The organism is Pseudomonas monteilii NBRC 103158 = DSM 14164, from assembly GCF_000730605.1.
Taxonomy (GTDB): Bacteria; Pseudomonadota; Gammaproteobacteria; order Pseudomonadales; family Pseudomonadaceae; genus Aquipseudomonas; species Aquipseudomonas monteilii.
Window position 1 is genome coordinate 1 of record NZ_BBIS01000033.1, and the last position, 56,349, is coordinate 56,349.

The window sequence follows — 56,349 nt, forward strand, 5'->3', positions numbered from 1 at the left end:
GGGCGTAGAGCAGGGTCAAGCCACTGTCGGCGTCGTTGATGTAAAGCAAGTCGGTGGAGGCATAGCCGTAGATGCTCAGCGTGCTAAGGCGTAGCCCCTTGCCCTGAGGAATCAGTTCGGCCGCGCGCCATGCCAGCATGCGCGCGGCATCACTCAGGCTGCCTTCGTTGATTTGCTTGTTGCAGGCAGCGATGAAGTTGAGTTTGCAGCTCAAGCGATAGTCAGCAAGTTGCTCGCGCCAGTAGGTGTCGAGTGTCGCCTTGTAGCGGGTGTGAAAGTCCAGTGCTTCTATGTGGCTTTGCAAGGCTTCGGCGCGGATGTCGAGCAGTGTCGAATGATCGTAACGGGCGGGTGTGGTGCGCTGGAACAGGCCATTGAACACCTCGTACCAGGCGCCGTTGTCGTAAATGGGCTGTGGGGGGAAGTGGTCGACCAGCGTGATCGGGCCATCGCCCGGCAACGTGCCGGCCCAGGGTTGCCTGAACAGCCCGCCGAAGAAGTCGTTGCTGGATTCGCCTTGCCAGTTCATCAGCACCGCTTGGGTGAGGCTGACGCGCTGTACGACTTTGGCCTGGTAACTGGCGATGCCATCAGGGTGAACATGCAGCGTGACGACATCGATCAGGTCTGGGTCCTGATGTACCCCTTGGGTGGCAAGCCAGGCAGCAATTGCCCGCTTGGCCTCGCGGTCGGGTCGGGGAAGGGTGGCGAGGTGGTTGCGTACGAACTGTACGCCAGCAGCATTGATGTGCGTGGTGGCCATGTCGGTCTCCGTGGGGTGGGAAAACCACAGCATCGACCGGCTGATTGGCAGGGGAGTGGTAAATAGTGCTGGCCCTGAGGCTCAGCCGGGCGGGCCAGGCAGGCCTGGTAGCACCTCGGTTACGTCACGTTCGCCTGTCGGTGAATCGTCGAAGCCATACGGGACTTTGCCGCGCAGTTGCCAGGCGAACGCGATGATTTCGGCGATGGTCAGGTACAAGGCCTCCGGGATCTGCTCGCCCAGCTCCAGGCGCGCCAGCAGGCGCACCAGCTCGGCATTCTCGTAGATTGGCACCTCGTGTTCACGGGCCAGGGCCAGGATGGCTTCGGCCAGCGCATCGTCACCCTTGGCGCTGAGGGTGGGAGCCTGCTGGCCGTCGTAGCTCAGGGCAATGGCCTGGCGTGTGTGCTTCTGGCTCATGCGTTCTCATCCACCCAACGTTGTTCTACCCGCGTGCGCGGGCCTTGTGGCGGCGTGCCAGGGTGGCACTCCAGGTCACCGACGTCCAGGCCACGTGCCAGCAGGCGTTCGCGTAGGGCGCCGAGCTGGGTGTCGATCAGCCTGGCGGTTTGCTCACGCTCTGCCCACAGTTGCCCGCTCAGGCGGCCTTGGCTCAGTTGCGCCTGTACCTGCACGGGGCCGAGTGGCGACAGGTCGAAGGCCAGCTCGATGCGCCACAGGGCTTGCAGCGGGTCTTGTGCTTCATGCTGGCGATCGGCTTGCTGCTGCGGAGTTTCTTCGCGCTGCAGTTTGACCTGCAACGGGATGAATTCCTGGCCGTGGCGGATCGGCACTTCGGTTTGCCAGGTGGTCTGCAGGTTGCCGTTTTCCAGCGTTCCGGTCTGTTGCAGGCTGCTCATGGCATGGCTTTGCAGGCGCGAAATTGCCGCAGCGGCAAGGCGCAGCAGTTGTTGCAGGTCGCCTTCGTCTTCCAGGGCCTTGAGCAGGCGCGAAGGCAGCGGGAACGCGCCCGGCTGCGGCCTGGGGCTGACCCGTTCGAGCATGCCCAGTGCACTGCGGGCCAGCGCCGGCATGGTCACGGCCAGGCTGGCCGGCGCAAGGTTGGCAGCGCCGGCCGGTGAGATCGAAGCCTGTGCGACCAGCCGCAGCAAATGCGCCTTCAGATCGGTGGCGACGCTGGCAGGAAAGCCACCCAGCAGTTTCGCTTCAAGGAAAGCGCCACTGTTGTTCAAGGCCTGGGCAACCGCTTTCGCATCGCCCAGCTGGCGGGCGTCTGGCAGGCTGACCAACAGGCGTTCGGCGCTGGCGCGCAGGTCGCCATCGATGCCAGGGTCTCGGTTGATCTGTTGCAGGGCGTTGAGCAGGCCGGGCAACGAAGCCTGGCGGTTCTGCTGGGTTAGCAACTGCTGTGCGATGTTGAGCTGGTCCTGCCTGCCGCTGAGTGGCACGAAACGCAGTGACTGGTCACCCTGCACCAGCGCGCTGAGCAGGCTGCCGATAGCCAGTGGGCGTGGGCTGTCCACCGTCAGGGTGGCGCCGGCCTGGGCGCTGTTGAGCAGGCTGATCAGTGCCCGGTAGGCCGCAGGCTGGCCAGCTGCCTGGGGCAGTAGCTGGTTGGTCATGACCTTGCCTTGCAGCAGGGTGCCGACGGGTACCTTGCTGGTGTCCAGGCGGGTGAGGGTGGCGACCTGGCTGGCGCTGGCCTGTTGCAGCATGATCGCCAGATGATTGCTTTCGGTCTGGCTGACGGTGACCTGGCTGCCTTGGGGCAGGGGCTGGCTGGTGCTGGCTTGCAGTTGGGTCTGAAGGCCGTTGGCCTGCATCAGCCGAAGCACCAGCTGAAAGTCGCTGCCCACCTGCCGCATCGCAACCACTTCGGCCTGTGCGGTCTCGCCAGGGGCCATCAAGCCAGGCTGCGGTTGCGTCAGGCGCAGCAGTTCGCCGGTCATACCGGCCTTCATGGCTTGGGTATTGACTGCGGTTTGTGCAGCGAGACTATTGATTTCAGTCATGATTGTATACAACCTGTCGAACCCAGCCTCTTGGCAGCGCGGCGGCGCATGTAATAATGCCGAGCGCCCGTGGTTGCCAGTATAACGGCAGCGCTGGGGTCGACTTGAGACACAGGGCTTCACGCGACGCCGCGCTGAAGCCCTACAAAGATAAGGCGAAACCGTGACCCTTCACCTCCAAGCCGCAGGCCTAGCCTGCGAGCGCGACTGGCGCCTGCTGTTCGAGCAGCTCGATTTCAAGCTGGGTGCCGGCGACATGCTGCAGATCAGCGGCCCCAACGGCAGCGGCAAGACCAGCTTGCTGCGTCTGCTGGCCGGGCTGATGCAGCCGACGGCCGGGCAGATCCTGCTGGGCGGTAAGCCATTGGCGGAGCAGCGCCATGCCCTGGCCAGCATCCTGTTGTGGATCGGCCACGCCGCCGGCATCAAGGACCTGCTCACCGCTGAAGAGAATCTCACCTGGCTGTGCGCCTTGCACCAGCCGGCCAGCCGCGAGGCGATCTGGGCAGCGCTGGAGGCCGTCGGCCTGCGTGGTTTCGAAGACGTACCCTGCCATACCCTTTCAGCCGGCCAGCAGCGGCGCGTGGCCTTGGCCCGGTTGCACTTGGCCTGCCCGCCGCTATGGATTCTTGACGAGCCGTTCACGGCCCTGGACAAGCAAGGCGTGGCACAGTTGGAAGCACACCTGGCGGCCCATTGCGAACAGGGCGGCACGGTGGTGCTGACCACTCACCACACGCTGGAACACAAACCCTCCGGTTACCGTGAACTGAACCTGGGGCAATGGGCGGCATGAGCGTATTCGTCTTGTTGTTGCGCCGCGAAGCGCGCCTGCTGTTCCGCCGTCCGGCCGAGCTGGCCAACCCGTTGGTGTTCTTCGCCATCGTCGTGGCGTTGTTCCCGTTGGCGGTCGGCCCGGAAAGCCAATTGTTGCAAACCTTGTCGCCTGGGCTGGTCTGGGTGGCGGCATTGCTCGCGGTGCTGTTGTCGCTGGACGGCCTGTTCCGCAGCGATTTCGAGGACGGCTCGCTGGAGCAGTGGGTGTTGTCGCCGCACCCACTGGCGCTGCTGGTGCTGGCCAAGGTGTTGGCGCACTGGATCTTTTCCGGGCTGGCGCTGGTATTGTTGGCGCCGTTGCTGGCGCTGATGCTGGGGCTGCCGAGCCATTGCCTGCCGGTGCTGCTTGGCTCGCTGCTGCTGGGTACGCCGGTACTGAGCCTGCTGGGTGCGGTGGGCGCGGCGCTGACGGTTGGCCTCAAGCGCGGTGGTTTGTTACTGGCGTTGCTGATTCTGCCGTTGTATATCCCTGTATTGATCCTGGGCAGTGGTGCGTTGCAAGCGGCGTTGCAAAATATGCCGGCAACCGGCCACCTGCTCTGGCTTGCCAGCCTCACCGCCCTGGCCGTGACCTTGGCACCCTTTGCGATAGCGGCCGGCCTGAAAATCAGCGTTGGCGAATAACGAGTCCCGGGCTTTCAAGCCCGGCCAATACCCTGGATGTACCCTGATGAAAATAAGCTGGACGTGGTTCCACAAGCTGGGCTCCCCCAAATGGTTCTATGCCATCAGCGGCCGCATGCTGCCATGGCTGGCCGGTGCTGCCGTGCTCCTGCTGCTGCTCGGCATCACCTGGGGCCTGGCCTTCGCCCCACAGGACTACCAGCAGGGCAACAGCTTCCGCATCATCTACATCCATGTGCCGGCGGCAATGCTGGCCCAGTCCTGCTACGTGCTGCTGGCGGTGGCCGGGGTGGTGGGGCTGGTGTGGAAAATGAAAATCGCCGATGTCGCCTTGCAATGCGCCGCGCCGATCGGCGCCTGGATGACTGCCGTGGCGCTGGTCACTGGCGCCATCTGGGGCAAGCCGACCTGGGGCAGCTGGTGGGTGTGGGATGCCCGCCTTACGTCCATGCTTATCCTGCTGTTCCTGTACTTCGGCATTATTGCGTTGGGCCAGGCGATCAGTAATCGTGACAGTGCGGCCAAGGCCTGCGCGGTGCTGGCGATTGTCGGCGTGGTTAACATCCCGATCATCAAGTATTCGGTGGAGTGGTGGAACACCCTGCACCAAGGCGCCACCTTCACCCTTACCGAAAAACCGGCGATGCCCGCCGAAATGTGGCTGCCGTTGCTGTGCACGGCGCTGGGTTTCTACTGCTTCTTCGGTGCCGTGCTGCTGTTGCGCATGCGCCTTGAAGTGCTAAAGCGCGAGGCGCGCGCCAGTTGGGTCAAGGACGAAGTGTTGAACAGCCTGGGGCGGAGGGCCGCACAATGAGCTTTGCCACCTTTGGTGACTTTCTCGCCATGGGCCACCATGGCCTGTACGTGTGGTCGGCCTATGGCATCTGCCTGGCCGTGCTGGCGCTGAACGTTGCTGCGCCGCTGCTGGCCCGCCGTCGCTACCTGCAAGAAGAGGCGCGCCGTTTGCGCCGGGAGAACAACCAGTGAATCCGCAGCGCAAGAAACGCCTGTTGCTCATCGTCGGCCTGCTGGTCGGCGTCGGGGTTGCCGTCGGCTTTGCCTTGAGCGCACTGCAGCAGAACATCAACCTGTTCTACACACCCACCCAGATCGCCAATGGCGAAGCACCGCTGGACACCCGCATCCGCGCAGGCGGCATGGTCGAGAAAGGTTCGGTGCAGCGTTCGTCCGACTCGCTGGATGTGCGCTTCGTGGTCACCGACTTCAACAAGTCGGTACCGATCACCTACCGTGGCATCCTGCCCGACCTGTTCCGCGAAGGGCAGGGCATTGTCGCCTTGGGCAAGGTCAACGCCGACGGTGTGGTGGTGGCCGACGAAGTGCTGGCCAAGCACGATGAGAAGTACATGCCGCCCGAGGTCACCAAGGCCCTCAAGGAAAGCGGCCAGGCCGCCACGGGCGGGGAGGCCAAGCCATGAACGCGGCGCTGATAATCCCCGAACTGGGCCAGCTGGCGATGATCCTGGCCATCTGCTTTGCCGCCGTACAGGCCAGTGTGCCGCTGCTCGGCGCCTGGCGTGGCGACAGCCTGTGGATGAGCCTGGCGCGGCCGGCGGCGTGGGGGCAGTTCGCCTTCCTGGCGTTTGCCTTCGCGTGTTTGACCCATGCCTTCATGACCGACAATTTCTCGGTTGCCTACGTAGCCAGCAACTCCAACAGCGCCTTGCCCTGGTACTACAAGTTCAGCGCTGTATGGGGCGCCCACGAAGGTTCCTTGCTGCTGTGGGCGCTGATTCTCGGCGGCTGGACCTTTGCCGTTTCGGTGTTCTCGCGCCAGTTGCCGCAGGTAATGCTGGCCCGCGTGCTGGCGGTGATGGGCATGATCAGCGTGGGCTTTCTCAGCTTCCTGATCATTACGTCCAACCCGTTCCAGCGCCTGCTGCCGCAGGTGCCGACCGATGGCCGTGATCTCAACCCGCTGCTGCAGGACTTTGGCCTGATCGTTCACCCGCCGATGCTGTACATGGGTTACGTGGGCTTCTCGGTGGCTTTCGCCTTCGCCATCGCTGCCTTGCTCGGCGGCCGCCTGGACGCTGCCTGGGCGCGCTGGTCACGGCCTTGGACCATCGTTGCCTGGGCCTTCCTTGGTGTGGGCATCACCCTGGGCTCGTGGTGGGCCTACTATGAGCTGGGCTGGGGTGGCTGGTGGTTCTGGGACCCGGTGGAAAACGCCTCGTTCATGCCCTGGCTGGTAGGCACCGCGCTGATCCACTCGCTGGCAGTGACCGAAAAACGCGGTGTATTCAAGAGCTGGACCGTGCTGCTGGCCATTGCCGCGTTCTCGCTGAGCCTGTTGGGGACCTTCCTGGTGCGTTCCGGTGTGCTGACTTCGGTGCACGCCTTTGCCGCCGACCCGTCGCGGGGCATTTTCATCCTGATCTTCCTGCTGTTCGTGGTCGGTGGTTCGCTCACCCTGTTCGCCCTGCGTGCCCCGGTGGTCAAGAGCCAGGTCGGCTTCGCCCTGTGGTCGCGCGAAACGCTGCTGCTGGCCAACAACCTGGTGCTGGTGGTGGCCGCGTCGATGATTCTGCTGGGCACCTTGTACCCGCTGGTGCTCGATGCCCTGACCGGGGCCAAGCTGTCGGTCGGCCCGCCGTACTTCGATGCCTTGTTCCTGCCGCTGATGGCGCTGTTGATGGTGGTGCTGAGCGTGGGCGTGGTGGTGCGCTGGAAGGACACCCCCGGCAAATGGCTGGCCAGCATGATGACCCCGGTGCTGATCGGCAGCGCCATCCTGGCCCCGGTGGCCGGCTTTATCGTCGACGACTTCGACTGGCCGACCCTGACCGCCTTTGCCCTGGCCGCCTGGGTAGTGCTCGGCGGGCTGCGCGACATTCTCGACAAGACCCGCCACAAAGGCCTGCTCAAGGGCCTGCCCGGCCTGGGCCGCAGCTACTGGGGCATGCAGCTGGCCCACCTGGGCCTGGCGGTGTGTGCGTTGGGTGTGGTGCTGTCGAGCAACAACAGCGCCGAACGCGACCTGCGCATGGCCCCGGGCGAAAGCGTCGAGCTGGGCGGTTACCACTTCCTGTTCCAGGGCGCCAAGCACTTCGAAGGGCCGAACTTCATCTCTGACAAGGGCACCGTGGTGGTCAGCCGTGATGGCCGTGAAATCACCACCCTGCACCCGGAGAAGCGCCTGTACACCGTGCAGCAATCGATGATGACCGAAGCCGGCATCGATGCAGGCTTTACCCGCGACCTGTACGTCGCCCTGGGCGAGCCGCTGGAGAACGGCGCGTGGGCCGTGCGCGTACATATCAAACCTTACGTTCGCTGGATCTGGCTGGGCGGTCTGCTGACTGGCCTGGGTGGGTTGCTGGCGGCCCTCGACCGGCGTTACCGCGTCAAGGTCAAGACCCGGGTGCGTGATGCCCTGGGCGTGTCTGGAGCAGCTGCATGAAGCGTTGGATCATGGTAGTCCCCCTGGCAGTGTTCCTGCTGGTGGCGGTGTTCCTCTACAAAGGGCTGTTCCTCAAGCCCGACGAGCTGCCCTCGGCAATGATCGGCAAACCGTTCCCGGCGTTTTCGCTGGCCTCGACCCAGGGCGACCGTACCCTGACCCAGGCCGACTTGCAGGGCCGCCCGGCGCTGGTCAACGTGTGGGCCACCTGGTGCCCGTCGTGCAAGGTCGAGCACCCCTACCTTAACCAGCTGGCACAGCAGGGCGTGGTGATTCACGGGGTCAACTACAAGGACGACAATGCCGCCGCGCAAAAATGGCTGGCTGAGTTCCACAACCCTTATCAGCTGGATATCCGCGACGAGCAGGGCAGCCTGGGCGTGGACCTGGGCGTGTACGGCGCGCCGGAAACCTTCCTGATCGACGCCAAAGGCATCATTCGCTACAAACACGTGGGCATTGTCGATGCCACGGTGTGGCGCGAACAGCTGGCCCCGCTTTACCAGGGCCTGGTCGATGAGGCCAAACCATGAGGCGTTGGCTGGCGGCTCTCGTGCTGGGCATGAGCCTGGCCGGCGTGGCCAAGGCGGCCATCGACACCTACCAGTTCCGCGACGAGGCCGAGCGCGAGCGCTACCAGCAACTGACCAAGGAGCTGCGCTGCCCCAAGTGCCAGAACCAGGACATCGCCGATTCCAATGCGCCGATTGCCGCCGACCTGCGCCGGGAAATCTTCCGCATGCTCGGCGAGGGTAAGAGCAACCAGCAGATCGTCGACTTCATGGTCGACCGCTATGGCGACTTCGTGCGCTATAAGCCGGCGCTCAGCGGGCGCACCTGGCTGCTGTGGTTCGGCCCGGGGATTTTGCTGGCCGGCGGTTTCGTGGTGTTGGCGGTGATCGTGCGCCGGCGCCGCAGTACGGCTGTGCAGAGCGGCAATGAATTGTCTGCCGAAGAACGCGAGCGTCTCGCCAAACTGCTGGAAAAAGAACAGACCCATGATTGAATTCTGGCTTAGCGCGGGCCTGCTGCTGCTCGCTGCCCTCAGCTTTTTGCTGATCCCTATCCTGCGTGGCCGTCGTCGTCAGCAGGAAGAAGACCGCACCGCCCTGAACGTGGCTCTGTACCAGGAGCGTGTTGCCGAACTGGCCGCCCAGCAGGCGGCTGGCGTGCTTGATGAGGTGCAGATGACCAAGGGCCGTGACGAGGCTGCGCGCGAATTGCTGGCCGATACCGAAGGCGCCGAGGCACCGCGCCAGGGCCACTTGGGCAAGGCCCTGCCGCTGCTGGCGGCTGTGCTGGTACCGCTGATGGCGCTTGGGCTGTACCTGCATTTTGGTGCGGCCGACAAGGTGGCCCTGACCCAGGAATTCGCCGAGGCGCCCAAGTCGATGGAAGAAATGACCACGCGTCTGGAGCGCGTGGTGCAGGCCCAGCCGGATTCGGCCGAGGCCATGTACTTCCTGGGCCGCGCCTACATGGCCGAGCAACGCCCGGCTGATGCGGCGCGCACCTTCGAGCGGGCCGTGGCCCTGGCCGGCCGCCAGCCCGAGCTGCTGGGACAATGGGCTCAGGCCCTGTATTTTGCTGCTGACAAACAGTGGAGCCCGCAGTTGCAGGCGCTGACTGACGAAGCCTTGAAAGCCGACCCCAACGAAGTGACCAGCCTGGGCCTGCGCGGCATTGCTGCCTTCGAAGGTGAGCGTTACCAGGAAGCCATCGACTACTGGAAGCGCCTGCTGGCGCAGCTGCCGGAAGGTGACGCATCGCGTGACGCCCTGCAGGGCGGTATCGACCGCGCTGTCGAGCGCCTGGGGGGGGCTGTGGCAGAAGCTTCACCCGCACCTGCGGCGGCTCGCCTGAAAGTGCGGGTGGAGCTGGCGGCGGCGCTGAAGGACAAGGTCAAGCCGGACGACACCGTGTTCATCTTTGCCCGCGCCAGCAATGGCCCGCCCATGCCGCTGGCGGCCAAGCGGGTGACGGTGGCGCAGTTGCCGATCGAGGTGGAGTTGTCTGATGCTGACGCGATGATGCCGCAGATGAAACTGTCGCAATTTGCCGAAGTCCAACTGGTTGCACGTGTATCGCGCGCTGGCCAGCCTACTCACGGCGAATGGATTGGCCAGGGTGCCCCACTGCCCAGCGCCACCCAGGCTACCCAGCGCCTGACCATCGACAGCCCCGACCAGTAAGAGAGCAATGCCATGCACAGCACCGTCCGCCTGACCCTGATTACCCTGGCCCTGGGTTTGTCTGCGTGTACGGTGCATCAGCCGTATGAGCAGCCTGAACCCCCGATTGAACGCGTGCCGCCACAGGGACCGGTGGTCAAGCCGTTGCCGGGCGGGCAGCCATCGACCCAACCGAGCAAGCCGGCGGCGATTCCCAAACCGATGCCGCGTACCTCGGCCAGCTTTGCGCCACCGCCTGGCGGGGCCAGCCATTGGGACCCGAAGCTGGGTGTTTATGTATTGGAGAAACAGCCCAATACCTTCTACCGGCAGCGTACGTATTACCGGTTCAACAACGGCTGGAGCTGGTCGCTGAGCCCGAATGGTCCTTGGCAAGAAACGGATAGCAGTGGTGTTCCAGGCGGGTTAGGTCGCGCATTCGCCCAGTAACACCAACCTCGAAGTTGCCGTTGCCGTGGCTTTTGCTTTTGCTTCTAAGCGCGCGATAGATCAGGCGCCACCGATTGCGACTTCAGGAGGCCGAGCGTAGGGATTGCGGAGGGAGATGACGGGCATGGATGCCCGTCAAGCGCTGAGGCCCCATGGATGGGGCCTGCAGCGCGTGCTCCCGGGAGCAAGCCCGTAGCGAGGGAACCCCGGAGCGCAGCGTAGGGGCCGTATGATAGGAGCCAGCGTTTTTTGGTTACTTTTTGTCGCGTTTGACAAAAAGTGACCCGCCGTAAGGGCGGAAAGGTGAGTGTGCGCCACCCTCGGGAATGAATGTCTACTCGATGTGAATGCCCACATCCAAGAAGCAAGAAGCAAGAAGCAAGAAGCAAGAAGCAAGATTCGTCTGTTTTGAATCAGTGAACAGTCCATTTGCGATGGCGACGCTGATTCACCTTTTCGCCCTTACGGCGAGTCACTTTTTGTCAAACGCGACAAAAAGTAACCAAAAAACGCTGCGCTCCCATCATCCGGCCCCTACGCTGCGCTCCGGGGTTCCCTCACTCCGGCCTTGCTCCCGGGAGGACCGCGCTGCAGGCCCCATCCTGGGGCCCAGCGCTTGACGGGCATCCATGCCCGTCACCTCCCTCCGCAAGGCCTGCGTTCGGCCTCCTGAAGTCGCGAAGATCAAGATCAAGATCAAGATCAAGATCAAGATCAAGATCAAGATCAAGAGCGGGAACGGTGTGGGCGGTACAGTGCAGTTTTGACTTGATATTTCTATTGACTGTACTGGTTGCTAACTCCGCATAATGACCTATCGAATTGACCGGAGGTGGCATGCGCAAAACAGTCCTGGTACTGGTGGAAACCGTCGACAATTACCTGCCCTTACTAGAGCAGGCCGGTTACTGCCTGATTCGCGCCCCCTCGCCGCAACTGCGCTCCCATGCCATTCAGCAACACGCCAGTGAAATCGATGCCGTACTCACTCGCGGTCCGCTGGGCCTGACTGCCGCCGAAATCGATGCCTTGCCCAACCTGCAGATCATCTGTGTGATCGGCGCCGGCTACGAGCAAGTCGACCTGGCCGCCGCGGCTGCCAGAGGGATCACCGTCACCAATGGTGCCGGTGCCAATGCCAACGCAGTCGCCGACCACACTCTGGCTCTGGTGCTGGCACTGCTGCGCGACATTCCTCGCGCCGATGCCAGCACCCGTCGCGGCGAATGGAACCGCGTCATCAGCCCCTCGGTGAGTGGCAAGCGCCTGGGCATTCTTGGCCTCGGCGCAGTCGGGCAGGCGATTGCCAAGCGTGCCAACCTGGGCTTCGACATGCCCGTCAGCTACCACAGCCGCACGCCGCGTGAAGAAGTGCCTTACACCTGGCACGACAGCCCGCTGCACCTGGCCGCTGCCGTCGACATTCTGGTCGTGGCCACCCCCGGTGGCGCCAACACCCGGCATCTGGTCGATGCCAACGTGTTGGAAGCGCTAGGGGTCGAGGGCTATCTGGTGAACATTGCCCGCGCCAGTGTAGTTGACACCGATGCACTGGTAACTGCATTGCAGCAAGGCCAGCTGGCAGGTGCCGCGCTGGACGTGTTCGATGACGAACCGGCCGTGCCCGACGCCCTCAAGACGCTTGGCAACACCGTGCTCACGCCCCACGTGGCCGGCCAGTCGCCGGAGGCCGCACGCGACACGGTAACCCTGGTACTGCGTAACCTGCAGGCGTTCTTTGCAGGTGAGCCCGTCTTGACCCCGGTTCGCCCGTAAACCTATATCAGCCATCTGCCTGGCAACACCCGGGCAACAAGGAGTGTGTGCATGCAACTCGACATCTTCCAGGTCGATGCCTTTTCCGCCAAACCGTTCGGTGGCAACCCGGCCGCCGTGATTCCGCTGCAAAGCTGGCTGCCGGACGATGTGCTGCAGCGCATCGCCGAAGAGAACAACCTGTCGGAAACCGCCTATTTCGTGCGCAATGGTGAAACCTACGACCTGCGCTGGTTCACCCCGACTGTAGAAGTTGATCTGTGCGGCCATGCCACGCTTGCCTCGGCCTATGTGCTGTTCGAGCAACTGGGCGAGCAGGCCCAGGTGCTGCGTTTCAACACCCGCAGCGGCGAGTTGCGCGTCAGCCGTGGCGCTGACGGGCTGCTGGCGATGGATTTCCCGGCCAAGCGGCCGGTTGCAGTGGATATCCCGGCAGGGTTGCTGCAAGCGTTGGGTTTGAACCAGGCTCAGGCGTTGTACCAAAGCGACGACTATGTGGTGGTGATCGATGATGCGTTGATCCTCGACACCCTGAAGCCGGACTTCGTTGCGTTGAACACGTTCGACGTGCGTGGTATTGCCGTGACGGCGGCAGGGCGTGGTTTTGATTTTGTCACCCGCTGGTTCGGCCCGCGGGTTGGCGTGAATGAAGACCCGGTAACCGGTTCGGCCCACACCTCGCTGGCACCGGTGTGGGCGGAGCGCCTGGGCAAACGGGTACTCAGCTGCGAGCAGGGTGGGGCGCGCAAAGGGCAGCTGCAGTGCGAAGTGCCGGGCAATGGCCGGGTAATCATCAGCGGGCGGGCAGCGTTGTACCTGCGCGGTACCGTCTACTTCTGATGCCCGTTCAGGCATCTATACTGGCTGGCTCTTTCCCTGTTCAAGGAGCCAGCCATGGCCCTGGAAAAACAAGGCACTTGCCTGTGTGGCGCCACCACGCTCAAGGTTACTGTAGACAACACCCATGTCAGTGCCTGCCATTGCAGCATGTGCCGCAAATGGACTGGCGGCCCGCTGCTGGTTGTGGAATGCAGCCGGCCCCCGGTGATCGAAGGGCGTGCGCCCTCGGTGTATGAGTCGTCTGACTGGGCTCAGCGCGCGTTTTGCGGCCAGTGCGGCACGCACCTGTATTACCGGCTCAAGGCCAACGACTTCCATGCCGTGCCGGTCGGCCTGCTCGACGATGACCAGGCGTGGGATTTCAACCTGCAGATTTTCGTGGAAGAAAAACCCGCCTGGTACTGCTTCGCCAACCAGACCAAGGAATTGACTGGCCAAGAGGTGTTCGAGCAGAACAGCTGATTGCTCATCGCGTCCCGGTTCGAATCGGCGGCATGAAACACCGTGCAAACTTGCAAAACCGGTGCATTCCTGAGAAAAGGGCGGCTTTGTTTTCCCGCGTTGGAGCGTGCCCATGAGCCAAGAATTGCAGATCATCGACCTGGTGGAGGGTGATGGCAAAGCCGCCGTCAAAGGCGCCCTGATCACCACCCAGTACACCGGCTGGCTGGCCGACGGCAGCGAGTTCGATTCGTCCTGGTCACGCGGCAAGCCGTTCCAGTGCGTGATCGGCACCGGCCGGGTGATCAAAGGCTGGGATCAAGGCCTGATGGGCATGCGCGTTGGCGGCAAGCGCAAGCTGCTGGTACCGGCGCACCTGGGTTATGGCGAACGCAGCGTGGGGGCGATTCCGCCGAATTCGGATTTGACCTTCGAGATCGAATTGCTGGAAGTGCTGACGCGGGATGATTGAGCTGCTGCATTGCAACCCCAGGTTCTTGCAGCTTACACAATTGCGCAACACCCATCCGCTAATCTGGGCCTTGCCTAGGGAACGGCATATACCTCCAGGGAGGAACCAAACGGGTTCAGGGCACTCTGACCCTCACTCGTTGCCAAGGATGGCATTCACTACAAGGGCGCCCTGCAGCTGATGGGGCGATGTGGCGGGTTGACGCGATTTTCTTTGCCACACGAGCCTGCCTTGATGAAGTTGCCAACATTCTTCCGCCGTCGCCGTCACTTGCTGCTGAGCCTGGTGCTTACGGCTGTTGCCGTACCGCTGGCGCTGGAGGCTGTCGAAAGCCGTGCGCAACCGGTGGATGGCACCCAGACCCTGGTGTTCCTGCGCCATGCCGAGAAACCGGGCGAGGGGCTGGGCCAGTTGAACTGCCAAGGCCTGAACCGTGCGCTGGACCTGGCCACTGTGTTGCCCGAGCGCTTTGGCAAGGCCGATTACGTGTTTGCTGCCAACCCTTCGCGGCATGTCGAGGAAGGCAGCAAGGACGAAAGCTACAGCTATATCCGCCCGTTGATGACCATTACCCCCAGCGCCATCCGTCTGGGCCTGCCGGTGAACATCGACTATGGCGCCAACGACACCGCCGAACTGGCTGACGAGCTGCTGAGCGACAAGTACCGCAATGCAACCATCTACGCCGCCTGGTCGCATGGTTACCTCCCGGAGTTGATCAATACCGTGGCCGGCAAGGCGCTGGGTGAAGAGCGGGTGATTACCGATGACTGGAATGGCGATGACTTCGATACCCTCTATGTACTGACCCTGACCTGGCACGACGGCAAGGCCAGCCTGCTTAGCCGCAATGTGCGCCAGGGTTTGAATGACGGTGCGCAGAGCTGCCCGACATGAGGTTGTAGTGCTGCGTTGGCCCGAATGATGAGTTGGCCTTTACCGGCCTGTTCGCAGGTTTACCCGCGAACAGGCCGGTAAAGGCAGCTAAAGATTCAGCGCCCGAAACGCATCGGCCAACCCACCACCTTCTTCGCCCGTGGGGTGGCATAGGTGCGTACCTTGGAGGTGCTCAAGCCCATGCGCACCAGCGACTCGGCAATGGTCACCGCCGCGCTAACCCCATCCACCACCGGCACGCCGGTGCGTTGGCGGATCTGCTCGTCCAGCCCGGCCATGCCGCCGCAACCCAGGCAGATCACCTCGGCCTTGTCATCACGCACGGCTCGCTCTGCCTGCTCCACGATGGCTTCCACCGCACGCTGCGGGTCTTCTTCCAGTTCCAGCACGGCCAGCCCGCTGGCCCTTACCGAGGCACAGCGTTCGTACAGCCCGGAGAGCTTCAAACGGTCCTCGATCAGTGGCACGGTGCGGTCCAGGGTGGTCACCACCGAGTAAGCATGGCCCAGGTACATCGCCGTGCTGGCGGCTGCATCGGTAATGTCCACTACCGGTACGTTCAGCAGCTCCTGCAAGCCTTCACGGCCGTGTTCACCATAGCCGGCCTGGATCACGGCGTCGTAGGGGCCTTCATAGGCCAGCACCCGGTCCATCACGGCGATGGCAGCCAGGTAACTCTCGAAATTGCCTTCCACCGACTCGGCGCCAAACCAGGGGGTGAGGCCAATGATCTCGGTGCCGGGGGTGGCGACACTGCGCGCTTGTTCGGCAATGGCCTCGGTGATGGCTTCGGTGGTGTTGACGTTGGCAATCAGAATACGCATGGGCAGTCTTCCTTGATCAATGGCTGCTGTGGTCGACGGCGATGCACTCGCCGCTGACGTCGTGGTAGTGACGGTTGCGAGGCGCGATCAGCAGGTACAGGGCGGCGGCGATGCTGGCACCGATCAGCCAGGAGAACGGCGCCACATGCTGGAAGTGGGGGACCAGCGCCAGGACGATGGCCAGCAGTGCGGCCGGCACGAAGGCTGCCACGGCGCGCAGGTTGATGCCCTTGGTGTAGTGGTAGGCACCGGCCGGGTCTTCGCTGTAGAGCTGCGGCACGTTGATGCAGCCTTTGCGCAGCAACCAGTAGTCGGACATGATCACCCCGTACAGCGGGCCGAGCAGGGCGCCCAGGCCCGACAGGAAGTACACGATCACCAATGGGCTGTTGTACAGGTTCCACGGCAGGATCAGCACCGCCACGGTGGCACTGATCAACCCGGCGCGGCGGAAGTTGAGGTGACGCGGCGCGAGGTTGCTGAGCACGAAGGCCGGGGCGACGAAGTTGGCCATGATGTTCACCGCCACCGTGACGATCAGGAAGGCCAGGCAGCCGAGTACCAGGAAGGGCGTGCTCGGGATGGCAGCGACGATCTGCGTCGGGCTGTCGATGATCTGGCCGTTGATCTGGAACTGCGCGCCGCTCAGCACCACGGTGATGATGGCGAATACCAGGATGTTCACCGGCAGGCCCCAGAAGTTGCCCACGCGAATGGTCTTGCGGCACGGTGAGGAGCGGGCGAAGTCACAGAAGTTCAGCACCAGGGTGCCGTAAATCGCCAACCACAGCGCACCGCCAGCAAAGATGTTGCGCCACATCTCGTAGCCAGTCAGCGGTGTAGCCACCGACCAGGCGATGCGCGTGTCGGCCTGGAAGTACATGAACACCGCCAGGGCCGATACGGTCAGCAGGATCACCGGGCCGGCGAAACCCTCGTAGCGGCGCACCATCTCCATGCCGTAGGCCAGGATCACCAGCTGCACCAGCCAGATCGACACGAAGCATACCCAGCCCAGGCTTGAAAGGCCGAGGATGCTGTCATGGTCGTAGGCTGCCATGTGCGGCCACACCGCTGTCAGTAGCACGCGCAGCACCACGGAGGCGAGGTAGGTCTGGATGCCGAACCAGGCGATGGCGATGACTGCGCGAATCAGCGCCGGGATCTGCGCACCGTGGATGCCGAAGGCAATGCGGCTGATGACCGGGAAGGGAACGCCGGTTTTCTGCCCCATGTAGCCGGACAGGTTCATGAAGAAGTACACCAGCGCTGCGCCAATGGCCAGCGACAGCAGAATTTGCCAGCCGCCCAGACCGAGGGCGAACAAGCCCATGGCGAACGAATAGTTGGCGATATTGTGCACATCGTTTGTCCACAACGCGAAGATGCTGTATCCACCCCAGCGGCGGCCTTCGATACGGGTAGGCGCAAGGTCGCGGTTATGCAGGCGCGGGCTCAGGGCCAGCGCTGGCTGGCTGGCGTCAAGTGTGGAAGCAGGGCGGGTGCTGGCGACGGATAGTTCAGGGGCAAGGTCGAGGCTGCTACTCATTCCGGCGGGCTCCTGATGCACATGGACTGCGATGAGCGGGCATGCGCACGGGCTCGCCATCTCGTCAGTGCAGCTTGGCATCACAGGGTTCTGGGCGCGGCGGCCGGTTTTGGTCCGGCGTCGCGGGTTCTTGTGTCTTTATGTTTTGCTTGGTTTGTATACAAAACACGAGGACACAAAAGCGAGTTCCATGCCAAGGAAAGAGCAAGCGTTAAAGGGCTATCATTTTGAATCTATGGCTTCAAAAGATAAGTTCATGAAATGTAGTAATTATAAGTTGACCAAATAAACAGGTTTAAATTTTTTAACTGATAATTAGTTGATCAAATGGTCAAAATTAGTTGCAGGGTAGTGTGTAACGTATTGGGGCGTTACCGGAGAAATTGCACACAAAAATGGCACTTAAGGTGACATTCTTGTGTACAAAAAATAGTCATGTTTTCCTGTGCCGCCTCTCAGTCCATCGGCGGCAACCGCCGCTTCACCGGGCTCTTCTTGATGATTGCGGTGTTGGTGTCAGCCAGCACATTGATGCGGTCGAGCAGGGTGTCCAGCTGTTCCATGGAGCGCACATGCAGGCGGGCAATAAAGCAGTCCTCGCCGGTGACCTTGTCGCACTCGGTGAACTCGGGGATGGCAATGATCTGCCGCTCCACCTCCTGCAACTGCCCCGGCAGCGGGCGTATGCGTACGATGGCCTGCAACTGATAGCCAAACGCGCGTGGGTCAACCTCCACGGTGTAGCCGCGCAGCACGCCACGCTCTTCCAGCCGGCGCAGGCGCTCGCTGACGCTGGGTGCGGACAGCCCGCTCACCTGCGCCAGGGCCTTCAGCGAGCGGCGCGAATCCTCCATCAGTGCATTGATCAAGAGTTGGTCGATAGCGTCAGTCATGGTCGCCTCAATAGGTAATTCGCGTTATTTGCCTTAATAGTAAAGGCATGTAGGCCAATCTGCCTTCGTTATCCGCTGGATGGCACACCGGTATCCTTCGCATACTGTTGCCATCGTCAACGGGAGGTGTGAGATGGACAGTTCATTGCGCCGTGGCTCGCTGGAAATGGTCGCTGCCATGCTGATTTCCGGGACCATCGGCTGGTTCGTGCTGGTGTCCGGCCAGCCCGTGCTTGAGGTGGTGTTCTGGCGCTGCGTGTTCGGCGCCGTGACCTTGCTGGTGATCTGCGCCGTTTTTGGCTTTCTGCGGCCGGGAGTGATCAACCGCACGGCGTTCTTGTTGGCGATTGCCAGTGGGGTGGCGATTGTCGGCAACTGGTTACTGTTGTTTGCCTCGTACTCACGGGCGTCGATTGCCATTGGCACGGCGGTGTACAACGTGCAGCCGTTTCTGCTGGTGGGGCTGGCGGCGCTGTTCCTGGGCGAGAAAATCACCTTGGCCAAGGTGACCTGGCTGAGTGTCGCCTTCCTCGGCATGTTGGCCATCGTCAGTGCCCATGGTGCGGGGCAGGGTGGCGGTGAGGATTATCTGCTGGGAATTGCCCTGGCGCTGGGGGCGGCGCTCTTGTACGCAATCGCTGCACTGATCATCAAGCGCCTGAGTGGCACGCCGCCTCACCTGATTGCATTGATCCAGGTAACCACCGGTGTGCTGATGCTGGCACCCTGGGTCAGGCCAGGCGGGTTGCCCGGAGACGTGCCGGCGTTGGCCAGCTTGTTGGCACTGGGCATGGTGCACACCGGCCTGATGTATGTGCTGCTTTACAGTGCCATCCAGCGTCTGCCCACGGCGTTGACCGGGGCGCTGTCGTTCATCTACCCGATTGCGGCGATTCTGGTGGACTGGGTGGCGTTCGGGCATCGGCTGGCGCCGCTGCAGTGGCTGGGTGTGGGTTTGATCCTGGTGGCGGCGGCGGGGATGCAGCAGGGCTGGTGGTTCCGTTCTGCACAAGTGGCGGTCAAGGGGTAGAATGGCGGCCTTTTCATTTGTTTGCGACCCACCATGACTTCGCCGATCCACACCCTTGAGCAACACCTGCTCGCCGCGTTCGACCCTGCCCCGCAGGAAACCCGCCGATTGTTTCACGGCCGTGGCCGCTGCTGGGTGGGCCTGGAGCAAGTGACGGTCGACTGGTTGCAGGGTGTGCTGTCGGTGGCCTTGTTCCGCGAGCCACCCGAAGGCCAGCTGGCTGAACTGGAGGCCATGTTGCGTGCCTTTGCCGAACGCCCGCAGTGGTCTGGCCAGGCGATCCTCATTCAGCACCGCTACCTGCCCGACAGCCCGGGCCAGTGGCTACTGGGCGAGCCGTGCCAGCAGCGTGAGGTGGTCGAGGATGGCCTGACCTACCTGCTGGACCTGGGCGTGCGGCAGAACAATGGCCTGTTCCTCGACATGCGCTACGGCCGGCGCTGGGTGCGCGAGCAGGCAGCGGGCAAGCGGGTGTTGAACCTGTTCGCCTACACCTGCGGTTTTTCGGTAGCGGCGATTGCCGGTGGCGCCGAGCAGGTGGTGAACCTGGACATGGCCAAGTCGGCGTTGTCCCGTGGCCGTGATAACCACCGCCTGAATGGCCACGATGCATCGCGGGTGGCCTACCTGGGGCATGAGCTGTTCAAATCGTGGGGCAAGGTGCGCAAGTACGGGCCTTATGACCTGATCATCATCGACCCGCCCACCTTCCAGCGCGGCAGCTTTGTGCTGACCCAGGATTACGCGAAGATCCTGCGGCGGTTGCCGGAGTTGCTGAATGCGGGGGGCACAGTGCTGGCGTGTGTGAACGACCCGGGGATCGGGCCGGAGTTTCTGATCGAGGGGATGGCGGAGCAGGCGCCGACGTTGGCGTTTGTCGAGCGGTTGGAGAACCCGCCGGAGTTTCCCGATGTGGACCCGGCGGGGGGCTTGAAGGCTTTGGTGTTCCGCCAGGTTTGATGTTGCTCTTGCCGGCCTCTTCGCGGCTAAAGCTGCTCCCACAGGGATCGCGATGAGGCCGGTAAGGCTTACCCCAGTTATTGACCGCTATAGATCTGGTCGAACACGCCACCGTCATTGAAGTGGGTTTTCTGCACGGTGCGCCAGTCACCAAAGGTTTTCTCCACCGACAGGAAGTCCACTTTCGGGAAACGGTCGGTGTACTTGGCCAGTACCGTCGCATCCCGTGGGCGCAGGTAGTTGTTGGCGGCGATCTCCTGAGCTGCTGGGGACCACAGGTACTTCAGGTATTCCTCGGCCACGGCCTGGGTACCTTTCTTCGCCACGACCTTGTCGACCACGCTGACAGGTGGCTCGGCTTCGGCCGACACGCTTGGGTAAACCACTTCGAACTGATCGCGGCCGAACTCGCGGGCGATCATCTCGGCTTCGTTCTCGAAGGTGACCAGCACATCACCAATCTGGTTGGTCATGAACGTGGTGGTGGCGGCACGGCCACCGGTGTCCAGCACCGGCGCCTGCTTGAACAGCTTGCCGACGAAATCGCGGGCCTTGGTTTCATCACCGCCTTGCTTGAGCACATAGCCCCAGGCCGACAGATAGGTGTAGCGGCCGTTACCCGACGTTTTCGGGTTGGGCACGATCACTTGCACGCCGTCTTTCAGCAGGTCGGGCCAGTCTTTCAGGGCTTTCGGGTTGCCCTTGCGCACGATGAACACGGTGGCCGAGGTGAACGGCGCGCTGTTGTTCGGCAGGCGAGTTACCCAGTTGTCCGGTACCAGCTTGCCGTTGTCGGCCAGGGCGTTGATGTCGGTGGCCATGTTCATGGTGATGACGTCGGCCGGCAGGCCATCGATCACTGCACGCGCCTGCTTGCTGGAGCCACCGAAGGACATCTGCACGTTGACCTTTTCTTTGTGCTCGGCTTCCCAGTGTTTCTGGAAGGCCGGGTTGTAGTCCTTGTAGAAGTCGCGCATCACGTCGTAGGAAACGTTCAGCAGGGTAGGGGCGGCCTGGGCGAGGTTGCCCAGGGCCAGGCCTGCGGCGAGCAGCGAGGCGGTGAAGAGTTTTTTCACGTTGCTTCCTTGTTATGGTTCAGATGTTTGGCAGTAAGCCCGCGACTATAGCGTTTGGTTCCTGGGGCTTTAAAGACGAAATGGCTCTTTGCTTATTCGGTTTTCGGGAACAGCACATTCCCACACCGGGAACAGAACGCCGCGCCATGCTCATGGGTCTTCTTGCGGCAAGTCGTGCAATCATGCTGCAACTGCTCCCCGCGCATGGCATTGGCCAGCTCGGCGGTAAAGATCCCGGTCGGCACGGCAATAATCGAGTAACCAGTAATCATCACCAGCGACGACAGCACCTGGCCCAGGGGCGTCTTCGGCACGATATCGCCAAACCCCACGGTAGTGAGCGTGACGATGGCCCAGTAGATACCCTTGGGGATGCTGGTAAAGCCATGCTCCGGCCCTTCGATCACATACATCAAGGTGCCGAACACGGTTACCAAGGTCGAGACCGTGACCAGAAACACGATGATCTTCTGCTTGCTGCCGCGCAGTGCCTCCATCAGGTAATGGGCCTGCTTGAGGTACGGGCTGAGCTTGAGCACGCGGAAGATCCGCAGCATCCGGATCACCCGGATGATCAGCAGGTACTGGGCGTCGCTGTAGTACAGCGCGATGATCCCCGGCACGATCGCCAGCAAGTCGACAAGGCCATAGAAACTGAAGGCATAGCGCAGGGGCTTGGGTGAGCAGTACAGGCGGGTGAGGTACTCGGCCAGGAAGATCGCGGTAAAGCCCCATTCGATGGCGGCGAGCAGGCCGGCGTAGCCTTGGTGTATTTCGTCGATGCTGTCGAGGATCACCGTGACCAGGCTGGCGAGGATGATCAGCAGGAGGATCTTGTCGAAGCGTCTTCCAGCCACGGTGTCGGTCTGGAAGACGATAACGAAGAGCCGTTCACGCAGGCTCGCAGGGTTGTTCATTGGCTCGGTCCACAAAAACGATGAGCTGAGCCTAGGGGTTGCGTTTCAGCTGTGCAAGCGGCTGGCATTGCGCTGTCTGGGCTGGGCCAGATGGTTGCCCGCATGCATCAGCCAGCAGGCGGCGACAAAGGGCGCGGTCAGACCTGCCACAGGCAGCAGCGTGAACACCGGTTGCAGCAGCAGGGCAAAGGCAATTGCCAGCAATGTCACCCACGGCTTTTCACCCTGTCTGCTAAAGGCCAATGCTGCCAACGCGGCGTTGAAGCCATACAGGCCCAGCCACGCAGCCTGCGCGTGGTCCGCCAGCAGTGCCACCCCGCCCCCGATGGCCGAGCCGATTACTGCCCACATCGCGGCATAAGGGTTGGCGATGAACATGCCGACCATAATCAGCAATCCGGCCAAAGGTTGGTCGAGCAGGAAAATCTGGCCCACACCTCGCGCCAGGGCATACAGCGGATCGGCCTCGACGAAGCCGCTGGGCGAAGGGCTGGCGAACAGCAGCGTGGCCCAGCCCAGCAACACGAATGGCGCCGTGTAGGCGATCAGCAGCTTGCCGCCGCGCTTGCGCCACTGGTAGGTGATGATGCTGGACAGGCCGCCTGCCGCAATGATCAGCGGTGGCAGCATGACCGACCACGGCAGCACGGCGCTGATCAGCAGGCCGATGAGCACACCGTTGTAGCAGTACAGCCCGGCCTGGCGGTCGGCGCGGTCGTAACCACGGGCTTGGGCGGTGAGCAGGCCAGCCAGGGCGCCGAGCAGGGCACCACCGACCAGGTCGGGAGCGGTCAGCAGGATGGCCAGCAGGCAGCACAGGCCGCACAGGGGGTTGCGCAGCAGCAGCACCTGGCTGAAACCGTTGAGTAACGCCGTGGCCCAGTCGGGGCACGGGTTGACGAAATTTTTGGTGTACATGGGGCAGTCAGTGAGGTTGAAGGGAAGCGGTGGGCCTCTTTGGGCCTCGGGTTTTCCGCTGTTCTGTAAAGCACCACCGACCCTGTTGGAGCGGGCGTGCCCGCGAATGCGTCAGTACAGGCAACATTGTTGCCCCTGCTGGCCTCTTCGCGGGCACGCCCGCTCCCACAGGAGATGTGCAGTGGCTTAGATCAAGGTCTCGATCCGCAGCGTGTTAGTCGAGCCCGGCTTGCCAAAAGGCACACCGGCCGTGATCAACAACGTGTCGCCACGGCTCGCCATGCCTTGCGCCTGGGCAATCTCCAGCGCAGTCGACACAACCTCGTCCACCTGGCGCAGGCGGTCGTTGACCACCGAATGCACGCCCCACGCCACGCTCAGGCGGCGAGCGGTGTTCAGGTTCGGTGTCAGGTTGAGGATCGGTGCCCGTGGCCGCTCGCGTGCAGCACGCAGGGTGGAGGCGCCCGACTCGCTGTAGTTGACCAGCACTGCCACCGGCAGGATGCCGCTGATACGGCGGATGGCGCAGCTGATGGCGTCCGATACCGTGGCTTCGGCTTTTGGCCTGCCAACGTCGAGCTGGGCCTGGTAGTCCGGGCCGTTCTCCACCTGGCGGATGATCTTGCTCATCATCTGCACGGCTTCCAGCGGGTAGTCACCCGAGGCGGTCTCGGCCGACAGCATCACCGCATCGGCACCTTCGGCCACGGCATTGGCCACGTCGGTGACTTCGGCGCGGGTCGGTGCCGGCGAGAAGCGCATGGATTCGAGCATTTGCGTGGCCACTACTACTGGCTTGCCCAGTTGGCGGCAGGTGCCGATGATGCGTTTCTGGATCTGCGGCACGCTTTCGGCCGGCACTTCTACGCCCAGGTCACCACGGGCCACCATGATGGCGTCTGCCAGTTCGGCGATGGCTTGCAGCTGTTCGACGGCCGATGGTTTTTCGATCTTGGCCATCAGGTAGGCGCGGTCGCCAATCAGCTGGCGCGCTTCGACGATGTCTTCCGGGCGCTGCACGAACGACAGGGCCACCCAGTCCACGCCCAGTTCCAGGCCAAAGGCCAGGTCGCGGCGGTCTTTTTCGGTGAGCGGGGAGAGGTCGAGTACCGCTTGCGGCACGTTCACGCCCTTGCGGTCGGACAGCTCACCGCCGTTCAGCACGGTCGTGTCGATGGCGTCGGCGTGCTTGGCGGTCACCCGCAGGCGCAGGCGGCCGTCGTCCACCAGCAGGTCCATGCCCGGCTCCAGCGCGGCGATGATTTCCGGATGGGGCAGGTTGACCCGCTCGCTGTTGCCTGGCGTCGTGTCCAGGTCCAGGCGCAATGACTGACCACGCTGCAGTTGCACCTTGCCTTCGGCCAGGCGGCCAACACGCAGCTTGGGCCCTTGCAGGTCCATGAGGATGCCCAGCGGGTAGTTGAGCTGCTGCTCGACTTCGCGGATCCACTGGTAGCACAAGGCGTGGTCAGCGTGTTCGCCGTGGCTGAAGTTGAGGCGGAAGATGTTCACACCGGCCTCGACCAGCTGGCGGATGTCGTCTTTGCCTTTGATCGCAGGGCCGAGGGTGGCGAGGATCTTTACTTTTTTATCAGGCGTCATGATTGGGCAGTCTCAAGGATCAGGATGGCGCGGAAATCGTTGACGTTGGTGCGGGTCGGTTCGGTGACGATCAGCGCATCCAGCGCGGCGAAATAGCCGTAGCCGTTGTTGTTGTCCAGTTCGTCGCTGGCCGACAGGCCCAGGGCCTCGGCGCGGGCGTAACTGCCTGGGGTCATGAAGGCACCGGCGTTTTCTTCCGAGCCATCGATGCCGTCGGTATCACCGGCCAGGGCGTACACACCCGGCAGGCCTTTCAGGCTTTCGGTAAGGCTGAGCAGGAACTCGGCGTTGCGCCCGCCACGGCCATTGCCGCGCACGGTCACGGTGGTTTCACCGCCGGACAGGATCACGCAGGGCGCCTTGAGCGGCTGGCCGTGCAGGACGATTTGCCGGGCGATGCCGGCATGGACCTTGGCCACTTCGCGCGACTCGCCTTCCAGGTCGCCGAGAATCAGCGGGCTGAACCCGGCCTGGCGGGCTTTGACCGCAGCGGCTTCAAGCGACTGCTGGGGCTTGGCGATCAACTGGAAGTGGCTGCGGGCCAGGGCCGGGTCGTCGGCTTTGACGGTTTCCGAGGCTGGGTTGTTCAGCCAGTCGATGACCGCTTGCGGCGCTTCGATGTTGTAGCGTTTGAGGATGGCGAGGGCATCGGCCGAGGTGCTCGGGTCGGCCACGGTGGGGCCGGAGGCGATGACGGTTGCCAGGTCGCCCGGTACATCGGAAATCGCATAGGTGTAAACGGTGGCAGGCCAGCAGGCCTTGGCCAGGCGGCCGCCTTTGATCGCCGAGAGGTGCTTGCGCACGCAATTCATCTCGCCGATGGTGGCGCCGGATTTGAGCAGTGCCTTGTTGATCTGCTGCTTGTCGGCCAGGGTCAGGCCCTCGGCCGGCAGCGCCAGCAGGGCGGAGCCCCCGCCAGACAGCAGGAAGATGACGCGGTCGTCTTCGTTGAGGTTGCTGACCAGGTCCAGCACGCGCTTGGCCACGGCCAGGCCGGCGGCGTCGGGGACCGGGTGGGCGGCTTCGACCACTTCGATTTTTTGGCAATTGGCGCCGTGGCCGTAGCGGGTGACGACCAGGCCAGAGACTTCGCCCTGCCAGCTTTTCTCGACCACTTCGGCCATGGCGGCTGCGGCCTTGCCGGCGCCGATGACAATCACCCGGCCGCTACGGTCGGCGGGCAGGTAGGGTTCGAGTACTTGACGAGGGTGGGCGGCAGCGATGGCTGTGTCGAACAGCTCGCGGAGAATTTTTTGCGGATCGACCGACATGGCAGGCTCCCAGATTATTGTTGTTCTGCAGAATCAAAAACGCCCCTGGAACTGCCTCCGTGCAGGCCGAACCAGGGGCGGGTGTTGCTCGGTGTCACTGGCTGACCCGTGGTCGCAGGTCAGTCAGCGTGTGCTTCAATCGCGCGCTTTGCTCGCTCCTACGGGCCTTACGCTGATCCTGTAGGAGCGAGCGCAGCTCGCGATGAGGCCGGTAGGTTTTATTGGTCGTCGCGGATCGAGAAGTTGGCCATGTGCTCCAGGCCTTTGATCAGCGCCGAGTGGTCCCAGTTGCCGCCGCCCAGCGCCTGGCAGGTGTTGAACACTTGCTGGGCATTGGAGGTGTTGGGCAGGTTGATGCCCAGCTCCTTGGCACCTTGCAGGGCCAGGTTCAGGTCTTTCTGGTGCAGGTTGATGCGGAAGCCCGGGTCGAAGGTGCCTTTGATCATGCGCTCGGCATGCACTTCGAGGATCTTCGACGAAGCGAAGCCGCCCATCAGGGCTTCACGCACCTTGGCCGGGTCGGCGCCGTTCTTGGCAGCGAACAGCAGGGCTTCGGCAACAGCCTGGATGTTCAGGGCAACGATGATCTGGTTGGCCACCTTGGCAGTCTGGCCGTCGCCGTTGCCACCTACGCGGGTGATGTTCTTGCCCATGGCTTCGAACAGCGGCAGAGCACGCTCGAAGGCTTTCGGGCAGCCACCGACCATGATGCTCAGGGTCGCGGCTTTGGCACCGACTTCACCGCCGGATACCGGAGCGTCCAGGTAGGCGGCGCCGGTAGCCTTGATTTTTTCGGCGAAGGCTTTGGTGGCGGTAGGGGAGATCGAGCTCATGTCGATCACCACCTTGTTCGGGCCCACACCTTCGGCCACGCCGTTTTCACCGAACAGGACGCTTTCGACCTGCGGGGTGTCCGGGACCATGACGATGATGAATTCGGCTTCCTGGGCCACTTCCTTCGGATTGGCCAGGGCCACTGCACCGGCGGCGATCAGCTCGGCTGGCGCGGCGTCGTGATGGGTGGAAACGAACAGGCTGTGACCTGCTTTTTGCAGGTTCTGGGCCATGGGCTTGCCCATGATGCCGGTGCCGATGAAACCGATTTTAGCCATGACAATGTGCCTCTTTGTATTTGTTCACATCAGGCGCTGTGCGCCCGGCTCGTTCAGATTGCGTTGTGCGTTTTCAGCCAGCCCAGGCCTGCTTCGGTGGTGGTCTTGGGCTTGTATTCCGCGCCCACCCAGCCCTGGTAGCCAATGCGGTCCAGGTGCTCGAACAGGAAGCGATAGTTGATCTCGCCGGTACCTGGCTCGTGACGGCCGGGGTTGTCGGCCAGCTGGACGTGGTTGATCAGTGGCAGGTTGGCTTCCAGGGTGCGCGCCAGGTCACCTTCCATGATCTGCATGTGATAGATGTCGTACTGCAGGAACAGGTTATCGCTGCCCACCTCGGCCTGGATTTCCAGCGCCTGTTGAGTGGTGTTCAGGTAGAAACCCGGGATGTCGCGGGTGTTGATCATTTCCATGACCAGGCGAATGCCGGCGGCTTTGAGCTTGTCGGCGGCGTAGCGCAGGTTTTCCACGAAGGTCTTGCGCACGGTGGCGCAGTCCGGGCCTTGGGGGCGGATGCCGGCCAGGGCGTTGACCTGGGTGTTGCCCAGCACCTTGGCGTACTCGATGGCCTTGTCGACACCGGCACGGAATTCTTCAATGCGGTCGGGGTGGCAGGTGATGCCACGCTCACCTTTGGCCCAGTCACCAGCAGGCAGGTTGAACAGCACCTGGGTCAGGCCGTTGGCCTCCAGCTGCTGCTTGATTTCGGCAGCACTGAAGTCGTACGGGAACAGGTATTCGACACCGCTGAAACCAGCATCGGCGGCAGCCTTGAAGCGGGCCAGGAAGTCCTGTTCGGTGAACAGCATGGACAGGTTGGCAGCGAAGCGAGGCATGGGTTGTCTCCTTGCGTTGAAGGCCCCCAGGTAGGCCTGGGGGCGTCAGGCGATCAGTCCAGCAGCGAGATGGCGGTTGGCGCGTCGTTGCCGACCAGGGCCAGGTCTTCGAACTCGTTGACCGCGTTGATCTCGGTGCCCATGGAAATGTTGGTTACACGCTCGAGAATCACTTCGACCACCACCGGCACGCGGAACTCTTCGGCCATTTTCTGTGCCTTGATCAGGGCAGGGGCGATTTCTGCCGGCTCGAACACACGAATGGCCTTGCAGCCCAGGCCTTCGACCACGGCGACGTGGTCGACACCGTAGGTGGCAGCGTCGGTGGAGTTGATGTTCTCGAACGCCAGTTGTACACAGTAATCCATGTCGAAGCCACGCTGCGCCTGACGGATCAGGCCCAGGTAGGCGTTGTTCACCAGCACGTGCACGTACGGCAGGTTGAACTGCGCGCCCACTGCCAGCTCTTCGATCATGAACTGGAAGTCGTAGTCACCCGACAGCGCGACAACCTTGCGCTTGGGGTCGGCTTTGACCACGCCCAGCGCGGCAGGGATGGTCCAGCCCAGCGGACCGGCCTGGCCGCAGTTGATCCAGTGGCGTGGCTTGTACACATGCAGGAACTGCGCGCCGGCAATCTGCGACAGGCCGATGGTGCTGACGTAGCAGGTGTCCTTGCCGAACACCTGGTTCATTTCTTCATATACGCGCTGCGGCTTGACCGGCACGTTGTCGAAGTGAGTCTTGCGCTGCAGGCTGGCTTTGCGCTGCTGGCAGTCTTCCAGCCAGGCCTTGCGGCACTTCAGCTTACCGGCGGCTTTCCACTCGCGGGCCACTTCCAGGAACACGTCCAGCGCTTTGCCAGCGTCTGAAACGATACCCAGGTCCGGGGTGAACACGCGGCCGATCTGGGTGGGTTCGATGTCGACGTGCACGAACTTGCGGCCTTCGGTGTAAACGTCGACCGAACCGGTGTGGCGGTTGGCCCAGCGGTTACCGATACCGAACACCAGGTCGGATTTGAGCAGGGTGGCGTTGCCGTAGCGGTGCGAAGTCTGCAGGCCGACCATGCCGACCATTTGTGCGTGGTCGTCCGGGATGGTGCCCCAGCCCATCAGGGTCGGGATGACCGGCACGCCGGTCAGTTCGGCGAACTCGACCAGCTTGTCGCTGGCGTCGGCGTTGATGATGCCGCCACCGGCCACCAGCAGTGGGCGCTCGGCGTCATTGAGCAGGGCCAGGGCTTTTTCGGCCTGAACGCGGGTGGCGGACGGCTTGTTGATGGCCAGCGGCTCGTAGGCGTCGATGTCGAATTCGATTTCGGCCATCTGCACGTCGAACGGCAGGTCGATCAGTACCGGGCCTGGGCGGCCGGTGCGCATTTCATAGAAGGCCTTCTGGAAGGCGTAAGGCACCTGGCCTGGTTCCAGAACGGTGGTCGCCCACTTGGTCACCGGCTTGACGATGTTGGTGATGTCTACCGCCTGGAAGTCTTCCTTGTGCAGGCGGGCACGCGGGGCCTGGCCGGTGATGCAGAGAATCGGGATGGAGTCGGCCGAGGCACTGTACAGGCCGGTGACCATGTCGGTGCCGGCCGGGCCGGAAGTGCCGATGCACACGCCGATGTTGCCCGGGTTGGCACGGGTGTAGCCCTCGGCCATGTGCGAGGCACCTTCGACGTGACGAGCGAGGACGTGATCGATGCCACCGACTTTCTTCAGGGCCGAGTACAACGGGTTGATGGCAGCCCCCGGGATGCCGAACGCGGTATCTACACCTTCACGGCGCATGACCAGAACGGCTGCATCGATTGCTCTCATTTTGCTCATGGTTTGTGCCTCATCGATTTTGTAATTGTATACAACTTGCGTTGCGACAGAGTGTATTCACGGCTGGCGCCTCAGGTCAATGGGTTTTCATCGGCTAAGCTGGCTTTCGCCAGAGCGCCCGTGAAAACGGCGATTTGCACCATCGCATACGATCGTTTCAAAATATTGTATACAAAAATACATCCCGTTGTGTTCTATTTGTCCTATCGGTTTTCAACTGCCCTCAGGGCTTCTCACAACAAGAAGAGGACCTTTCCATGAACGCTTTGAACCTGAACGTTGCTGTCAGCCTGGTGAATGCCGCACTGGCGGCGGGCCGCAAGATCAACGCCGCGCCACTGACCGTGGCGGTGCTGGATGCCGGCGGGCACTTGCTGGCGCTGCAGCGCGAGGATGGCGCCAGCCTGATCCGGCCTGAGGTGGCCACGGGTAAAGCCTGGGGAGCGATTGCGCTGGGCAAGGGGTCGCGTTTGCTGGCACTGGATGCACAGCAGCGGCCGGCGTTTTTTGCGGCGCTGAACGGGATGGGTGAACGGCCGGTAGTGCCGGCGCCGGGTGGGGTGCTGATTCGTGATCAGGCTGGCAAGGTGCTGGGTGCTGTCGGGATCAGCGGGGATACGTCGGACATTGACGAGCAGTGCGCGATCAGTGCGATCGAGGAGGTGGGGTTGCGGGCAGATGCAGGGGTAGCTGCCTAAAGCTCTATTGCCTATTCCGGCCTATTGCGGGTAAACCCGCTCCCACAAGGATGACCACTGACCTGCAGCTTGTGGAGTCCCTGTGGGAGCGGGTTTACCCGCGAACAAGCCAACGCCGAGGTTCAGGCCACCTCGGGCTCACAGCCCTTGAGCACCATGCGAATAATGGTCTCGGCCGCCGCGTCGTAATCGCTTTCGGCCAGCTTGGCCTTGCCGGTCACCGCAGAAATCTGCCAATCGAAATCCGCATAAGTCTGTGTCGCCGCCCAGATGCTGAACATCAGGTGGTGCGCATCCACATGGGCGATCTGCCCGCGGTCGATCCAGCGCTGGATGCACTCGATGTTGTGCCGGGCCTGTTCGTTCAGCTGCTCCACCTGGTTCGGCGACAGGTGCGGGGCGCCGTGCATGATCTCGCTGGCGAACACCTTGGAGGCGTGCGGCAGGTCACGCGAAATGCGGATCTTCGAACGAATGTATGAACTCAGCACTTCCTTCGGATCGCCGTCGGCATTGAACGGCGTCGACGCCTGCATGATTGGCGCGATGATGCTTTCCAGGACCTCGCGGTAGAGGTTGTCCTTGGATTTGAAGTAGTAATACACGTTCGGCTTGGGCAGGCCGGCCTTGGCCGCGATATCGCTGGTCTTGGTGGCGGCGAAGCCCTTGTCGGCGAATTCCTCGCTGGCCGCGCGCAGGATCAGTTCCTTGTTGCGCTCGCGAATGGTGCTCATGGTCAGGGATCTTCCTCGTGTCTGGCCACCTCTAAGAGGGATCGGGCATGGTAGCACCGGGCTCGACGGGGGCTCAAGGCAGCGGCTTTGGGCTAGAATCGATGGCACATACACATCTGGATACAGGCAAACATGGCAGGAAGCAGTCTACTGGTACTGATCGACGACATCGCCACGGTGCTCGATGACGTCTCGGTGATGACCAAAGTGGCAGCGAAAAAAACCGCAGGCGTGCTGGGCGACGACCTGGCGCTGAATGCCCAGCAGGTCACCGGTGTGCGCGCCGAACGCGAAATCCCGGTGGTGTGGGCGGTGGCCAAGGGGTCGATGGTGAACAAGGCCATCCTGGTGCCGGCGGCGCTGTTGATCAGCGCGTTCATCCCTTGGGCGGTGACGCCGCTGCTGATGGTGGGCGGTGCCTACCTGTGCTTCGAGGGTTTCGAGAAGCTGGCACACAAGTTCTTGCACAGTAAAGAGGAGGATGAGGCTGAGCACGAAGCCCGTAAGGAGGCGGTGGCCGATGCCAACGTCGACCTGGTGGCGTTCGAGAAAACCAAGATCAAGGGCGCGGTGCGCACCGACTTCATTCTCTCGGCGGAGATCATCGCCATCACCCTGGGCACCGTGGCCGATGCGCCGCTGACCCAGCAGATCATCGTGCTGTCGGGCATTGCCATTGTCATGACCATCGGCGTTTACGGGCTGGTAGGCGGCATCGTCAAGCTGGATGACCTGGGGCTGTGGATGACCCGGAAGACCTCGCGGCTTGCGCAGGTGGTGGGTAACGGCATTCTGCGGGCGGCGCCGTACATGATGAAGAGCCTGTCGGTGATTGGCACGGCGGCGATGTTTCTGGTGGGCGGCGGGATTCTGGTGCATGGCATTGCGCCCCTGCATCACGCCATCGAGGCGTTCAGCGAGGGGCGCGGTGGGGCGCTGACCGGGGCGTTGCTCAACGGCGTAGCCGGGGTGGTGGCCGGTGCCGTGGCGCTGGCGGTGGTAGCGGTTGTCGGCAAATTGTGGCGGGCGGTTCGGCCTGCCACATAACATTGCATTGGGCCGCAGAGCGGCCCCTGACTCAAATCAGAAGTGAACCTTGACCAGGAAACTCATAGTGTTCTGGTCCGTGGTAAACGCATCGCTGTCCTTGATGCCGTACTTGTTCTTCCAGTAGTCGTACTCCACACCCACGTACAACTGCTTCTCGCCCAGGTGCAGGGCCTTGCCCAGGTCGTACTTGATCTGCGGGTTGAAGTGCAGGTTGGCCTGGTAGGTGCCGCGACGGTTCTCGTCGTTGTCCACCACCCAGTCCATGAAGCCGTCGATCAGCACGTCGGAATCGCCGACCGGGATGGTGTACGACCACACCGGGGTGATCTGCCACACGTTGTCGCCGGCGCGGCTGCCGTCGGTGGTGCGGTTGTAGAAGTTCAGCTGGAAGTAGTCGAAGCCCGGGATGGCCAGGTCGAAGCCCGGGCCGATCAGGTACGACTCGGTGTCACCCTCGCCAAACTCATAGGTCATGGCCAGCAGCACGTCCTTGACCGGGCCGAACTCCAGCTTCTGGTCAAAAATCTTGTTGAACGACAGGCGTGGGCTGATCTCACCGTAATAGGTATTCGGGCCGTTGCCGGCGTCCTTCTGGCCCTGGTAGAAAATCTTGTCAACGAAGATGAAGTTGTCGCCGTACTTCCAACCATCGGCATGCTCGAAGGTGACGGTTTGCTGGATCGCCGGGTTGACCTTGAAGTTCTTGCCCCACAGGTAGGTCAGGCTGTTGTTCTGCCATTGCAGCAGGTCGCCGCCGAAGGTGGTGCCACAGGCCAGCAGGCCGCCGGCGAGGATCAGGCTGTTGATGGTACGCATTGAAAGTGTCGCTCCCTTGATTGATCTGTTGTCAGCGCTCGTTATTGGCGCTTTTTGTCTTTTGAGTCAGCTTTTTTCGATAGGCCACAGCTGTTTGGCAAGGGTTGGGCCAACTTTCCTGGGTTGGCAAAACCTTCCTGCTCGACTTCGTTCTGAACGGATGAAAAGGGTCTTTCAGGCTGGCAACACGTTGGCCAACCGCCCGTATTCATTGACTGAGCGGTCAGTAAACGCAGGCAGAATCCGTTCTGCCCTGATCGAGGGGCGCGCAGATTACTGGCTTGCGCGCCGAGCCTCAAGTGCTCCGTCCTGGAGCGGGGTGGTACAAACTTGTGCGTTTGGTCAGTTTTCTAGAAGTGCACTTTGATCAGCGCACTGGCGACACTCTGGTTGCTGTCCAGGTTGCCGCGGCTGTCGATGCCGTACTTGTCCTTCCAGTAGCTGTACTCAAAGCCCACGTACAGCTGCTTGGCGCCCAGGTTCAGCGCTTTGCCCAGGTCGTACTTCACCTGCGGGTTGAAGTGCAGGTTGGCGTGGTAGGTGCCACGGCGGGTCTGGTCGTTGTCGGTGACCCAGTCCATGTAGCCGTCGATCAGAATGTCGGACCTGCCCACGGGGAGGGTGTACGACCAGCCGGGGGTGATCTGCCAGACGTTGTCACCCGGGCGGCTGCCCTCGGTGTTGCGCACGTAGAAATTCAGGGTGAAATAGTTGAAGCCGGGGATGTTCAGGTCGAAACCAGGGCCGATCAGGTAGGCCTCGTTGTCGCCTTCGCCGCGCTCGTAGGTCATGGCCAGCAGAACGTCCTTGATCGGGCCGAAAGCCAGCTTCTTGTCAAAGATCTTGCCGAATGACAGGCGTGGGCTGAACTCGCCGTAGTAGGTGGTCACGCCTTTACTGGCGTCGGCTTTGCCGTTGTAGAAGATTTTGTCGACGAACATGAAGGTGTCGCCGTACTTCCATTTGTTGGCGTGCTCGAAGGTGATGGTCTGCTGGATATCAGGGTTGACCTTGAAGTCCTTGCCGTACAGGTAGGTCAGGCTTTCGCCGTGCCATTGCAGCCATTCGCCTGCATGCGAGGGGAGGGTGGCCAGCAGGCTGCTGCCCAGCAGCAGGGACGTGGTGATGCGCTTCATGTTGTGATTCCCGGACTTATTGTTTTTGTTGGCGGTTTTTTGGCGCGCAGGCGCCCCGGGCGGCCCATTCCGGCGGGCCGACGGTGTTGCGTTTACTGCTTATATGAATGCGGGGCGGCCATGCGCCGCCCCGTCTGGCTCAGTGCTGGTGACAAGCGTCGTTGTGCACCGCGCGTTCGGCGCCACCGAGGATGTTGAACAGTACGTTCAACACCAGGGCACTGACCGTGGCCATGGCGATACCACTGTGGGTGATGGGTTCCATCCACTGTGGCATCTGGGCGAAGAACTCCGGACGCACCACGGGGATCAGCCCGAAGCCGACGCTCACCGCCACCAGCAGCTGGTTGCGGCGGTCGCCGATGTCCGCTTCCTGAAGAATCTTGATCCCGGTGGCGGTCACCATGCCGAACATGGCAATGGAGGCGCCGCCCAGCACCGCAGGCGGGATCGAGGCAATCAGGAAGGCCGCCTTCGGCAGCAGGCTGAGCACAATCAGCAGTGCACCGGCCACGATGGTGACAAAGCGGCAGCGCACCCCGGTCATTTGCACCAGGCCGATGTTCTGGGCGAACGATGAGTGGGTGAAGGTGTTGAAGAAGCCGGCGATGAACGATGCACCGGCATCGCACAGCAGGCCGCGCCGCAGCATCCCTGGGGTGACTTCGCGATCGGTCACCTTGCCCAGGGCCAGGAACATGCCCGTCGACTCGACGAAGATGATCACCACCACCAGGCACATGGACAGGATCGGCGCCAGGCTGAAGGTCGGCATGCCGAAGTGCAGTGGGGTGACCACCTGCAACCACGGTGCGTCTTTCAGGCCCGACAAGTCGACCATGCCGATGGAACCGGCCAGGATGTAGCCAAGGCCCATGCCCACCAGTACCGACACGTTGACCCAGAACCCACGCATGAAGCGGTTGATCAGCAGGATGACCGCCAGCACCAGGCCAGCTGCCAGCAGGTAGATCGGCGAGCCGAAGGTTTCTGCTTCATGGCCGCCACCGGCCCAGTTGACCGCCACCGGGAACAGCGACAGGCCAATCGAGGTAATCACCGTACCGGTGACCAGCGGCGGGAAGAAGCGCACGACCTTGGACATGAACGGCGCGATCAGCATGCCGAAGAACCCGGCGGCGATGGTCGCGCCGAAGATCCCCTGCAGGCCCACGCCGGGCATGCCGGCCATGGCCACCATGCTGCCGACGGCAGCGAAGCTGGCCCCCATCATCACCGGCATGCGGATGCCCACCGGGCCGATACCGAACGACTGGATGATGGTGGCGACACCAGCGACCAGCAGGTCGGCGTTGATCAGGAAAGCGACTTCTTCACGGGACAACCCGGCGGCCTGGCCGATGATCAGCGGCACGGCGATGGCGCCACCGTACATCAGCAGAACGTGTTGCAGGCCAACCAGGATCAGTTGGAACAGGGGCAAGGGCTCGCGCGGCGGCGCAATGGGGATGTACGCCTTGCGTGACTCGGACATGCAGCACCTCGAGTTTTGTTTTTATTCTCGGATCCAAGCGGCAGGCTCCAGGCGGCAAGCTTCACATAGAAGCTTGTTGATCCGCGTTGGAGCCTGACGCTCGATGCTTGCTTGTTACCTACGACTTACAGCTTGAGGCTTGAAGCTTGCGGCTTCGATCAGTTGACCGGGGCACCTTTGGCGATCCAGTCACCGACGAGCTTGCGCTCTTCGGTGGTCATCTGGGTGATGTTGCCCAGCGGCATGATCTGGCTGGCGACCGCTTGCGCTTGGATGCGCGCGGCCTGTGCCTGGATCTGCTGCGGGGTGTCGAACATCACACCGGCAGGGGCGGCGCTGAACAGTGGGCTGGTCGGCTTGGACGAGTGGCACACGGTGCAGCGTTCCTGGATGACGTTGTGGATCTTGTCGAAGCTGTCGCCGCCAGCCTGGGCAGTCGCCTGGGCAGGTGCTTGAGCCGGTGCTTCGGCAGGCTTGGCTGCTTCTTCGGCACGCAGTTCGGCGGCGGTCTTGCCACCTACGGCAGTAGCAGGCAGTGGCTGGTACTCGACTTTCGCTGCGGCTTGCTCAGGCGAAACAGCCATCGGCTTAGGGCCGGTGACGTAGGCCAGGCAGATCATTGCCAGGGCGCCGACCGGCAGGGTCCAGGCGTACTTGTTGCTGTCGTGACGGGTGTTGAAGTAGTGGCGGATCAGAACCGCGGCTACTGCAATGCCGGCCAGGATCAGCCAGTTGTACTGGCTACCGTAGGTGCTCGGGAAGTGGTTGCTGATCATGATGAACAGCACCGGTAGGGTGAAGTAGTTGTTGTGACGCGAACGCAGCAGGCCCTTGGCCGGCAGTACCGGGTCGGGCGTCTGGTTGTTCTCGATCGCCGCCACCAGCTGGCGCTGGGCCGGCATGATGATGCGGAACACGTTACCCACCATGATGGTGCCGATGATCGCGCCGGTGTGCAGGTAGGCGCCACGGCCACTGAACACCAGGCTGAAGCCGAAGCAGGCGGCAATGATCAGGACGAACAGTACGGCACCGAGCAGGGCAGGTTTTTTACCCAGTGGCGAATCGCACAGGAAGTCGTAGATGAACCAGCCGGCCACCAACGAACCGATCCCGATGGCCACGCCTTCGGCACCGCTCAGGGTGCTGCCAGGGGCCAGCAGGTACAGGGTCGGGTTCCAGTAGAACACCACGCACAGCAGGGCGATACCGGACATCCAGGTGAAGTAGGCTTCCCATTTGAACCAGTGCAGGTTCTCGGGCATTTTCGGGGGTGCGAGCTTGTATTTCTCCAGGTGGTAGATACCACCGCCGTGAATCGCCCAGAGATCACCCGACAACCCATCGCGCGGGTTGCTTCGATTCAGGTGGTTCTCCAGCCAGACGAAGTAGAACGATGCACCGATCCAGGCGACACCGGTGATCATGTGAACCCAGCGAATGCTCAGGTTCAGCCATTCGTGAAGGTGTGCTTCCACAGTATGTACCTCTGCCGATCACCGTGAACGATGACCGACCTTTTCTTATTGGTGGGGATTGAGGATCAGCATCTGTTCCTCGGTGAAGTAATGCTCATCGCAGTTGTTGCCAGAACCGCTGCGATCAACCACCAGGAAATCATCCCGCTTTTCGATCGTCAGCACCGGGTGGTGCCAGACGCCGCGATGGTAATTAACGCCCTGCCTGCCATTACTGCGGAAGGCCCGGACCAAGCCTGATACAGGTGCATCGCCAACGGGCGCGACCACGATCAGAAAGGGGTTGCCGAGCAGCGGAATGAAAGCCTGGCTGCCCAGCGGATGGCGTTCCAGCATGCGTACGGTCAGCGGCATGTCCAGCGCGTCGGCGCGGAAGATGCTGATGATCGCCTTGTCTTCAGGCTCGGCGGTTTCGACCGTGGCGAGCTTGTGAAAGCGCATGGTCGAGCCGTTGTTGATCATGAAGTGGTCGCTGCCGTCGGTTTCGATCACGTCACCGAAGGGGGCGAAGGCTTCTTTGGTCAGGGGCTCGATCATCAGGGTGCGCATGCGGGTCTCTCTTATCTATTCGTTGTACTGAAAAAGGTTCGGCTGTTGCTTACAGCTGCAGCAGGCGGAACAGGGCGATCAGGTTGATCTGCGCCAGGGCTTCCTTGAACTCGGCATCGGCATCGTTGTGGATGCGCTTCTCGAAGGCGGCGAGGATCTGGTGCCGGTTGCTGCCCTTCACCGCCATGATGAACGGGAACTGGAACTTGGCCTTGTAGGCATCGTTCAGCTCGGTGAAGCGGGCGAACTCTTCGGCGGTGCATTGGTGAATGCCGGCACCGGCCTGTTCGTTGGTGCTCGATTCGGTCAGCTCGCCCTGGATGGCGGCCTTGCCGGCCAGGTCCGGGTGAGCGTTGATCAGTGCCAACTGGTCGGCGTGGTTGGCGCTGAGCAGGATGTCGCTCATGCGTTGGTGCAGGGCTTCGATTTCGTCCAGCTCGCCCAGTTGGCCCAGGTCATAGGCCTTTTCGGCCACCCACGGCGAATGCTCGTAGATGTCGGCGAAGGCGCTGACGAAGGCGTCACGGCCCAGGGCGGATGGCTTGAGGGTGTTGAAGGCAGTCATCAGGCGTTCTCTTTCTTGTACGGGTGGGTGGTGTGCCAGTGGCGGGCGATGTCCACGCGACGGGCGAACCAGACCTGGTCATGGCTTTTGGCGTAATCGACGAAGCGCTTCAGGGCGGCCAGGCGCGCCGGGCGGCCGACCAGGCGGCAGTGAAGGCCGATGGACAGCATCTTCGGTGCTTCGGCGCCTTCGGCGTACAGCACATCGAAGGCGTCCTTCAGGTACTGGAAGAACTGCTCGCCACAGTTGAAGCCCTGTACCTGGGTGAAGCGCATGTCGTTGGTGTCCAGGGTGTAGGGGATCACCAGGTGCGGCTTGCCGGTAGGGGTGTTCGGCTCCCAGTAGGGCAGGTCGTCGTCGTAGGTGTCGCTGTCATACAGGAAGCCACCTTCCTCCATCACCAGGCGACGGGTGTTCGGGCCGGTGCGGCCGGTGTACCAGCCCAGCGGGCGTTCGCCGGTGAGTTCGGTGAGGATGCGGATGGCTTCGAGCATGTGCTCGCGCTCCTGGGCCTCGTCCATGTTCTGGTAGTCGATCCAGCGGTAGCCGTGGCTGCAGATTTCGTGGCCAGCCTCGACCATGGCGCGGATCACGTCGGGGTGGCGCTGGGCGGCCATGGCCACGGCGAAGATGGTGAGCGGGACGCCGCTGTCCTTGAACAGCTTCAGCAGGCGCCACACCCCGGCACGGCTGCCGTATTCGTACAGCGATTCCATGCTCATGTTACGCGCGCCCTGCAGTGGCTGGGCGGCTACCATTTCGGACAGGAAGGCCTCGGACTCCTTGTCACCGTGCAGGATGTTGCGTTCGCCGCCTTCTTCGTAGTTGAGGACGAAAGACAGCGCGATGCGAGCGTTGCCCGGCCATTGCGGGTGAGGAGGGTTGTTGCCGTAACCGATCAGGTCGCGAGGGTAGTCAGCGCTCACTGCAGTCTTCCTTCTTGTGCGTTTGTGCGGGGGGTGGGCGGGCCGCGTCGGGATGTCGCACCACCGGATGGGCTGATTGTATACAACTTCTGAAATCTTTTGTAAGCCTGTTTTTCCGTATTTCTTCCCTTTTGTCGCTTCGCAGCGACCTGGAAATACAGTGCAAGAAACCTGCCTGATCGGTCAGCTAATGACATTGGGGTCGTTACAGTGCCTGTATTTGCGACCGATGGGTCGTTTATAGGCAGGAAACGCGGGGTACGACGGATGGGCACAAAAAATTGTGTACAATTTTTCGGTGGAATGTCTTAATGGCGTCATTCCCGCCTACCGCAGGCCCTGTTTGGGTGCATAGGCTGAGTATTTCTTGCCACAGATTGAACAAGAGGCGACACGCAATGGGACGTTTGACCACACACGTACTGGATGCCGCGCATGGCTGCCCGGGCAGCTCGATCAAGGTCGAGCTGTACCGTGTCGAAGGCCAGCAGCTGGAGCTGGTGAACACCGCCCTGACCAACAGCGATGGCCGCGTCGACGCGCCGTTGCTGCAAGGTGACGATTACCGCTCTGGCGTTTACCAACTGCAGTTCAGCGCTGGCGATTACTACCGCGCCCGTGGTGTGCAACTGCCGGCCCAGGCGTTTCTGGATGTTGTTGTGCTGCGCTTTGGCATCGACGAGCAACAGGAGCACTACCACGTGCCGCTGCTGATCTCGCCATACAGCTATTCGACCTATCGTGGAAGCTAGTTGGTCGCTAGAAGAATCTTCGTAGGTCCTTTGGCCCGCTCTCACACTGGCGGGCTTTTTTTATTGGCGTACTTCGCTGACAGGATTCTTGAAAATCGCTCCCGATTTGTAGGATATGTGATCCAGCGCGCCTGAAACCAATGTGGCGGCACCATTGAACAAGGCGCCGGTCGCAGCGGCCGGATCTCCGGTCTGCGCCAGTTGCATCCCCCAGCCGGCGGTGCTGTGAAGATGCAGTGTGGTGTTGCTGTTCTCTGACCAGGTTCCTTCTGCGTAGTAAGCGGCTTGTTTTGCTGAAAGCGCGCCATCACCGTGTGATCCCAGATTTTCGTTGACCCGGTTCACCGCGTTGTTGAAAGGTTTGTCAGCCTTGCTCGCGTTTCTCCAGAGGTTGTATCGGTGCTCTGGGAAATTCTCAGGCGGTATCGGCCCGCGAGTGAGTGCACGCTTGCTGGTAGTGAAAACTTCACCGATGAAGTCACGGTGTTTTCTGGCCCCGAATACAATCCCTCCTCCTGCTAGCAACTTGGTAGCGGTCTTGTACAGCAAAGCATTTCTGCCGCTCGGGTCTATCCGATTGATCGGGTCTGCTTCGCAGTAGACATAGCTGTTCAAACCACCTCGGTCAAAAGGGCTTAGGTTGTCTGAACGAAGAAACCTCATCAGCACCGGGCTGTACATGCGATGGCCGTTACCCAGCGGATAAAGGCCTGTGAGCGTGTCATGAAAATCGCCATTGAAGGCCAGTAGGCTTTCACAAGACGTGCCGTGGCCAAATGGGGTATAGGCTGGCATTCAACTCTCTCCAGCGGTTGCGCTAAATGTGACCGTAAATTTATATCAAGCCTCCGATTACCCCGCACCTGGCAAAAATAACAGTGCGGCGCGGTTCAATGTGCGGTACTGAATATGACTAAGGGCGCCGAGGCGCCCTTTGTTGAAGCGGTTGAAGTTAAAGGAACACAAACTTGGCAATGAAAATCGCGCACAGCACCCACAGGCTGGCGGAGACTTCCTTGTATTTCCCGGTGCCCGCCTTCAACGCGACGTAGCTGATGAAACCCAGCGCAATACCATCGGCGACCGAGAAGGTCAGCGGCATCATGATCACCGTGACGATAGCCGGAATGCTGTCGGTGGCCTCATCCCAATGAATGTGCGCCATGCTGCCCATCATCAGCATCGCCACGTAGATCAGAGCACCGGCAGTTGCGTAGGCTGGGATCATCCCGGCCAGCGGGGCGAAGAACATCGCGGCGATGAACAGCAGGCCGACGACTACCGCAGTCAGGCCAGTACGGCCACCCGCCGCGACCCCCGCAGCACTTTCCACATAACTGGTGACCGGTGGCACACCCACCACTGCACCGAACACACTTGATGCACTGTCAGCCTTCAACGCCTTCGAAAGGTTCTCGATCCGCCCGTCCGGCGCCACCAGGTTGGCGCGCTGCGCCACGCCCATCAGCGTGCCGGCGGTGTCGAACATGTGCACGAACAGAAACGCCAGCACCACGCTGATCATGCTGACGTTGAACACGCCAGCCACATCCATCGCCATCCAGGTCGGTGCCAGGCTTGGCGGCATCGACATCACCCCGCCAAACTTGACCAGCCCCAGGCCCCAGCCCGCCAGGGTCACGCCAATGATGCTGATCAGGATCGCGCCAAACACCCGCTTGTAGCTGAGGATGGCAATCAGCAGGAAGCACACGGCTGCCAGCAGTGGCCCTGGCTCATGCAGCGAGCCCAGCTTGATCAGGGTAGCGGGGCTGTCGACGATGATGCCTGCTGTCTTCAGGCCGATCAGCCCGAGAAACAATCCGACGCCGGCCCCCATGGCATGGCGCAGGCTGACCGGAATGCTGTTCAGCAACCATTCGCGCACTTTCGACAAGGTCAGGAACATGAAGAGCACCCCCGAGACGAACACCGCCCCCAGCGCCGTTTCCCAGTTGTAGCCCATGGTGCCGACCACGGTGTAGGTAAAGAAGGCGTTAAGCCCCATGCCCGGGGCCAGGCCCACCGGCCAGTTGGCGTACAGGCCCATCAGCAGGCAGCCCAGCGCGGCGGCGATGCAGGTGGCGACGAAGGCGGCACCATGGTCGATGCCGGCGTCGGCCATGATGTTGGGGTTGACGAAGATGATGTAGGCCATGGTGATGAAGGTGGTCACCCCGGCGATCATTTCGGTTTTGACGGTGGTGCCGTGTTGCTTGAGTTTGAAAATCCGCTCCAGCCAGCTCGTTTCGAGCGGTGGGGCGAGATCCAGCGTAGGGGCTTCGGATTTGCGGCTTTCCACAGCGAGTACTCCTCAAGTCTTTCTTGTTGTTATGGAGCCATTTTCCTGAGCAATGCACTTGGAGGCTCCGCGAGGGAAGGCAGACGTCTGACCATTTTGTTGACTCATGGGTCAAGAAGTTGCTCGGTGGATTATGCTTTTGTGTACAAAGAATGCAAATAATGTTTTATGTTTTGTGTGCGCAATGCGTCGTACAACGGCTATATAGCTAAAACGCCACCTGCGGAATCGCCTCAGCCTGTGTACAATGGCGCCATACTTTCTCTTCGTGCCTCGAGAGCCCATGAACGAACAGCTGCAACCTCTGAAAAAACCTGCACGTGTCGGCAAGGCCGGCCGCAGCGGTACCCAGGACGACATCGTCTACGCGCACATTTTCGAGGCGATCCTCGAGCAGCGCCTAGCGCCGGGCACCAAGTTGAGCGAGGAAGCGCTGGGCGAAATCTTTGGCGTCAGCCGCACCATCATCCGCCGCGCCCTGTCGCGCCTGGCCCACGAAAGCGTGGTGCTGCTGCGGCCGAACCGCGGTGCGGTGGTGGCCAGCCCGACGGTGGAAGAAGCGCGCCAGGTGTTCTTCTCGCGGCGCATGGTGGAGCGGGCCATTACCGAACTGGCCGTGCAGCACGCCACCCTGGACCAGCTCAACGAGCTGCGGCAGATGGTGCGTGAAGAGCGCGACAGCTTCTCGCGTGGCGACCGGGGGGCCGGCATTCGCCTGTCCGGCGAGTTCCACCTCAAGCTGGCCGAGGCAGCGGGCAATGCACCGCTGGTAAGCTTCCAGCGCAGCCTGGTGTCGCAGACTTCGCTGATCATCGCCCAGTACGAAAGCGGCAACCGCTCGCATTGCTCGTATGACGAGCACATGCAGCTGATCGATGCCATCGAGGCGCGTGATGCCGAACAGGCTGTGAGCCTGATGATGCACCACATGGACCACATCGACAGCAAGCTGAACCTGGACGAGGAGAGTGCCTCGGACGATCTGCATGCAGTGTTCTCGCACCTGCTGAAAAAGCCAAAGGTTTCGGCCAAGGGTTGATCGTTTGCCTGATTGATCGAGGGGCGCGAAGCGGCCCCAGTCATTTCTGGCCATTGACCAAAGGTCTGCTAAATTCTTGTGAGCAAACCTTCATCAAGCAGTTGGGCTTGCGCATTCGTTGCGTTCAACTTCTTGAGGAATGGATTCATGAGCATGTCCCTCGGTAAACGGATGGGGGCCGAACTGGTCGGCACCTTCTGGCTGGTCCTCGGCGGCTGTGGCAGTGCGGTACTCGCAGCCAGTTCCCCTGTCGGTATCGGCGTTCTCGGTGTTGCTTTCGCCTTCGGCCTCACTGTGCTGACCATGGCCTTCGCCATCGGTCATATCTCCGGCTGTCACCTCAACCCTGCCGTCTCGTTCGGGCTGGTTGTGGGTGGGCGTTTCCCGGCCAAAGAGCTGCTGCCCTACGTCATCGCACAAGTGATCGGCGCCATCCTGGCTGCAGGTGTGATCTATCTCATTGCCAGCGGCAAGGCCGGTTTCGAGCTGTCCTCGGGGCTGGCGTCCAATGGCTACGCCGACCACTCGCCTGGCGGCTACACGCTGGGGGCGGGCTTTATCAGTGAAGTGGTGATGACCGCGATGTTCCTGGTGGTGATCATGGGGGCGACCGACTCCCGGGCACCGGCAGGGTTCGCACCGATTGCCATCGGCCTGGCCCTCACCCTGATCCACCTGATTTCCATTCCCGTGACGAACACCTCGGTCAACCCCGCGCGCAGTACAGGGCCGGCCTTTTTCGTCGGTGGCTGGGCCCTGCAGCAGCTGTGGCTGTTCTGGGTAGCGCCGCTGATCGGGGCTGCAATCGGCGGCGCGCTGTACCGGGGCCTGGCGAAAGAACCTTAGCGCTGGTGCACGCAACGGCCTGCTGCGTAGGTTTCGCGCACAGTGCGGTCGTCGCCCAGGGTGGTGAGCACGAACAAGGTCTCTTCAATGCTGTTGGACTGTTGAATGCGGTAGTCCAGCAGCGGCGTTGCCTTGTAGTCCAGCACCACGAAGTCGGCATCGTTGCCCGGGCGCAGGCTGCCGATGCGGTCGTCCAGGCGCAGCGCACGGGCGCCGCCAAGGGTGGCCAGGTACAGTGACTTGTAAGGGTGCAGGCGCGCGCCTTGCAGCTGCATCACCTTGTACGCTTCGTTCAGGGTGTTGAGCAGCGAGAAGCTGGTGCCAGCGCCCACGTCGGTACCCAGGCCCACGTTGACCTTGAAGCGCTCAGCCTGGGGCAGGTTGAACAGACCGCTGCCCAGGAACAGGTTGGAGGTGGGGCAGAAGGCCACCGCCGAGCCGGTTTCGGCCAGGCGCTGGCATTCCTCATCGCACAGGTGTACGCCGTGGGCGAACACCGAGCGCTCGCCCAACAGCTCGAAGTGGTCGTAGACGTCCAGGTAACCCTTCTGCTCGGGGAACAGCGACTTCACCCAATCGATTTCCTTGAGGTTTTCCGACAGGTGCGTGTGCATATACACGCCTGGGTGCTCCTTCAGCAGTTGCCCAGCCAGGGTCAATTGCTCGGGCGTACTGGTCGGGGCAAAGCGTGGGGTGACCGCATAGTGCAGGCGACCCTTGCCGTGCCAACGCTCGATGAGTGCTTTGCTTTCGGTGTAGCCGGACTCTGCCGTGTCGGTCAGGTAGTCCGGGGCGTTGCGGTCCATCATCACCTTGCCGGCGATCAGGCGCAGGTCCAGGCGCTCGGCTTCTTCGAACAAGGCATTGACCGATTCCGGGTGCACGCTGCCGAACACCAGCGCGGTGGTGGTGCCGTTTCGCAGCAGTTCCTTAAGGAAAATCTTCGCCACCTGATCGGCGTGGTCCTTGTTGGCGAACTGCTTTTCGCAAGGGAAGGTGTAGGTGTTCAGCCAGTCCAGCAGCTGCTCGCCGTAAGAGCCGATCATGCCGGTTTGCGGGAAGTGGATATGGGTATCGATAAAGCCTGGGGTAATCAGTGCGTCCTGGTAGTGCTCAACCGGGATGCCGGCATCCAGGGTCGGCAGCAGCTCGCTGGCGTGGCCAAGGGCGCTGATGCGGCCATCGTCGACCACCAGCAGGCCGTCCTCGAAGTACTCATGGGAAGCCTCCAGGCCCACCTCGGCCGGGTCGGCGATGCTGTGCAGGATGGCGGCGCGATAGGCTTTGCGGGTAACGGTCATAACACACTCGTCAAATGGCTTGGCTGCGCCGGGAAGGCGGCAGCAACTGGGCAATGGGGCCGGCATTGGCGGCAGCGTCGTGCTGGCCGAAGCAGGCGTTGTAGGTGGCGATGATTTCACCGGCGATGGACACAGCGATCTCGATAGGCAGCTTGCCCTTTACATCGGGCAGGCCCATCGGGCAGCGCATGCGGGCCAGCGCGGCATCGTCGTAGCCGCGTTCGCGCAGGCGATGCTCAAACTTGACCCGCTTGGTCTTCGAGCCGATCAGGCCGAACCAGGTGAAGTCATTACGCTTGAGAATGGCGGCGGTCAGTTCCAGGTCGAGCTGATGGTTGTGGGTCATGACGATGCAGTAGCAGCCTGGTGGCAGGTCTGCGACTTCGTCGACCGGTTCTTCACTGACGACCTTGGTCACCCCGTTGGGGATGAGTTCGGGGAATTCCTGTTCGCGCGAGTCGATCCAGCGCACCCGGCAGGGCAGCGCGGCGAGCAAGGGTACCAGAGCACGGCCGACATGGCCCGCGCCGAACACGGCGATGTGCGCTTGCACCGCAGCCATGGGCTCGAACAACAGCACGGTAGCGCCGCCGCAGCACTGGCCCAGGCTGGCCCCGAGGCTGAAGCGCTCCAGGTGTGGGGCGGTGCGCTGTTCTTCGAGCATTTGCCGGGCGATGTGCAGGGCCTTGTATTCCAGGTGGCCACCACCGATGGTGTCGAACAGGCCATTGGCGCTGACGACCATTTTCGAGCCGGCGTTACGCGGGGTGGAGCCGCGTTCTTCGATGATGGTCACCAGTACGCAGGCTTCGCCACGGGACTGGTGGTCGGCGAGGGCGTTGATCCATTGGTGCATGATGCAACCTCTCTATGTTGCGCCGCAGGCTCTGTGGGAGCGGGCGTGCCCGCTCCCACAGGGTTCCTCGCTGTCAGTGGGTGACGGTTTCCAGTTCCGGTTTGGCAGGTTGCGCCGCCGCCACCGCCTTGCGCATCTGCTCACACCCCCACAACACCCGCTCCGGTGTGGCTGGCGCGTCGATGTTCGGCTGCACGCGGTAATCGGCCAGGCTGGCCACGGCATCCTTGATGGCGCACCAGGCAGCAATACCAAGCATGAACGGCGGCTCGCCCACGGCCTTTGAATGGAACACGGTGTCTTCCGGGTTCTTGCGGTTCTCCACCAGCTTCACCCGCAAGTCCAGCGGCATGTCGGCCACCGCCGGGATCTTGTAACTGGCCGGGCCATTGGTCATCAGCTTGCCCTTGGCGTTCCACACCAGTTCTTCGGTGGTCAGCCAGCCCATGCCCTGGATGAAGCCGCCTTCCACCTGGCCGATGTCGATGGCCGGGTTCAGCGAGTCGCCTACGTCGTGCAGGATGTCGGCGCGCAGCATCTTGTATTCGCCGGTCAGGGTATCGACGATCACTTCCACGCAGGCGGCGCCGAAAGCGAAGTAGTAGAACGGCCGGCCGCGCGCCTGGCTGCGGTCGTAGAAGATCTTCGGCGTGCGGTAGAAACCGGTGCTGGACAGCGACACCTGGGCGAAGTACGCCTGCTGCACCAGTTGCTCGAAGCTGACGATCTGGTCGCGTACACGCACATGGCCATTGCGGAACTCGACGTCCTCCTCGGTCACGTTGTAATGCCGCGCCGCGAACTCTGTCAGGCGCTTCTTCAGTATTTCGGCAGCGTTCTGCGCCGCCTTGCCGTTCAGGTCGGCGCCACTGGAGGCTGCGGTCGGCGAGGTGTTGGGCACCTTGTCGGTGTTGGTGGCGGTGATCTGGATGCGGCTGAAATCTACCTGGAAGATCTGCGCCACCACCTGCGCGACCTTGGTGTTCAAGCCCTGGCCCATCTCGGTGCCACCGTGGTTCAGGTGAATGCTGCCGTCGGTATAGATGTGGATCAGCGCCCCGGCCTGGTTGAGGAAGGTGGCAGTGAACGAGATGCCGAACTTGACCGGCGTCAGCGCCAGGCCCTTCTTCAGTACCGGGCTGTTGGCGTTGAAGCGACGGATCGACTCGCGGCGCTCGGCGTAGTCGCTGCTGGCTTCCAGGTCGGCAGTCATATCATCGAGCATGTTGTGCTCGACGGTCTGGTAGTAGTGGGTAACGTTGCGCTCGGTTTTGCCGTAGTAGTTGGCCTTGCGCACCGCCAGCGGGTCGCGGCCCAGGTGGCGGGCGATGTGGTCCATCACCTGTTCGATGGCAACCATGCCCTGTGGGCCGCCAAAGCCACGGTAGGCGGTGTTGGAGGCCGTGTTGGTCTTGCAGCGGTGACCATGCACGGTGGCATCGCCCAGGTAGTAGGCGTTGTCGGAGTGGAACATGGCGCGGTCGACGATCGAACCGGACAGGTCGGGCGAGTAACCGCAGTTGCCGGCCAGGTCGAAGTTGATGCCGTGCAGGCGACCGTTGTCGTCAAAGCCCACGTCATATTCGACATAGAACGGGTGGCGCTTGCCGGTCATGGTCATGTCTTCGACACGCGGCAGGCGCATCTTGGTGGGCTGGCCGGTCAGGCGGGCCACTACCGCGCACAGGCACGCCGGGCTGGCAGCCTGGGTTTCCTTGCCGCCAAAACCGCCACCCATGCGGCGCATGTCCAGCACCACCTTGTTCATCGGCACGTCGAGCACTTCGGCCACCAGCTTCTGCACTTCGGTGGGGTTCTGCGTGGAGCAGTAGACGATCATGCCGCCATCCTCGGTGGGCATCACCGAGGAAATCTGCGTTTCCAGGTAGAAGTGTTCCTGGCCACCGATGTGCAGGGTGCCCTGAATGCGGTGTGGGGCGCTGGCCAGCGCGGCGGCGGAATCGCCGCGTTGGTGGGTGTGGCTGTCGAGCACGAAGTGCTTCTTGCGCAGTGCATCGACCACGTCCAGCACCGGCTCCAGGTCTTCATATTCGACAATGGCGGCCATGGCTGCGCGGCGCGCGGTTTCCAGGTCGCGGGCTGCGACGGCGAGTACCGGCTGGCCGAAGAACTCGACCTTGTCGATGGCCAGCAGCGGGTCGCCGGCCACCACAGGGCCGATGTCTTTCAGGCCGGGGATGTCTTCGTGGGTGATGGCGATACGCACGCCTTCGAAGGCATAGCACGGCGTGGTGTCGATGCGCAGGATACGCGCATGGGCACGGTCGGCGGTACGCGCATAGACGTGCAACTGGTTGGGGAATTCCAGGCGGTCGTCGATGTACAGCGCCTCCCCGGACACATGCTTGTCGGCGCTGTCGTGCTTGACGCTGCGGCCGACCCCGGTGGTCAGGTCCTGGCTGAACAGCTCGGCCATCTCGGCCTGGCTTTTGGCTACGTGATGGTTAGACATAAGCGGTCACCCGGGTTTCGATGTGCGGCGTTTGTTGTTCGATGAAGTACTTGCGCAGCAGGTTCTGCGCGGTCAGCAGGCGGTATTCCTTGCTGGCGCGGAAGTCGCTGAGCGGGGTGAAGTCCTCGGCCAGGGCCTGGCAGGCGCGCTCGATGGCAGCCTGGTCCCACGGTTTGCCACGCAGCGCCGCTTCGCAGGCGCGGGCGCGTTTGGGGATGGCCGCCATGCCGCCGAAGGCGATGCGCACACCACTGACCACGCCGTCTTCGATGCTCAGGTTGAACGCGCCGCACACGGCGGAGATGTCATCGTCCAGGCGTTTGGACACCTTGTAGGCGCGGAACGCCCAGTCGCAGGTGGCACGCGGCACGATGATCTTCTCGATGAACTCGCTGTCCTGGCGGGCGGTAATGCGGTAGTCGATGAAGTAGTCTTCCAGTGGCATTACCCGCTGACGCTCGCCTTGGCGCAGGACGACCTGCGCATCCAGGGCGATCAGCAGGGGTGGCGAGTCGCCGATCGGCGAGGCGTTGCCGATATTGCCTCCGAGGGTGCCCTGATTGCGGATCTGCAGCGAGGCAAACCGGTGCAGCAAGGCACCGAAGTCTGGGTACTCCTCGTTCAGCGCGCCGTAGCAGTCGGTGAGGGGTGTGGCGGCGCCGATTTCCAGGTGGCTGGCGGTTTTCTCGATGCGCTTGAGCTCGGCCACGTGGCCGACGTAGATCATCACCGGCAGTGTCTTGTGGAACTGGGTCACTTCAAGCGCCAGGTCGGTACCGCCGGCCAGCAGGCGGGCTTCGGGGTGCGAGCTGTAAAGGTCGGCCAGGTCGGCCACCGTCAGCGGCACCAGGCAGCGTTTGTCGCCGCTGTTCAGTTCGCCGGTCTGGGTGGGTGCAATGGCCTTGAGGCGGCTGATGGTTTGCGCCTGCTGGGCATCGAACTGGTCGCGGCAGGGCTGGCGGCAGCTCTGCTCGGCAGCGTCGAGAATCGGCCGATAGCCGGTGCAGCGGCACAGGTTGCCAGCCAGGGCTTCCTGGGCCTGATGCAGGTCGGGGCCGCTGCTGTTCTTTTGCAGGGCGAACAGCGACATCACGAAACCGGGGGTGCAGAAGCCGCATTGCGAACCATGGCAATCGGCCATGGCTTGCTGCACGCTGTGCAGTTGGCCCTGATGCTTGAGGCCTTCAACGCTGATCAATTGCTTGCCGTGCAGCGACGAGACAAACGTCAGGCACGAGTTGAGGCTGCGATACCGCAGGCTGTCGTTGCCCTGGTCGTCCTGGGTCAGTTCGCCGACCACCACGGTGCAGGCGCCGCAGTCACCACTGGCGCAGCCCTCCTTGGTGCCGGGTTTGCCCAAGTGCTCGCGCAGGTACTGCAGCACCGTCATGTTCGGGTCCAGGGCGTGCTCGCTGCGCAACTCCTGGTTGACGAGAAACTGGATCACGGGGATGGCCTCGCAATGGTTTTATTGTTGTTGGGCGGACTCTAAGCAAGACCTGTCTAGCAGGTCAATATTTTTCTGACCCAAAGGTCAAGAAATTGCGTATGTCTACGCCCGGCCGAACACATTGCCTATGGAACAAGCATAGATCGCGCCGGGCGCGCGGCTGTCTGGCAGGTCAAATAAACCGCCTGGCCCCTCTGCGCGATTACCGCCCAAGTACGCTACAATCCGCCCCTTGTGCCCAGTTCAATGATTTTGAAGGAAAACCATGACGTTCAAGGCCCCGGACAGCCTCTCCGAGCAGATTGCCGATTACTTGGCCGAACGCATCATCCGCGGCGAGCTGGCGCCAGGCGAGCGTATCCAGGAGCAGAAGGTTACCCAGGCGCTCAACGTCAGCCGTGGCTCGGTGCGTGAAGCACTGCTGATCCTCGAGCGCCGCCACCTGGTGGCGATTTTGCCGCGCCGAGGTGCCCATGTAACCAAGCTGGACGAGCGCAGCGTGCGCAGCCTGTGTTCGTTGATGGGCGAGTTCTACATCCTGCTGGGCAACGCGGTTGCGCAAAAATGGCGCACCGAAGCCGACCTGCGCCCGTTTCTGGAGATCCAGCAGCGCCTGCAGCGTGCCCATGACCAGCTCGACATCAAGGCCTTCGTCGCCGACAGCTTTGCGGTCATGCGTGCGGCTTATCCGTTCGCCGACAACCCGTTCCTGCAGGAAACCGTGGAAAACCTCCAGCCAGCCATGAGCCGTGCCTACTACCTGTCGCTGGACCAGCGCCAGGCCAACATGATCGACTACCTCGACTTGTTCGCCCGCCTGCTCGAAGCCGTGGTCGCCCGCGACCTGCCGCGCATTCGCGAGGTGCTCACCGCCTACGGCCAGCGCAGCTGCGAACTGGTGCTGGCGGCGCTGGCCCGAGGCTGACCGATGCGCCTGAAGTGCATTCGCCTGGCCGGGTTCAAGTCGTTCGTCGACCCGACCACGGTCAACTTCCCCAGCAACATGGCGGCTGTCGTCGGCCCCAACGGCTGCGGCAAGTCCAACATCATCGACGCAGTGCGCTGGGTGATGGGCGAGAGTTCGGCGAAGAACCTGCGTGGCGAGTCGATGACCGACGTCATCTTCAACGGCTCCAGTGGCCGCAAACCGGTCAGCCAGGCCAGCATCGAACTGGTGTTCGACAACAGCGAAACCACCCTGGTCGGCGAGTACGCCGCCTACGCCGAGATTTCGATCCGCCGCAAGGTCACCCGCGACGGGCAGAACAGCTATTACCTCAACGGCACCAAGTGCCGCCGGCGCGACATTACCGATATCTTCCTGGGTACTGGCCTGGGGCCGCGCAGCTACTCGATCATTGAGCAGGGCATGATCTCCAAGCTGATCGAGGCCAAGCCCGAGGAGCTGCGCAACTTCATCGAGGAAGCCGCCGGCATTTCCAAGTACAAGGAACGCCGCCGCGAAACCGAAAACCGCATCCGCCGCACCCAGGAAAACCTGGCCCGGCTGACCGACCTGCGCGAAGAGCTGGAACGCCAGCTGGAACGCCTGCACCGCCAGGCCCAGGCAGCTGAGAAGTACCGTGAGTACAAGGCCCAGGAGCGCCAGATGAAGGCGCGTCTGTCGGCCTTGCGCTGGCGCGACCTGGATGAGCGAGTGCGTCAGCGTGAGTCGGTGATCGGCGACCAGGACGTGTCCCATGAGGCGCTGGTGGCCGAGCAGCGCAACGCCGATGCCAGCATCGAGCGCCTGCGCGACGGTCATCACGAATTGTCCGAGCGCTTCAACCTGGTGCAGGGCCGCTTCTATTCGGTGGCCGGTGATATCGCCCGGGTCGAGCAGAGTATCCAGCACGGCCAGCAGCGCTTGCGCCAACTGCAGGACGACTTCAAGGAAGCCGAGCGCACGCGCCTGGAGACTGAGTCGCACCTGGGCCATGACCGTACTTTGCTGGCCACCTTGAGCGAAGAGCTGGCCATGCTGGAGCCCGAGCAGGAAATGACCCTTGCCTCCGCCGAAGAGGCTGCTGCCGCTCTTGAAGAGGCCGAGCTGGGCATGCACGGTTGGCAGGAGCAGTGGGACAGCTTCAACAGCCGCTCCGCCGAGCCGCGCCGCCAGGCCGAGGTGCAGCAGGCGCGCCTGCAGCAGCTGGAAGCCAGCCTGGAGCGTCTGGCCGAACGCCAGCGCAAGCTGGGCGAGGAGCGTCAGCAACTGGGTAGCGACCCGCAGGATGCCGCTATGCTTGAACTGGCTGAGCAGTTGGCCAGCAGCGAAATACTGCTGGAAGAACTGCAACTGTCCGAAGAGCAGGTGGTCGAGCGCCTTGAAGGCGTGCGCGAGCAGTTGCAACAGGCCACCCAGGCACAACAACAGGCGCAGGGTGACCTGCAGCGCCTGGGCGGCCGGTTGGCTTCGCTGGAGGCTTTGCAGCAGGCCGCGCTGGAGCCGGGTGCAGGTGCTGCTGACTGGCTGCAAAGCCAAAGCCTGGAGCAGCAGCCGCGCCTTGCAGAAGGCCTGCGGGTGGAACCGGGTTGGGAGCTGGCTGTGGAAACGGTGCTTGGCGCCGATCTGCAAGCCGTACTGGTGGACGACTTCGGCAAGCTCGATTTTGCCGGCCTGGAGCAGGGCGAGTTGCGCTTGCTTCTGGCCAGCGCCGACAACGCATCCTTGCCCGGCAGCCTGCTGGAAAAAGTTGAAGGCCCTATCGAACTGGCGCCTTGGCTTGGCCAGGTCAAACCGGTAGAAAACCTGGCCGAGGCGCTGGCCCGGCGCGCAGCCCTTGCTGAAGGGCAAAGCCTGGTCAGTCGTGATGGCTATTGGGTTGGCCGGCATTTCCTGCGGGTTCGTCGTGGTGGTGAGGCCGAAGGCGGGGTTTTGGCACGCGGTCAGGAAATCGAACGGTTAGGTCAGGAGCAGCTGGAGCAGGAGGCGGCGCTGGAGCACCTGGAACAGCAACTGCAAACCCTGCGCGAGCAGCAGCTGGGCCTGGAAGAGCAGCGCGAACAGCTGCGCCGCCGCAGCCAGGAAGAAAACCGCCTGCATGGCGAACTCAATGCCAGCCTGTCGGCCAGCCGTGCCCGCGCCGAGCAGGTCGAATTGCGCCGCCGGCGCCTGCAGGAAGAATTGGCTGAGCTGGAAGAGCAGCGTGCCCTGGAGCATGAGCAGCTGGGCGAATCACGCCTGCTGCTGCAAGAAGCCCTGGAGCTGATGGCCCAGGACACCGAGCAACGTGAACAGTTGATGGCGCGCCGCGACACGCTGCGTGAAGGCCTCGATCGGGTGCGCCAGGAAGCCCGTCAGCACAAGGACCACGCCCACCAGCTGGCCGTGCGCCTGGGGTCGCTGCGCGCCCAGCACGATTCCACTCGTCAGGCTCTGGAACGCCTGGAGCAGCAGGCCGCGCGCCTGACCGAGCGCCAGGAACAACTGAGCCTGAACCTGGAGGAGGGTGAGGCCCCGCAGGAAGAGCTGCGCCTGAAGCTGGAGGAGCTGCTGGAGCGGCGCATGAGCGTCGACGAGGAAATGCGCAAGGCCCGCCTGCACATGGACGAAGCCGACCGCGAACTGCGCGATGCCGAAAAACGCCGCACCCAGGCCGAGCAGCAAGCGCTGGTGTTGCGCGGCCAACTGGAACAGTTGCGCCTAGAATGCCAAGGTTTGGATGTGCGGCGCAAAACCTTGCAGGAGCAGCTGCTGGCCGATGGCTATGACCTGCAAGGTGTGCTCGCCACCCTTGAGGCCGACGCCAGCGAGCAGGGTACCGAGCAGGAGCTGGAGCAGCTTGAAGCACGCATCCAGCGCTTGGGTGCGATCAACCTGGCGGCCATCGAAGAATACGAGCAGCAGTCCGAGCGCAAGCGCTACCTGGACGCGCAAGACGCCGACCTGGTCGAAGCCCTGGAGACCCTGGAAAACGTCATCCGCAAGATCGACAAGGAAACCCGCAACCGCTTCAAGGATACCTTTGATCAGATAAATGCCGGATTACAGGCACTTTTCCCAAAAGTTTTCGGGGGCGGCAGCGCTTATCTGGAACTGACGGGCGAAGATCTACTCGATACAGGGGTGACGATCATGGCACGGCCACCGGGTAAGAAGAACAGCACCATCCATCTGCTGTCCGGCGGCGAGAAGGCACTGACCGCTTTGGCGCTGGTGTTTGCCATTTTCAAGTTGAACCCCGCACCGTTCTGCATGCTCGACGAAGTCGACGCGCCGCTGGACGATGCCAACGTCGGGCGCTACGCCCGTCTGGTCAAGGAAATGAGTGAAAGCGTGCAGTTCATCTACATCACCCATAACAAGATTGCCATGGAGATGGCGGATCAATTGATGGGGGTAACCATGCATGAACCCGGGTGTTCACGCCTTGTTGCAGTTGATGTGGAGGCAGCCATGGCCATGGTCGATGCGTGATGCGCGACGATGGGGGCACATTCTGTAGCGAAATGCCCCCGCCATGTGCGACAGACGGTGTAAAGTTGTCTTTGGTCGTGCTAGCTTAATGTCACTCGTTTTTTGCGTGGGTAAAACGCCTGTCAGAACATAGAGTTGGCGCCACGTGTTAAAGGGCTTTGAACCCTTTGTTTTCAAGCATATTTTTATAGAGGCACGGGATTACATGGAAATCGGTCTGCGCGAGTGGCTGATCGTCATCGGCATCATTGTCATTGCCGGGATTCTTTTCGACGGCTGGCGCCGCATGCGCGGCGGCAAAGGCAAATTGAAATTCCGTCTGGATCGCAGTTATTCCAACCTGCCGGACGAAGACGGCGGCAGTGCCGAAGTGCTCGGCCCGTCGCGGGTGCTGGATACCCACAAGGAGCCTGAGCTGGACGAAAGCGACCTGCCGTCGCTCAGCGCTTCTGCGCGTGATCGTGAGCGCGAGCCCAAGCCGGTCAAGGCCGGCAAGCGCGGCAAGCGTGCGGCCGCCGACGTACAGCAGGGCGACCTGAACCTCAGCGCCGAGCCGCGTGAGCCGGACCTGTTTGCCGAAAGCGACGACGACTTCGCCGCCGACAACACCCGCAATAGCGGTGCGGCCCCTGCCAGCAGCAGCGTGAAGGAGCTGCCGCCGGCCGAGGAAGTGCTGGTTATCAGCGTGATCTCCCGCGACGAGGGCGGCTTCAAGGGCCCGGCACTGCTGCAGAATATTCTGGAAAGCGGCTTGCGCTTCGGCGAAATGGACATCTTCCACCGCCACGAGAGCATGGCCGGCCACGGCGAAGTGCTGTTCTCCATGGCCAACGCGGTCAAGCCTGGCGTGTTCGACCTGGACGACATCGACCACTTCAGCACCCGTGCCGTCAGCTTCTTCCTCGGCTTGCCGGGCCCGCGCCATCCGAAGCAAGCCTTCGACGTGATGGTGGCTGCGGCACGCAAGCTGGCCCACGAACTGAACGGTGAGCTCAAGGACGATCAGCGCAGCGTGCTGACCGCCCAGACGATCGAGCACTACCGCCAGCGTATCGTCGAGTTCGAGCGCCGCGCGCTGACCCAGAAGCGCTGATGTGCCCAAGTGGGCAGACCTCTGTCCACCCTGTTTCAAGCGCAAGAGCAGCCAAGGGCTGCTCTTTTGCTATGCAAGAGAACCTGAAAATGACCGCCGAAACCCGTATCCACGAACTGCGTGCCGAGCTCGACCAGCACAACTACCGCTACTACGTGCTCGATGAGCCCAGCGTGCCGGATGCCGAATACGACCGCCTGTTCAACGAGCTGAAGGCGCTTGAAGCCGAGCACCCGCACCTTGTCACACCCGACTCGCCCACCCAGCGTGTCGGCGGCGCTGCCCTGGCCGCCTTTAGCCAGGTGCGCCATGAAGTCCCGATGCTCAGCCTGGGTAACGCTTTCGAGGAAACCGACCTGCGTGAGTTCGGTCGCCGCGTTGTAGAAGGCCTCGATCAGCCCGGCGCGGTCGACTACAGCTGTGAACCCAAGCTCGACGGCCTGGCCGTGAGCCTGCTGTACCGCGATGGCCAGCTGGTGCAGGGCGCTACCCGTGGCGATGGCACCACCGGCGAAGACATCAGCGCCAACGTGCGCACGGTGCGCAACATCCCGCTCAAGCTACAGGGTGAGGGCTGGCCGGCGGTGCTGGAGGTGCGCGGCGAGGTGTACATGAGCAAGGCCGGTTTCGACCGGCTCAATGCAGCCCAGGCCGAAGCCGGTGGCAAGACGTTCGCCAACCCACGCAACGCCGCCGCCGGTAGCCTGCGCCAGCTGGATTCGAAAATCACCGCCAGCCGCCCGCTGGAGTTCTGCTGCTATGGCGTTGGTCAGGTGTCTGAAAGCATCGGCGACAGCCATATAGGCATCCTTGAACAGCTCAAAGCCTGGGGGATGCCGATCAGTCGCGAGCTCAAGCATGCGGCAGGCATCGAAGAATGCCTGGCCT

55 protein-coding genes (1 of these 55 only partly in view) are annotated in these 56,349 nt (G+C 62.3%); 27 read left to right on the forward strand and 28 right to left on the reverse strand.

Features of this window, described 5'->3' with window-relative positions; translation table 11 throughout:
- From PM2_RS17520 to fliK, 3 genes are all read right to left on the reverse strand, one after another.
- Positions 1-763, reverse strand: a 763-nt coding sequence (locus PM2_RS17520) for a dermonecrotic toxin domain-containing protein (protein ID WP_042132215.1), incomplete at its 3' end; no start/stop codon positions are given.
- Positions 764-844: 81 nt separating this feature from the next.
- Positions 845-1,183 (reverse strand): EscU/YscU/HrcU family type III secretion system export apparatus switch protein, encoded by a 339-nt coding sequence (locus PM2_RS17525; protein ID WP_016711763.1) that lies wholly within the window; start codon positions 1,181-1,183, stop codon positions 845-847.
- Entirely contained in the window at positions 1,180-2,736 is a 1,557-nt protein-coding gene (gene fliK / locus PM2_RS17530) for a flagellar hook-length control protein FliK (protein WP_028699357.1), read from the reverse strand. The genes PM2_RS17525 and fliK overlap by 4 nt, the downstream gene beginning before the upstream one ends.
- A gap of 163 nt (positions 2,737-2,899) precedes the next feature.
- On the opposite strand from fliK, the gene ccmA reads away from it, so the two are divergent.
- The 16 genes from ccmA (at position 2,900) to PM2_RS17605 (ending at position 14,668) form a co-directional block, all read left to right on the forward strand.
- The gene (gene ccmA / locus PM2_RS17535; RefSeq protein WP_016711761.1) at positions 2,900-3,532 is read left to right on the forward strand and encodes a cytochrome c biogenesis heme-transporting ATPase CcmA; all 633 of its coding nucleotides are present in this window, start codon (positions 2,900-2,902) and stop codon (positions 3,530-3,532) included.
- A complete protein-coding gene (ccmB, locus tag PM2_RS17540) occupies positions 3,520-4,197 on the forward strand; it encodes a heme exporter protein CcmB (protein ID WP_016711760.1) in 678 nt (225 codons plus the stop codon). Before ccmA ends, ccmB begins: the two co-directional genes overlap by 13 nt.
- Before the next feature lie 46 nt (positions 4,198-4,243).
- Positions 4,244-5,011, forward strand: a complete 768-nt coding sequence (locus tag PM2_RS17545) for a heme ABC transporter permease (RefSeq protein WP_025753824.1) — start codon at positions 4,244-4,246, stop codon at positions 5,009-5,011.
- Complete coding sequence (ccmD, locus tag PM2_RS17550; RefSeq protein ID WP_012273475.1) at positions 5,008-5,184, forward strand: heme exporter protein CcmD; 177 nt, start codon at positions 5,008-5,010, stop codon at positions 5,182-5,184. The genes PM2_RS17545 and ccmD overlap by 4 nt, the downstream gene beginning before the upstream one ends.
- Positions 5,181-5,636 (forward strand): cytochrome c maturation protein CcmE, encoded by a 456-nt coding sequence (gene ccmE / locus PM2_RS17555; RefSeq protein WP_016711758.1) that lies wholly within the window; start codon positions 5,181-5,183, stop codon positions 5,634-5,636. The genes ccmD and ccmE overlap by 4 nt, the downstream gene beginning before the upstream one ends.
- Positions 5,637-5,647: 11 nt before the next feature.
- Positions 5,648-7,621 (forward strand): heme lyase CcmF/NrfE family subunit, encoded by a 1,974-nt coding sequence (locus PM2_RS17560; RefSeq protein WP_174244701.1) that lies wholly within the window; start codon positions 5,648-5,650, stop codon positions 7,619-7,621.
- Positions 7,618-8,154 (forward strand): DsbE family thiol:disulfide interchange protein, encoded by a 537-nt coding sequence (locus PM2_RS17565; RefSeq protein WP_025753823.1) that lies wholly within the window; start codon positions 7,618-7,620, stop codon positions 8,152-8,154. Before PM2_RS17560 ends, PM2_RS17565 begins: the two co-directional genes overlap by 4 nt.
- Positions 8,151-8,627, forward strand: a complete 477-nt coding sequence (locus PM2_RS17570; RefSeq protein ID WP_019096397.1) for a cytochrome c-type biogenesis protein — start codon at positions 8,151-8,153, stop codon at positions 8,625-8,627. The genes PM2_RS17565 and PM2_RS17570 overlap by 4 nt, the downstream gene beginning before the upstream one ends.
- A complete protein-coding gene (gene ccmI, locus PM2_RS17575; RefSeq protein ID WP_019096396.1) occupies positions 8,620-9,813 on the forward strand; it encodes a c-type cytochrome biogenesis protein CcmI in 1,194 nt (397 codons plus the stop codon). The genes PM2_RS17570 and ccmI overlap by 8 nt, the downstream gene beginning before the upstream one ends.
- A gap of 12 nt (positions 9,814-9,825) precedes the next feature.
- Positions 9,826-10,242: a hypothetical protein gene (locus tag PM2_RS17580; protein WP_019096395.1), complete on the forward strand. Its 417-nt coding sequence runs from the start codon at positions 9,826-9,828 to the stop codon at positions 10,240-10,242.
- A gap of 629 nt (positions 10,243-10,871) precedes the next feature.
- A complete protein-coding gene (locus PM2_RS30775; RefSeq protein WP_154670330.1) occupies positions 10,872-11,009 on the forward strand; it encodes a hypothetical protein in 138 nt (45 codons plus the stop codon).
- A gap of 70 nt (positions 11,010-11,079) precedes the next feature.
- Positions 11,080-12,018, forward strand: coding sequence for a 2-hydroxyacid dehydrogenase (locus tag PM2_RS17585; RefSeq protein ID WP_019099525.1), 939 nt, complete (start codon positions 11,080-11,082; stop codon positions 12,016-12,018).
- A gap of 51 nt (positions 12,019-12,069) precedes the next feature.
- Positions 12,070-12,858, forward strand: a complete 789-nt coding sequence (locus tag PM2_RS17590) for a PhzF family phenazine biosynthesis protein (protein ID WP_025754767.1) — start codon at positions 12,070-12,072, stop codon at positions 12,856-12,858.
- A gap of 54 nt (positions 12,859-12,912) precedes the next feature.
- Entirely contained in the window at positions 12,913-13,320 is a 408-nt protein-coding gene (locus PM2_RS17595) for a GFA family protein (RefSeq protein ID WP_028699358.1), read from the forward strand.
- 112 nt (positions 13,321-13,432) lie between these two features.
- Positions 13,433-13,771: an FKBP-type peptidyl-prolyl cis-trans isomerase gene (locus PM2_RS17600; RefSeq protein WP_003254365.1), complete on the forward strand. Its 339-nt coding sequence runs from the start codon at positions 13,433-13,435 to the stop codon at positions 13,769-13,771.
- Between the two features lie 234 nt (positions 13,772-14,005).
- Positions 14,006-14,668: a hypothetical protein gene (locus tag PM2_RS17605; protein WP_016711750.1), complete on the forward strand. Its 663-nt coding sequence runs from the start codon at positions 14,006-14,008 to the stop codon at positions 14,666-14,668.
- 95 nt (positions 14,669-14,763) lie between these two features.
- Here PM2_RS17605 and PM2_RS17610 read toward each other — a convergent pair whose 3' ends face one another.
- The 3 genes from PM2_RS17610 to PM2_RS17620 form a co-directional block, all read right to left on the reverse strand.
- Positions 14,764-15,492: an aspartate/glutamate racemase family protein gene (locus PM2_RS17610; protein ID WP_016711749.1), complete on the reverse strand. Its 729-nt coding sequence runs from the start codon at positions 15,490-15,492 to the stop codon at positions 14,764-14,766.
- 16 nt (positions 15,493-15,508) lie between these two features.
- Entirely contained in the window at positions 15,509-17,041 is a 1,533-nt protein-coding gene (locus PM2_RS17615) for an NCS1 family nucleobase:cation symporter-1 (protein ID WP_028699359.1), read from the reverse strand.
- 455 nt (positions 17,042-17,496) lie between these two features.
- Positions 17,497-17,934 carry an Lrp/AsnC family transcriptional regulator gene (locus tag PM2_RS17620; RefSeq protein ID WP_016711747.1) on the reverse strand — a complete coding sequence of 146 codons (438 nt, stop codon included), beginning with the start codon at positions 17,932-17,934 and terminating at the stop codon, positions 17,497-17,499.
- Between the two features lie 133 nt (positions 17,935-18,067).
- On the opposite strand from PM2_RS17620, the gene PM2_RS17625 reads away from it, so the two are divergent.
- On the forward strand, positions 18,068-18,964 hold the full coding sequence (locus PM2_RS17625) for a DMT family transporter (protein WP_028699360.1): 897 nt from the start codon (positions 18,068-18,070) through the stop codon (positions 18,962-18,964).
- A gap of 33 nt (positions 18,965-18,997) precedes the next feature.
- Entirely contained in the window at positions 18,998-19,924 is a 927-nt protein-coding gene (locus PM2_RS17630; protein ID WP_028699361.1) for a class I SAM-dependent methyltransferase, read from the forward strand.
- A 77-nt stretch (positions 19,925-20,001) separates the two neighbouring features.
- Here PM2_RS17630 and PM2_RS17635 read toward each other — a convergent pair whose 3' ends face one another.
- From PM2_RS17635 to gcl, 8 genes are all read right to left on the reverse strand, one after another.
- On the reverse strand, positions 20,002-21,000 hold the full coding sequence (locus PM2_RS17635) for a sulfate ABC transporter substrate-binding protein (protein ID WP_028699362.1): 999 nt from the start codon (positions 20,998-21,000) through the stop codon (positions 20,002-20,004).
- 92 nt (positions 21,001-21,092) lie between these two features.
- Positions 21,093-21,917, reverse strand: coding sequence for an ion transporter (locus tag PM2_RS17640; RefSeq protein ID WP_028699363.1), 825 nt, complete (start codon positions 21,915-21,917; stop codon positions 21,093-21,095).
- Positions 21,918-21,962: 45 nt separating this feature from the next.
- Positions 21,963-22,835: an urea transporter gene (locus PM2_RS17645; RefSeq protein WP_028699364.1), complete on the reverse strand. Its 873-nt coding sequence runs from the start codon at positions 22,833-22,835 to the stop codon at positions 21,963-21,965.
- Between the two features lie 186 nt (positions 22,836-23,021).
- Entirely contained in the window at positions 23,022-24,437 is a 1,416-nt protein-coding gene (pyk, locus tag PM2_RS17650; protein ID WP_028699365.1) for a pyruvate kinase, read from the reverse strand.
- Positions 24,434-25,708: a glycerate kinase type-2 family protein gene (locus PM2_RS17655; RefSeq protein ID WP_025754769.1), complete on the reverse strand. Its 1,275-nt coding sequence runs from the start codon at positions 25,706-25,708 to the stop codon at positions 24,434-24,436. Before PM2_RS17655 ends, pyk begins: the two co-directional genes overlap by 4 nt.
- 218 nt (positions 25,709-25,926) lie before the next feature.
- Entirely contained in the window at positions 25,927-26,820 is an 894-nt protein-coding gene (locus PM2_RS17660; RefSeq protein WP_016711739.1) for a 2-hydroxy-3-oxopropionate reductase, read from the reverse strand.
- Positions 26,821-26,873: 53 nt separating this feature from the next.
- Complete coding sequence (hyi, locus tag PM2_RS17665) at positions 26,874-27,656, reverse strand: hydroxypyruvate isomerase (RefSeq protein ID WP_016711738.1); 783 nt, start codon at positions 27,654-27,656, stop codon at positions 26,874-26,876.
- 53 nt (positions 27,657-27,709) lie between these two features.
- Positions 27,710-29,485 (reverse strand): glyoxylate carboligase, encoded by a 1,776-nt coding sequence (gene gcl, locus PM2_RS17670; protein WP_016711737.1) that lies wholly within the window; start codon positions 29,483-29,485, stop codon positions 27,710-27,712.
- A gap of 257 nt (positions 29,486-29,742) precedes the next feature.
- On the opposite strand from gcl, the gene PM2_RS17675 reads away from it, so the two are divergent.
- Positions 29,743-30,183 carry a GlcG/HbpS family heme-binding protein gene (locus PM2_RS17675; protein ID WP_028699366.1) on the forward strand — a complete coding sequence of 147 codons (441 nt, stop codon included), beginning with the start codon at positions 29,743-29,745 and terminating at the stop codon, positions 30,181-30,183.
- Between the two features lie 122 nt (positions 30,184-30,305).
- Here the strand turns inward: PM2_RS17675 and PM2_RS17680 are convergent, their stop codons facing one another.
- Positions 30,306-30,917, reverse strand: a complete 612-nt coding sequence (locus PM2_RS17680; RefSeq protein WP_016711735.1) for a TetR/AcrR family transcriptional regulator — start codon at positions 30,915-30,917, stop codon at positions 30,306-30,308.
- A gap of 132 nt (positions 30,918-31,049) precedes the next feature.
- Between PM2_RS17680 and PM2_RS17685 the strand changes: the two genes are divergently transcribed.
- Positions 31,050-31,964 (forward strand): DUF808 domain-containing protein, encoded by a 915-nt coding sequence (locus tag PM2_RS17685; RefSeq protein ID WP_016711734.1) that lies wholly within the window; start codon positions 31,050-31,052, stop codon positions 31,962-31,964.
- Positions 31,965-32,000: 36 nt separating this feature from the next.
- Here the strand turns inward: PM2_RS17685 and PM2_RS17690 are convergent, their stop codons facing one another.
- The 7 genes from PM2_RS17690 to puuE form a co-directional block, all read right to left on the reverse strand.
- Positions 32,001-32,783, reverse strand: coding sequence for an outer membrane protein OmpK (locus tag PM2_RS17690; protein WP_016711733.1), 783 nt, complete (start codon positions 32,781-32,783; stop codon positions 32,001-32,003).
- Between the two features lie 350 nt (positions 32,784-33,133).
- Positions 33,134-33,919, reverse strand: a complete 786-nt coding sequence (locus PM2_RS17695; protein ID WP_025754771.1) for an outer membrane protein OmpK — start codon at positions 33,917-33,919, stop codon at positions 33,134-33,136.
- A 139-nt stretch (positions 33,920-34,058) separates the two neighbouring features.
- Positions 34,059-35,414, reverse strand: a complete 1,356-nt coding sequence (locus PM2_RS17700; RefSeq protein ID WP_028699367.1) for a nucleobase:cation symporter-2 family protein — start codon at positions 35,412-35,414, stop codon at positions 34,059-34,061.
- Positions 35,415-35,572: 158 nt separating this feature from the next.
- A complete protein-coding gene (locus tag PM2_RS17705; protein ID WP_028699368.1) occupies positions 35,573-36,892 on the reverse strand; it encodes a urate hydroxylase PuuD in 1,320 nt (439 codons plus the stop codon).
- Positions 36,893-36,937: 45 nt separating this feature from the next.
- Positions 36,938-37,441, reverse strand: coding sequence for an ureidoglycolate lyase (locus tag PM2_RS17710; protein WP_012315446.1), 504 nt, complete (start codon positions 37,439-37,441; stop codon positions 36,938-36,940).
- A 49-nt stretch (positions 37,442-37,490) separates the two neighbouring features.
- Positions 37,491-38,006, reverse strand: coding sequence for a 2-oxo-4-hydroxy-4-carboxy-5-ureidoimidazoline decarboxylase (uraD, locus tag PM2_RS17715; RefSeq protein ID WP_019099539.1), 516 nt, complete (start codon positions 38,004-38,006; stop codon positions 37,491-37,493).
- Positions 38,006-38,932, reverse strand: coding sequence for an allantoinase PuuE (gene puuE / locus PM2_RS17720; protein WP_016711728.1), 927 nt, complete (start codon positions 38,930-38,932; stop codon positions 38,006-38,008). The genes uraD and puuE overlap by 1 nt, the downstream gene beginning before the upstream one ends.
- A gap of 398 nt (positions 38,933-39,330) precedes the next feature.
- On the opposite strand from puuE, the gene uraH reads away from it, so the two are divergent.
- A complete protein-coding gene (uraH, locus tag PM2_RS17725; protein ID WP_016711727.1) occupies positions 39,331-39,684 on the forward strand; it encodes a hydroxyisourate hydrolase in 354 nt (117 codons plus the stop codon).
- A gap of 60 nt (positions 39,685-39,744) precedes the next feature.
- On the opposite strand, the gene PM2_RS17730 is transcribed toward uraH, so the two are convergent.
- Complete coding sequence (locus PM2_RS17730; RefSeq protein ID WP_019099540.1) at positions 39,745-40,479, reverse strand: RHS repeat-associated core domain-containing protein; 735 nt, start codon at positions 40,477-40,479, stop codon at positions 39,745-39,747.
- A gap of 157 nt (positions 40,480-40,636) precedes the next feature.
- Entirely contained in the window at positions 40,637-41,986 is a 1,350-nt protein-coding gene (locus PM2_RS17735; RefSeq protein ID WP_028699369.1) for an NCS2 family permease, read from the reverse strand.
- Between the two features lie 283 nt (positions 41,987-42,269).
- On the opposite strand from PM2_RS17735, the gene PM2_RS17740 reads away from it, so the two are divergent.
- Both PM2_RS17740 and aqpZ read left to right on the forward strand, forming a co-directional pair.
- Positions 42,270-43,025 (forward strand): GntR family transcriptional regulator, encoded by a 756-nt coding sequence (locus tag PM2_RS17740; protein ID WP_012273431.1) that lies wholly within the window; start codon positions 42,270-42,272, stop codon positions 43,023-43,025.
- Between the two features lie 147 nt (positions 43,026-43,172).
- On the forward strand, positions 43,173-43,871 hold the full coding sequence (aqpZ, locus tag PM2_RS17745; protein WP_028699370.1) for an aquaporin Z: 699 nt from the start codon (positions 43,173-43,175) through the stop codon (positions 43,869-43,871).
- Here aqpZ and guaD read toward each other — a convergent pair.
- The 4 genes from guaD to xdhA form a co-directional block, all read right to left on the reverse strand.
- Complete coding sequence (guaD, locus tag PM2_RS17750; RefSeq protein WP_028699371.1) at positions 43,868-45,172, reverse strand: guanine deaminase; 1,305 nt, start codon at positions 45,170-45,172, stop codon at positions 43,868-43,870. The genes aqpZ and guaD overlap by 4 nt on opposite strands.
- Positions 45,173-45,182: 10 nt before the next feature.
- Entirely contained in the window at positions 45,183-46,028 is an 846-nt protein-coding gene (gene xdhC, locus PM2_RS17755) for a xanthine dehydrogenase accessory protein XdhC (RefSeq protein ID WP_028699372.1), read from the reverse strand.
- 73 nt (positions 46,029-46,101) lie between these two features.
- Positions 46,102-48,501, reverse strand: a complete 2,400-nt coding sequence (gene xdhB / locus PM2_RS17760; protein ID WP_028699373.1) for a xanthine dehydrogenase molybdopterin binding subunit — start codon at positions 48,499-48,501, stop codon at positions 46,102-46,104.
- Positions 48,494-49,948, reverse strand: coding sequence for a xanthine dehydrogenase small subunit (gene xdhA / locus PM2_RS17765; RefSeq protein WP_016711720.1), 1,455 nt, complete (start codon positions 49,946-49,948; stop codon positions 48,494-48,496). The genes xdhB and xdhA overlap by 8 nt, the downstream gene beginning before the upstream one ends.
- A 268-nt stretch (positions 49,949-50,216) precedes the next feature.
- Between xdhA and PM2_RS17770 the strand changes: the two genes are divergently transcribed.
- The 4 genes from PM2_RS17770 to ligA form a co-directional block, all read left to right on the forward strand.
- Positions 50,217-50,876, forward strand: coding sequence for a GntR family transcriptional regulator (locus tag PM2_RS17770; RefSeq protein ID WP_016711719.1), 660 nt, complete (start codon positions 50,217-50,219; stop codon positions 50,874-50,876).
- A gap of 3 nt (positions 50,877-50,879) precedes the next feature.
- A complete protein-coding gene (gene smc, locus PM2_RS17775; protein WP_028699374.1) occupies positions 50,880-54,368 on the forward strand; it encodes a chromosome segregation protein SMC in 3,489 nt (1,162 codons plus the stop codon).
- Between the two features lie 205 nt (positions 54,369-54,573).
- Positions 54,574-55,461, forward strand: a complete 888-nt coding sequence (gene zipA / locus PM2_RS17780) for a cell division protein ZipA (RefSeq protein WP_019099548.1) — start codon at positions 54,574-54,576, stop codon at positions 55,459-55,461.
- 89 nt (positions 55,462-55,550) lie between these two features.
- Positions 55,551-56,349, forward strand: partial view of an NAD-dependent DNA ligase LigA gene (gene ligA / locus PM2_RS17785; RefSeq protein WP_028699375.1) — the start only. 1,532 nt of this gene lie beyond the right edge of the window; 799 of the gene's 2,331 nt are visible here — the first part of the coding sequence; its start codon is at positions 55,551-55,553; its stop codon lies off the right edge, out of view.

Excerpts from the sequence above, each read along its gene's own strand:
- PM2_RS17525 (WP_016711763.1), bottom strand. The coding sequence starts at position 1,183 with ATGAGCCAGAAGCACACACGCCAGGCCATTGCCCTGAGCTACGACGGC.
- fliK (WP_028699357.1), bottom strand. The coding sequence starts at position 2,736 with ATGACTGAAATCAATAGTCTCGCTGCACAAACCGCAGTCAATACCCAA.
- ccmB (WP_016711760.1), top strand. The coding sequence starts at position 3,520 with ATGGGCGGCATGAGCGTATTCGTCTTGTTGTTGCGCCGCGAAGCGCGC.
- PM2_RS17545 (WP_025753824.1), top strand. The coding sequence starts at position 4,244 with ATGAAAATAAGCTGGACGTGGTTCCACAAGCTGGGCTCCCCCAAATGG.
- ccmD (WP_012273475.1), top strand. The coding sequence starts at position 5,008 with ATGAGCTTTGCCACCTTTGGTGACTTTCTCGCCATGGGCCACCATGGC.
- PM2_RS17565 (WP_025753823.1), top strand. The coding sequence starts at position 7,618 with ATGAAGCGTTGGATCATGGTAGTCCCCCTGGCAGTGTTCCTGCTGGTG.
- PM2_RS17570 (WP_019096397.1), top strand. The coding sequence starts at position 8,151 with ATGAGGCGTTGGCTGGCGGCTCTCGTGCTGGGCATGAGCCTGGCCGGC.
- ccmI (WP_019096396.1), top strand. The coding sequence starts at position 8,620 with ATGATTGAATTCTGGCTTAGCGCGGGCCTGCTGCTGCTCGCTGCCCTC.
- PM2_RS17580 (WP_019096395.1), top strand. The coding sequence starts at position 9,826 with ATGCACAGCACCGTCCGCCTGACCCTGATTACCCTGGCCCTGGGTTTG.
- PM2_RS30775 (WP_154670330.1), top strand. The coding sequence starts at position 10,872 with ATGCCCGTCACCTCCCTCCGCAAGGCCTGCGTTCGGCCTCCTGAAGTC.
- PM2_RS17585 (WP_019099525.1), top strand. The coding sequence starts at position 11,080 with ATGCGCAAAACAGTCCTGGTACTGGTGGAAACCGTCGACAATTACCTG.
- PM2_RS17590 (WP_025754767.1), top strand. The coding sequence starts at position 12,070 with ATGCAACTCGACATCTTCCAGGTCGATGCCTTTTCCGCCAAACCGTTC.
- PM2_RS17595 (WP_028699358.1), top strand. The coding sequence starts at position 12,913 with ATGGCCCTGGAAAAACAAGGCACTTGCCTGTGTGGCGCCACCACGCTC.
- PM2_RS17600 (WP_003254365.1), top strand. The coding sequence starts at position 13,433 with ATGAGCCAAGAATTGCAGATCATCGACCTGGTGGAGGGTGATGGCAAA.
- PM2_RS17605 (WP_016711750.1), top strand. The coding sequence starts at position 14,006 with ATGAAGTTGCCAACATTCTTCCGCCGTCGCCGTCACTTGCTGCTGAGC.
- PM2_RS17610 (WP_016711749.1), bottom strand. The coding sequence starts at position 15,492 with ATGCGTATTCTGATTGCCAACGTCAACACCACCGAAGCCATCACCGAG.
- PM2_RS17615 (WP_028699359.1), bottom strand. The coding sequence starts at position 17,041 with ATGAGTAGCAGCCTCGACCTTGCCCCTGAACTATCCGTCGCCAGCACC.
- PM2_RS17620 (WP_016711747.1), bottom strand. The coding sequence starts at position 17,934 with ATGACTGACGCTATCGACCAACTCTTGATCAATGCACTGATGGAGGAT.
- PM2_RS17625 (WP_028699360.1), top strand. The coding sequence starts at position 18,068 with ATGGACAGTTCATTGCGCCGTGGCTCGCTGGAAATGGTCGCTGCCATG.
- PM2_RS17630 (WP_028699361.1), top strand. The coding sequence starts at position 18,998 with ATGACTTCGCCGATCCACACCCTTGAGCAACACCTGCTCGCCGCGTTC.
- PM2_RS17640 (WP_028699363.1), bottom strand. The coding sequence starts at position 21,917 with ATGAACAACCCTGCGAGCCTGCGTGAACGGCTCTTCGTTATCGTCTTC.
- PM2_RS17645 (WP_028699364.1), bottom strand. The coding sequence starts at position 22,835 with ATGTACACCAAAAATTTCGTCAACCCGTGCCCCGACTGGGCCACGGCG.
- pyk (WP_028699365.1), bottom strand. The coding sequence starts at position 24,437 with ATGACGCCTGATAAAAAAGTAAAGATCCTCGCCACCCTCGGCCCTGCG.
- PM2_RS17655 (WP_025754769.1), bottom strand. The coding sequence starts at position 25,708 with ATGTCGGTCGATCCGCAAAAAATTCTCCGCGAGCTGTTCGACACAGCC.
- PM2_RS17660 (WP_016711739.1), bottom strand. The coding sequence starts at position 26,820 with ATGGCTAAAATCGGTTTCATCGGCACCGGCATCATGGGCAAGCCCATG.
- hyi (WP_016711738.1), bottom strand. The coding sequence starts at position 27,656 with ATGCCTCGCTTCGCTGCCAACCTGTCCATGCTGTTCACCGAACAGGAC.
- gcl (WP_016711737.1), bottom strand. The coding sequence starts at position 29,485 with ATGAGCAAAATGAGAGCAATCGATGCAGCCGTTCTGGTCATGCGCCGT.
- PM2_RS17675 (WP_028699366.1), top strand. The coding sequence starts at position 29,743 with ATGAACGCTTTGAACCTGAACGTTGCTGTCAGCCTGGTGAATGCCGCA.
- PM2_RS17680 (WP_016711735.1), bottom strand. The coding sequence starts at position 30,917 with ATGAGCACCATTCGCGAGCGCAACAAGGAACTGATCCTGCGCGCGGCC.
- PM2_RS17685 (WP_016711734.1), top strand. The coding sequence starts at position 31,050 with ATGGCAGGAAGCAGTCTACTGGTACTGATCGACGACATCGCCACGGTG.
- PM2_RS17690 (WP_016711733.1), bottom strand. The coding sequence starts at position 32,783 with ATGCGTACCATCAACAGCCTGATCCTCGCCGGCGGCCTGCTGGCCTGT.
- PM2_RS17695 (WP_025754771.1), bottom strand. The coding sequence starts at position 33,919 with ATGAAGCGCATCACCACGTCCCTGCTGCTGGGCAGCAGCCTGCTGGCC.
- PM2_RS17700 (WP_028699367.1), bottom strand. The coding sequence starts at position 35,414 with ATGTCCGAGTCACGCAAGGCGTACATCCCCATTGCGCCGCCGCGCGAG.
- PM2_RS17710 (WP_012315446.1), bottom strand. The coding sequence starts at position 37,441 with ATGCGCACCCTGATGATCGAGCCCCTGACCAAAGAAGCCTTCGCCCCC.
- uraD (WP_019099539.1), bottom strand. The coding sequence starts at position 38,006 with ATGACTGCCTTCAACACCCTCAAGCCATCCGCCCTGGGCCGTGACGCC.
- uraH (WP_016711727.1), top strand. The coding sequence starts at position 39,331 with ATGGGACGTTTGACCACACACGTACTGGATGCCGCGCATGGCTGCCCG.
- PM2_RS17730 (WP_019099540.1), bottom strand. The coding sequence starts at position 40,479 with ATGCCAGCCTATACCCCATTTGGCCACGGCACGTCTTGTGAAAGCCTA.
- PM2_RS17740 (WP_012273431.1), top strand. The coding sequence starts at position 42,270 with ATGAACGAACAGCTGCAACCTCTGAAAAAACCTGCACGTGTCGGCAAG.
- aqpZ (WP_028699370.1), top strand. The coding sequence starts at position 43,173 with ATGAGCATGTCCCTCGGTAAACGGATGGGGGCCGAACTGGTCGGCACC.
- guaD (WP_028699371.1), bottom strand. The coding sequence starts at position 45,172 with ATGACCGTTACCCGCAAAGCCTATCGCGCCGCCATCCTGCACAGCATC.
- xdhC (WP_028699372.1), bottom strand. The coding sequence starts at position 46,028 with ATGCACCAATGGATCAACGCCCTCGCCGACCACCAGTCCCGTGGCGAA.
- xdhB (WP_028699373.1), bottom strand. The coding sequence starts at position 48,501 with ATGTCTAACCATCACGTAGCCAAAAGCCAGGCCGAGATGGCCGAGCTG.
- PM2_RS17770 (WP_016711719.1), top strand. The coding sequence starts at position 50,217 with ATGACGTTCAAGGCCCCGGACAGCCTCTCCGAGCAGATTGCCGATTAC.
- smc (WP_028699374.1), top strand. The coding sequence starts at position 50,880 with ATGCGCCTGAAGTGCATTCGCCTGGCCGGGTTCAAGTCGTTCGTCGAC.
- zipA (WP_019099548.1), top strand. The coding sequence starts at position 54,574 with ATGGAAATCGGTCTGCGCGAGTGGCTGATCGTCATCGGCATCATTGTC.